Below are 55081 nucleotides of genomic sequence, written 5' to 3'. Positions count from 1 at the left end.
CACGTTACCGAAATGGTCGGCTTTCCAGCCTTTGACGATGGCGAAGTCACCGGTGATGGACTCTTCCATCAGGTACTTACGGCCATGGAATTCGCGGACTTCCTTGCCGTCGGCAACCGGGGTGCCAACGCCAGTGGCGGTGAAGAACGCCGGGATGCCGGCGCCGCCTGCGCGCATTTTTTCAGCGAGGGTGCCTTGGGGGGTCAGGACGACTTCGATTTCACCCTTGAGCAGTTGCTCTTCGAACAGCTTGTTTTCGCCGACGTAGGAGGCCACCACTTTGCTGATCTGGCGGTCGGTCAGCAGCACACCGAGGCCGAAACCGTCGACGCCGCAATTGTTGGACACCACGGTGAGGTCGCGGGTGCCTTTGCGTTTGATCTCGTTGATCAGGTTTTCCGGGATCCCGCACAGGCCGAAGCCGCCGGCGATCACGGTCATGCCGTCTTCCAGACCTGCCAGAGCTTCCTCGTAGGAACTCACGCGCTTGTCGAAACCTGCCATATGCACCTCTTTTATTCTTTGTGGGCGGCTGGCTAGCCGAATGAAGGGGAGTGTCTCGCTGTTGTATTCATTTGTTAAGTTGATTTTTAAGGTGGATTGATAGATAAAACTCACCAATCGGCGCTTCAATCTTGCCGCTTGAAGCTTATAACTTACCGCTGGAGCGAAGCGACCATGACAGTCAAGCAGATCCGCGCCTTCCTGGCGGTGGCCCAGAGCCTGAGTTTTGCCGTGGCCTGCGAACGCCTCCATCTGTCGCAATCGGCATTGAGCCTGACGATCAAGGCGCTGGAGGAGGGCCTGGGTGGGCGCTTGTTCACCCGCAACACACGCAACGTGGCGCTGACCGCCGAGGGTGAATCGCTGGTGCCACTGGCTCGCCGGTTGATCGCCGATTGGGACAATGCCGAGGACGAACTGCGCCAGCGCTTTACCCTCCAGCGCGGCCGCGTGACCCTGGCCGCGATGCCGTCGTTTGCCGGCAACCTGCTGCCGCCGATCCTCAAGACCTTCCGTGCGCGTTACCCCAAGGTCAACGTCACGGTGAATGACGTGATCAACGAGCAGGTGCTGGAAATGGTCCGCGACCGCCAGGTTGAGCTGGGCGTGGCGTTTGAGCCGACGCAAAGTTCGTCATTGGCGTTCATGCCGCTGTACATGGACCGCTTTGTGGCCATCGTGCCGAAGGATTCGCCGCTGACCGAGCATGATGATATCGATTGGCAAATGCTGCTCAAGGAGCCGTTCATCACCTTGCAGCGACCGTCGACGGTGCGGGTGATGCTGGAGGAACACCTACAGGCGCGGGGAATGAAGTTGCCGGTGGAATTTGAAAGTCATCAGTTGGCGACGGTCGGCAGAATGGTGGCCAGCGGGTTGGGGGTGAGCGCGGTGCCGGCGCTGTGCGCGGGGCAGATGCAAGAGCTCGGTGCGCGGTGCATCCCCCTGCGCGATCCGGTGGTGGAGCGGGCCATCGGCGTCTTGACCCAGCCTGGCGGTGAACTGTCGGCGGCGGCGCAGGCGCTGTTCGATATCCTCAAGGAAGAACTCGGCCAACCCATCTCCACGCACTGATCATCGGCTTGATAGCCAGCACAAATCTAATGTAGGAGTGAGCCTGCTCGCGATGGCGGTGGATCAGTCGACATCAATGGTGAAGGTACTGGCTTCATCGCGAGCAGGCTCATTCCTACAGGGTCAGTGTTACGTCAGTTTTTGGGCCAGCAGGGGTAAAAGCTGTTCACACGAGCCTTCAATCTTCATATCCAGCAGGTCATCCGCCCGTGTCTTCCCCAGATTCATGGCAATCAACGGCTTCCCTTGATCCGCCACCGCCCGGCACAGCCGAAACGCGGAGTACGCCATCAACGAAGACCCGACCACCAGCAACCCCGCCGCTTTTTCCACCGCGGCCATCGCCTTGGCCGCCGTTGCCTGCGCGACGTTTTCGCCAAAAAACACCACGTCCGGTTTCATCCGCTCGCCTTTGCAATGCGGGCACTGTGGCACTTGAAACCGCGCTTCGAATGCCGCATCCAGCAAGGTGTCGCCATCCGGCGCCTGTACCGCATCGACCCCGGCCAGATAAGGATTGTGCGCTTCCATCAATCGCTGAATGACGTCCCGCTCGCTGTGTAGTCCGCAATCCAGGCACAGCACCCGGTGCAGGCTGCCGTGCAGTTCGATCACATCGTGACTGCCGGCCTGATCGTGCAGGGTGTCGACGTTCTGGGTGATCAGGCCGCTGATCTGTTGCTTGCTTTGCAAATTGGCCAACGCCTCGTGCGCGACATTCGGCTGCGCCAGACGCACACGCGGCCAGCCGAGCATGGCCCGTGCCCAATAACGTCGACGCGATTGCGGGGCGGAGAGAAATTCCTGATACATCATCGGTTGCCGGCCGCGACGCACGCCCTGGTGATCGCGGTAGTCCGGAATGCCTGACGGGGTACTGATGCCGGCACCGGTCAGCACCACGAACGGCTGTTCAGCCATGAGTTGCCGAAGCCGCTCGAGTTGTTCGCGCAGGAGGCTGTCGAGCATGTTCAACACTCCGCAGAGGGTCTTGAGAGTGTGCAGCGTAGCAGACCGATCACCCGGACAGCGCGGCTGTCCGGGTGAAGATTGAGGTTTATTTACGCGCTTCCAGAATCAGGTTGAACGGTGTTTCGGTGGCGCGCCGGAACGACTTGAATCCCGCCTCGGTGAACACCTTGCGTAACCGCGCTTCGCCAGCCTGGGCGCCGAGCCCGAGACCGACTTCCTGGGACAGCGAGTTCGGCGTGCAAATGAATGTCGAGGCGGCATAGAACAGCCGGCCCACCGGGTTAATGTTGTCGTCGAGCGAATCATTGGCGAACGGCTCAACCAGCAGCACTGTGCCGTCCGGTTTCAGCGACTCATAGGCATGTTTGGCCGCGCCCACCGGGTCGCCCATGTCGTGCAGGCAGTCGAAGTAGCAAATCAGGTCATAGTCGCCGCCAGGATAGCTCTTGGCGGTGCCCTGAAAGAACCGGGCCCGCCTGGCCACGCCGCCTTCTTCGGCACGTTGGGTGGCGACGGTGACGGAAGGGGCGTGGTAGTCGAAACCGACGAACCGCGAGTCCGGGAACGCCTGGGCCATGATCACCGTTGAGGCGCCATGCCCGCAGCCGATGTCCGCGACTTTCGCGCCAGCCTCAAGCTTGGCCACCACGCCCTCAAGGGCCGGCAACCACTCGGTGATCAGGTGCGCTTTGTAACCAGGCCGGAAAAACCGCTCAGTGCCGCTGAACATGCACGGATGGTGATCGCCCCAAGGCAGGGCACCGTCGCCGCGCATGGCTTTGACCAGTTTGTCCTTGTCGTGGAAAAACGACGCCACCACGCCGATACCACCGGCTATGTAAACCGGTGAGTCTTCGATGGCCAGGGCCAGGGCTTGTTCTTCGGGCAGGCGGAACTGGCCTTCACGGTGCTCCATGTAGCCGGAGGCGGCGTGGGCGCTGAGCCATTCGCGCACCAGGCGGGAGTTGCAGCCGGTTTTCTCGGCGAGTGTTTCGGGGCTGATTGGCTGACTGTCGGCCATGGCCCGGTACAGGCCGAGTTCTTCGCCGAGGATGACATTGGCAAGCATCGCCGCGCCGCCCATGTCATTTACCAGTTTGCCCATGAAATCATTGAGTCTGGCCTCGTCCATCACGTGTGCTCCTTTGGCAGGATCACGGTCCAGAGGCCGTATTTATCGAGGCATTCGTCTCTGGGCGGTGGTCGTGGGAATGAACAGGACGCCCATGCACGTCCTGGGTGCATTAAGTTTAGTTCGTGGCCCGCGCGCTGCGGCCAGGAGCGACGAAAGCCCCGCTCCCACAAGGGGATTTGTGTTCCCACAGGGGAATGGCGGTGTGTATCGCACTGTATCTAAACCCGCACCCGATACAGTTTCTGCGACTGCCGGCCATTGCCGAACACAGCCCGGATACAAACCTGCGATGAACTGTACAAGCCATCCAGCGCCCGAACTCCGGTTCTGCCGAGGCATTCTCACTCCGTGAAGGGATCCCCCTGATGACTAAGCTTGTGTCTGAAACCAACCCCGTCAATCGCCTGCGCGTCGACCATTACACCCAAGGCATCATCGGCCCGAGCCAGCCCATGCTCGGGCCGCTGGCCGACGGTGGCACGCTGATCACCGGCACGCCGCCGGGCTGCTGGGGGCCGATGATCACTCCGGCGTTCGAAGGCGGCCACGAAGTCACGCAACCGGTGGCCATCGCCGGCGCCGAAGTCGGCGATGCGGTGGCGATCAAGATCAAAAGCATACGCGTGACCTCGCTGGCGACGTCGTCCGGGGTCATGAGTTTTGTCGAGGGGCGCTACAACGGCGACCCGTTCGTCTCCAAATTCTGCTCCAAGTGCGGCACCGACCACCCGGCCAGCCACGTTGAAGGCATCGGCGAAGACTCGATTCGTTGCAACAACTGCGGCGCCGAAGTCAGCGCGTTTCGTTTCAGCCATGGTTACGTGATCGTGTTCGATGCGCAAAACCAGGTCAGCCTCACCGTCAATCAGGACGTCGCCAACCGACTGGCCGGCAATGCCTCGCAGATGTCGGCCCTGCCGGAGTTCGCCGCCCAGCATTCGATCCTGTCGCTGGCCCGCGCTGACATTCCTGGCGTCGCCGCGCACATGCGTCCGTTTCTCGGCAACATTGGCACTACGCCGTCCCGTGACTTGCCCGACTCGCACAACTGCGCCGATTTCGGCCAGTACCTGATCAACGCGCCGCACCGTTTCGGCATGACCCGCGAAGAACTGCACGCAGCGAAAACCGACGGCCACATGGACACCAACTCGATTCGCGAAGGCTGTGTGCTGATCTGTCCGGTGAAAGTACCCGGCGCCGGGGTGTACATGGGCGACATGCATGCCCAGCAGGGCAACGGCGAAATCGCCGGGCACGCCACCGATTGCTCCGGGGAAACCGAAGTGCAGGTGGAAGTGATCAAGCACCTGGCGCTGGAAGGCCCGATCCTCCTGCAAAACCTGGATGACCTGCCGCCCATGGCTCGGCCGATGACGGCCGGACAACGGCAGAAAGTCCGCGAACTGGGCGAGCGCTGGGGTCAGCACGAGATCGAACAGAGCGGCCCAATCACCTTTATCGGCAGCGGTGAAAACCTCAACGTCGCCGTGGAAAACGGCCTGAAACGCGCGGCGTCGGTCACCGGCCTTGCGTATGACGAAGTGCTTAACCGCGCGACCATTACCGGCTCCATTGACATCAGCCGCTTGCCCGGCACCGTCCGCGTGACCTTCCTGTGCCCGATGACCGTGCTGGACCGGATCGGCATCGGTCACCTGGTGCGCGAGAAATACGACCTGGCATAACGCCCACTCACGGGTCTGTACCAAAGTGTGTACAGACCCGCTGCTGATACATCCACCCAGATTTTCTGCCGCAACCGAACACAGCCCCGATACAGCGCTTCGATTAACTGTGATTCCGTTATGGCAATCATTGAGATCCACACCATGCAGACCTCTTCCACACCCACCCAGGCCAGCGTCGGGCTCGGCCTGCGTCGCGGTTTATTGAAAGACCTTTTGGCCGCCCGTACCGGTGATTTCGACTTTCTGGAAGTCGCCCCGGAAAACTGGATCGGCATCGGCGGTGCCCATGGCCATGCACTGCGCACCCTGGCCGAACGATTCCCTTTGTCCTGTCATGGTTTGTCGTTGTCCCTCGGCGGGCCGGCGCCGCTGGATGTCGGTTTTTTGCAGGAAGTCCGGGTGTTCCTCGACCAGCACCAGGTGCCGCTATACAGCGAGCATTTGAGCTATTGCAGCGATGACGGCCATCTCTACGACCTGCTGCCGCTGCCCTTTACCGAAGAAGCGGTGCACCACGTGGCGGCGCGCATCCGTCAGGCCCAGGACATTCTCGGCCGACGCCTGGCGGTGGAAAACGTTTCCTATTACGCCGCGCCGCAGCAGGACATGGATGAGGTGACCTTCACCAACGCGGTGTTGCGCGAGGCCGATTGCGACCTGCTGCTCGACGTCAACAACGTGTATGTCAATTCGATCAACCACGGTTTCGATCCGCTGACCTTTTTGGCCAATGTCGATTCAGGCCGGGTGGTGGGCATACACGTGGCCGGGCATTTCGACGAATCCGACACCTTGAAAATCGACACCCACGGCGCCTCGGTGAAACCGGTGGTCTGGTCGTTGCTGGCGCAAGCGTATGCCCGGTTCGGCGCGCAACCGACGCTGCTGGAGCGGGATTTCAACTTCCCGGCGTTTTCTGAACTGGTGGCCGAATTGCAGACCATTCGCCACTTGCAAACCGAGGGGGTGAACCGTGGATAAGCCCAGCCTGTTGGAACAGCAAACCACCCTGGGCCGCTACCTGCGCGATCCCGAGCACTGCGCGCCGCCCGGCGAAATGAATGCCGCGCGGGCGCAGGTATATCGCGACCTGATTTTCGCCAACCTGTCGACGTTGCTCAGCGGGACGTTCCCGGTGCTGATCAAGATAATCGGTGATGAGCAGTGGCGCACGCTGGTGCGGATTTTCCTGCGGGACCACCGTGCACAGACGCCGAAGTTCGGCGAGATCGCCCAGGAATTTATCGGCTTTCTCGCGGCTGGTCCGCAGGCGCTGAGCGAGGGCACGTGGCCGCCGTTCATGGTGGAACTGGCGCATTACGAATGGGTCGAGATGGCGTTGCAACAATCCGATGCCGAGCCGTTGGCGCCGAGCGATGCGGCGTTGATCCTGCAGCGGCCGTTGCAGGTTTCGCCACTGGCATGGCCGCTGGCGTATGGCTGGCCGGTGCAGTGGGTCGGACCGGATTTTCAACCCCAGGCAGCACCTGCTCAGCCGACGTTGTTACTGGTGCGCCGGGCGGAAGACTGGAGTGTGAAGTTTTCCGAACTGAGCCCGTTGGCGTGGCGGCTGTTGCAGCGGATCGAGGCGTTTCCCGACCTGAATGGACAGGCGCAGCTGGAAGAGCTGGCGGTCGAGGCGGGTGCGCGCGGGTCGGCGGAATTCATGGAAAGTGGCGCGGCGTTGTTGCGCCAGATGCACGGAGAAGGAGTTTTGGGGGTGGCATGATCGTTCCCCGCGGAGCGTGGGAACGATCATTGGCGGTGCGGCTTACACGGAGAAAAAGTACCGCGTCAGGTGAAAGAAGATCGGTGCCGCGAAGCAGATTGAATCCATCCGGTCGAGCATGCCGCCATGCCCTTTGATCATGGTTCCCCAATCCTTGGCGCTCAGGCTGCGTTTGATCGCTGACATGACCAACCCACCGAGAAACCCCATCACCACAATCACCAGCGACATCAGCAACGACTGCCAGAAATTGAACGGCGTCATCCAGAACATGCACCCGCCGATCAGCGTGGCCGACAAGCCGCCACCCACCAAACCTTCAACGGTTTTCGACGGGCTCACCAACGGCGCGACTTTGTGTTTGCCAAAGAGCTTGCCGAACACGTACTGCAACACGTCACTCAACTGAACGACAAAGACCAGATAGAAGAGCAACAACGCGTTCTGCCCGGTGAACCCTTGCAGGTCCAGCAGCAACAGGGCCGGGGCGTGGCTGATGCAGTAGATGCAAATCATCACCCCCCATTGAATTTTGGCCGCGCGCTCCAGAAAGCTGTCGGTGTCCTGGCTCAGCACCGCAATCGCCGGCAGCAGCAGGAAGGCGTACACCGGAATCAACAGGGTGAACAGCGAATACCAGTGCGTGCCGATCAGCACGTATTGCAGCGGGATCAGGATGAAAAACGCCGAGAACAGCGCGTTATGGTCGCCGGGGCGGGTGGGCGTCAGGGTGATGAATTCCCTGAGGGCGAACAGCGAAATGAAGCCGAATAGAATGACCGTCGCATTCCCGCCCAGCAGGTAGGAGACGAAGAAGATGATCACCATCCCCCACCAGGCATTCACGCGCTGATTGAGGTTTTCGATGGTCGAGATCGAGCCCTCGGTTTTCGCCCGTTTAGCCAGCACGCGACCAATAATCGAAGCCACCGCCAGCAGGCAGGCGATGGCGCCAAAGAACCACAAAAACTTTTGTTCGAGCGTCATGCCGACAACCTCACGATGGCGTCACGCGCCCGTTGCAGAAACACCTGTTTTTCCTCATCGACGAACCGTGGCATCGGGTCGCCGATGCGGATAGTGCAGATGATCGGCAGCGGCACGTGTTTGCCCTTGGGCATGGAGCGGTGCAGGTTTTCCAGGTAGATGGGCACCAGATCAACTTCCGGGAACGCCTCGGCCAATCGGTACAGACCGGATTTGAATTCCCCGGGCAAGGCCTGGCTGGAGCGCGTGCCTTCCGGAAAGATGATGATCGAATGGCCGGCGCGCACCACATCGAAAATCGGCTCCAGTACATTGGTCCCCGGTGTCGGGTTGCGGTCGATCAGCACGGCATTCAGGCCTTTCTGCGAGATGTAGCGCAGAAAGCGGTTTTTGCCCCAGTAGTCGGCGGCGGCTACCGGTTTCACATTGACCCGGGCTTCGGGGGGCAGGGCGGCGATAATGGCCAGCGTGTCCATGTGGCTGGTGTGATTGGCAAAATAGATGCGCTGGCGGGTCAGGTCCGGCGGGCTTTCCCAGCGGGCGGTGACACCGATCAGGAAACGCAGCACTGAAATCAGCGCATTACTGATCCACATGGAGATTCCCCTTGAGCTGACGCGAGATGGCCAGGGTTCGCGTGACACAGGTCGCGGCGGATCCGGCGGCGATGATCACCAGCGTGATCAACAGTGCGTAGTGCGTGCCATACATCGTGGCTTCGAACGCATTCAGCAGCAGCCCGGCAGTCATCACGGCCATTCGATGCTGCTTGGCCATGGGGCCGATGAAGGTCTGCTTGAGGCCCAGCGAACCGCCAAACACGCGAACATACGCCGTGAGCGCCGCGGCCAATGCGGCAAACCATCCGAGGTCGCCGTGCCCGATGGCATAACCGAGCCCGATGATCAGCAGGCTGTCGGCAATGCGGTCGGGGAATTCGTTGTAGAGGCTTCCGATGTCGGACTTCTTGCCGCCCTCGATGGCCACCATGCCGTCGAACAGGTTGCACAGCAGGCGCAACTGAATGCCGATGGCGCAGAGGATCGAGCCGATGAGGCCGTTATCGATATTCAGAGCCGCTGCCCCGGCGAGCGCAAAAGCAATGCTGGCGACGGAGATCTGATTGGGGGAAATGTCGCGTTTCACCAACCGGTCGGTGATGCGTTTTGCCCAGCCCGCCGAACGTGTCTTGATGGGCCTTCTGTTGTCATCCATTTACCGATATCCCTATTCATGATGATGCGCCGCAGGGGCAAATCGCCCGGCAGCGCCCCACAATATAGAGGCTTTCCTGTGTCCCTGCGCCTGTTTACTGACTGACAGGTCGAATCGGCAACTTCAGCTCCGCACACAATCCCCCACCCTCACGATTACTCAATACCAGCGATCCACCGATGGCCAACGCCAGTTGCTGGGCAATCGCCAACCCAAGCCCGGTGCCGCCGGTGCTGCGGTTGCGTGAATTTTCCACCCGGTAAAACGGTTCCATCACCTGTGCCAGCTCTTCCTCGGCAATGCCCGGCCCGCGGTCCATGACTTTCACCGACAGACTGCCGTTTTTGCTTTCTACCTTGAGTTCGGCCGCACCCGCGAACTTCAGGGCATTGTCGGTGAGGTTCACCAACACCCGGCGCAATGCATGGGGGCGAGTGTCGATGACGGCTTCACTTTTGCCGCCCAGTTGCACGTCTTTGCCCATGTCCTGATAGTCGAACACCAGGCTGTCGAGAAATGAGTCCATGTCGGTGCGCCGACTTTCTTCGGTCGAGCCGTGAATGCTGCGCGCGTAGGCCACGCCTTCGCGCACCAGGTGTTCCATCTCGCCGAGGTCGTTCCACAGTTTGTCTTTTTCGACCGAGTCGTCCATGAATTCGGCGCGCAGTTTCATGCGGGTGATCGGGGTTTGCAGGTCGTGGGAAATCGCCGCCAGCAGTTGCATACGTTCCTTGAGGTACGCGGCGATGCGTGCCTGCATGGCATTGAACGCCTTGGCCGCGTGGGCGACTTCGGTCGGGCCTTGTTCGTCCAGGTGCACGGCGTGGGTATTGGGGTCGAGGGTTTCCACGGCTTGGGCCAGGCGGGTCAGCGGACGGATGGCGATGCGCACGGCCAGCCAGGTGCAGGCGATCAGCAGCGCCAATTGACCGAGCAACACAAACGGCAGCCATGGCGACAGCGGCACCATCGCCGGTCGTACGTCGATGGTCACCGGGCTGCCATCGGCCAGTTTCAGGTGGACCTGGAAATGTTTGATCGGGCCGGGAATATCGGTCACGGTCATCGGGTAGTCCTTGCCGATGGCGTCCTTGATCGAGGTCACGGCAATCGGCGTGTCGCGCATGGCCGTGCCCGGCGAACCTTCATCCAGCAAATAGCGGTAGTTGCGCCGTTCCAGTTGCTGCAGCCAGCTCGCCCGCTCGGTGGCCGGCAAACGGTCCAGGATGGCGATGGAGGTCGAGACGTCGGTCTCGAGATTACCGAGCATGGTGTTTTTCGCGGTTTCGTAACGCTCGTAATACTGCGCGCCGAAGGACAGCGCCTGGGCGAGGATCAAGCCGATCAGGAAGATCAGCGACAGCCGCGAGGCGAGGGTACGGGGCCAGCGAATTGCCAGGTTCATGAGGGCGCACCGATGACTTCCACTGCCAGCGAAAACACATAGCCCTCGCTGCGCACGGTTTTGATGTAGGCCGGTTCGCGGGCGTCGTCCAGCAAGCGCTGGCGCAAGCGGCTGACCAGCAAGTCGATGGAACGGTCGAACAGGTCAGCGTCGCGGCCCTGGGTCAGGTTCAACAATTGATCACGATTGAGCACCCGTTGCGGGTGATCGAGGAAGACCCGCAGCAGTCGGTATTCGGCGCCACTGAGCGCCACCATGGTGCCGTCCTCGTCCAGCAGGTGCCGGGCTGAAGTGTCCAGGCGCCAGCGACCGAAGGCCAGCAGCCGGCCGCTTTCGGTCACCACCAGGTTCGGCGGCAACATGCGTGTGCGGCGCAGCACGGCGTTGATGCGGGCGAGCAGCTCGCGGGCGGCAAACGGTTTGACCAGGTAATCATCGGCGCCCATTTCCAGGCCGATGATGCGGTCGGTTTCGTCGTTGCGCGCGGTGAGCATCAACACGGGCGTGGCCTTGTGTTTACCGGCGCGCAATTCGCGGCAGAGCATCAGGCCGTCGTCGCCGGGCATCATGATGTCGAGCACGATCAGGTCCACCGGCGTGGTTTCAAGGAAGGCACGCATTTGGCGGCCGTCGGCGACGACTGTGGTGCGCAGGCCGTTCTTCTTCAGGTAGTTGCCTACCAGTTCCCGGATCTCGCGGTCATCGTCGACGATGAGAATGTGATCGACGTGTTCCATGGGGGCCTTGCCTCTGTAAATGGGGGATGTCGCGCAGTCTATCGAGCCTTGGCCCGCTTGCCCGCCACCCTTTGTATTGCAGTGTATCTGGCTTGGCGGCGGATACACGCAGACGCAAAAACACGGTTTTTCAGGGGTTTTGTATCGCTGTGTATCAGGGGGCGGCTTTGATACGTACCGATTTATCCGCGTCTGTTCTCGACACAGAGCAGATACCTCGCGGGCTTCTAATAGGTTCCAACGAGGCAAACCACACCGCCTCGGCTCAATTGAACGACCTACCCATTGAAGCCTTGAGGAAACCGCCATGAACACCAAAGCCATTTACGCCGCTTGCCTGTTTGCTGCCCTGAACATCTGCACCTTGTCGGCCCGTGCCGAAGCAGACGTTACAGCCAAAACCTACACCTACGGCACCCATCTCGACATCAAGAAGGTCGTGTCGCTGAAACAGGATGCGACCCCAGTCTGCGGCGTGGTGGATGCGCAACTGACTTACCTGGATTCGCAGAACAAAACCCAGGTTCTGGACTACCGCAAAGTGGCTGACAACTGCAACTCGGACAACTGATTGCTGCGCTCACCCAGTGCCCATCCCCTTTGAAACAGGAAGAACACCATGAACAACGTAAGCCGCTACCTGACCGCCATTGCCTTCTCCATCGCCGGCGCCGCCGCCCATGCCAATGCCAATGCCGCTGTTGAACAGAACAGTTGTGGCAGCGCCACCTGCTTCCAGCTGACGCCGGTGGCGCACAAGGATTCCAACGCCTTTCTGGCCGAGGATGGTTTTAGCCGTACGCCGCAGGGGCAGATGGTTGCCGAGAACGGCGGCAGCCGGACTCCGCAGGGTCAGCAACTGGATAACCAGACGGCCTGAAAACCCCACCGCCCCCTTGTGGGAGTGAGCCTGCTCGCGATAGCGGTGTGTCAGACAACAATGATGCCGACTGATACACCGCTATCGCGAACAGGCTCACGCCTACAGGGATTGTGTGTTGTGTCGCCCTTCATTATTTCAAGGTGATCCCATGTTTCTCATCGCTTTCCTGGGCGGCGTATTGACCGTGCTCAGTCCCTGTATCCTGCCGGTTGTTCCGTTCCTGTTCGCCGGGGTCAAACGTAGCCGTTCCTCCATCCTGCTGACCCTCGGCGGCATGGTCCTGACGTTCGCCCTGATCTCCAGCCTGGCCGTGGTCAGCAGTGAGTGGGTGGTGCAAGCCAACAACACCGGTCGCCATGTCGCCCTGTTCGTGATGGTGCTGTTTGCCCTGTCGCTGATTTCCGCCCGGATCGGTGACTGGATGGCCCGTCCGTTCGTGGCCCTGGGCAATCGCCTTGACCCCGACACCCGCAAAATGTCCGGCCCGTTGAGTTCAGTGATGATCGGTGTGGCCACCGGGCTGCTGTGGGCACCGTGCGCCGGGCCGATCCTCGGTGTGATCCTCACCGGCGCCATGTTGCAAGGTGCCAATGCGCAGACCAGTCTGTTGCTGCTGGCCTACGGCCTGGGCAGCGCGCTGTCCCTGGGGACTTTGATCTTCGCCGGTCGCGGCCTGGTCAATCGCTTGAAAGCGTCAATCCCGGTCACCGGTTGGCTGCGCAAGGGGGCAGGTGTTGCGGTGCTGGCGGCTGCGGCCGTGATTTCCACCGGCGCTGACAAAACCCTGCTCGCCGGCACCTCGTCCGAAGGCGTCAGCAGCCTCGAACAAGGCGTGCTGGAAACCGTGCCGAAAGTCGTCGACTACTTCGTCAGCAAGGTCAAAGCGGACTCGTCGATGGACAACGCCCAAGGCGCCATGCCATCGCTGAACGGCGCCGTCGAATGGATCAACTCGCCGGCCCTGACCAACGAATCGCTGAAAGGCAAAGTGGTGCTGGTGGATTTCTGGACCTTCGACTGCATCAACTGCCAGCACACGCTGCCGTATGTGAAGGACTGGGCGAAGAAATACGAGAAGGACGGTCTGGTGGTGATCGGTGTACACACCCCGGAATACGGTTTCGAGCGCATCATCGACAACGTCAAGGATCAGGTGAAAAAGCTCGGCATCACCTACCCGGTGGCCATCGACAACAACTACGCGATCTGGCGCAACTTCGATAACCAGTACTGGCCCGCTCACTACCTGATCGACGCCAAGGGCCAGGTGCGTTACACCCACTTCGGCGAAGGCAGCTACGAGACGCAGGAGAAGATGATCCAGCAACTGCTGGAAGAGGCGAAAGCCCCGGCGGCATAAGCGATCAAATCAATGGCTCACAGGCTCCGCGCCGTGGGCCATTGGTTTTTGCGCCTGACTGCGCCGCCACGCAGCCGGCGGTGCGCCGAACTCACGACGGAAGGCCCGGCTGAACGCGGTATCGGTCTGGTAACCCACCTCTTCGGCAATGCGCATCAATGAGCTGTTACTGCTGCGCAACAGGTTGGCCGCCAGCAGCATCCGCCATTGGGTCAGGTACTGCATCGGCGAACTCCCCACCAACTGCTGAAAGCGCTCAGCCAACACCGATCGTGAGGCGCCGGCCGTACGCGCCAGCTCATCCAGCGTCCAGGCGTGGCAGGGTTTGTTGTGCAGTGCGTTCAACGCAGCACCGACAATCCGGTCACCGACCCCGGCCAGCCAACCGGTCCGTCCTTCGCCCTGTTCGTTCATGTGCAGGCGCAGCACTTCGATGAACAACACCTCGGCCAGTTTCGCCAGCACGCCTTCGCCTCCGGGCCTCGGCGAGCGGGCTTCCGCCAGGGCATAACGCACGGAAGACTCCAGCCACATGCCGGCATGCGAGCCACGCACGTTGACCCGAACCACCGCCGGCAGCCCGGTCAGCAACATGCCGGCCAGCCGCGTATCGCACGCCAGATAACCGCACACCAACCGCGTGACTGCGCCACCTCCGCCATAACTCAATTGCCGTGGACGCCGTGCCAGCACCACGTCCAGCCGCGCACCTTTGGCGGGCGGCAGGCCAGGTTTGGAACTCATGCGATGGGCATCACCTTGCGGGAACACCACCACATCGCCCGCTGCCAGCAGCAGTGGCGGATCATCCCCGAGTTCGACGTAACACTCGCCCTCGGTGATCAGGTGGAAAATCACCACGCGTTCGGCACCGGGCTCCAGAAATGGCGCCGCCGTGTCGGCGCTGGGCGACTGGTAGCACCAGGGCGCGGTGAACCGGGCATTGATGAAAATCGCGCCGACCAGGCGTACGACCCGCAAGGTTTGGGACAGAGCGTCCATGGAGGTTTTCCGGTGTATGGATCGCATTGATTGTGAGCCTGTCGCCGGAAGGCAGCCAACCTCCGGACGATCGGACAAGGTTGGCCGACGATCGGGCAGGACGCGAGCGTGCGCCGGGGTGATAGTTGACTCACAGGGCCACTACCGACCCTGTCATCAATAACAAGAATGAGAGGTTGCCATGCCTAAGTTCATCATAGAACGCGAGATCCCCGGCGCTGGAACACTGTCAGAACGGGATTTGAAAGCCGCCGCGCTAAAGTCCTGCGACGTGTTGCGCGAATTGCCAGAGGTGCAGTGGCTTCAGAGTTACGTCACCGGTGACAAACTCTACTGCGTCTACATCTCCCCCAGCGAAGCGCTCATCAAAGAACACGCGACCCGCAGTGGTTTCCCGGCCAGTCGTATTTCCCAAGTGGCAAGCATTATCGATCCCACCACGGCGGAATAGGCCGCGGTCGGTTGCTATCCGTACGGAGCAGACTTCATGAGTACACCGATTGATCTCACTGCCCTGAAAAACCGCCAGATGGCCTCCTGGGCCAGCGGCGACTACGCCATTATCGGCACCACCTTGCAGATTGTCGGCGAGCAGCTTGCCGAAGCCTGCGACCTGCTCTGTGACGAGCGGGTGCTGGACGTGGCCGCCGGCAACGGCAACGCGACACTCGCCGCGGCACGTCGAGGCTGTCACGTCACCTCGACGGACTATGTGGCCGCCTTGCTGGAGCGTGGAGAGGACCGGGCCAGGGCAGAACGCCTGGAAGTGACCTTCCAGGTAGCCGACGCCGAAGCGTTGCCATTCGAGGACGCCAGCTTCGATGCCGTGCTGTCGACCTTCGGCGTGATGTTCACGCCCGACCAGCCCAAAGCGGCCACAGAACTGGCGCGAGTCTGCCGCCCGGGTGGGCGGATCGGCCTGGCCAACTGGACGCCGGAAGGCTTTGTCGGGCAGGTATTCAAGACCCTGGGCCGGCACCTGCCACCACCGGCGGGGGCACAGCCGCCGTCCAATTGGGGCACGGAAGCCTGGCTGCATTCACACTTTGATGAACGCAACTTCCTGGTCCAGGTGACGCGCCGCACCTTCAACTTCCGCTATCGCTCGGCGGCGCACTTCATCGACACCTTCCGCAACTGGTACGGGCCGGTCCACAAAGCCTTCGCGGCGCTACCGCCCGAGGGGGCCAAGGCCTTCGAGCAAGACCTGACCGAGCTGCTGAACCGGATGAACCGGGCGGGAGAGAAGTCGCTGGTGGTGCCCAGTGAATACCTTGAAGTAGTCATCACAAAACGCTGATTTGGCTGAGATGAAAAGTAGGAGTGAGCCTGCTTGCGATGGCGGCGGCACAGTCAACATTGATGTGGCTGACAGACCGCTTTCGCGAGCAGACTCACTCCTACAGGAAATTGTGGTGTTTTTGAGATTTACGAGAGGCTGGCGCCTCGGGCCGTCAGCAGTTCGCGCAATACCGAGCGGTGGCAGTGCGCTTCGTCTTCGCAGTAACAACCAACGGCCAATGAGGTTTGATGGGAGAGGGCGGCCAGCAGGTCCAGTAACTGGCTCGGCGCGGGGTGGTTCATTTCAGCCTTGAACTTGCGCCTGAAGGCTTCCCAGGCCTTGTCGTCGGTGGCCGCTTTGGCCTCGGCCACCAATTCCGCACTGGGCGACAGCAGCGGCTGCCACACGTCATAAAAATCCCGGCTGGCAAACTCGGCCTTCGGTACGCCACGGGGTGGGCGGCGGACCGTGCCCAGGCGCAGGCCTTCATCGGGCGTGCGCGGTGAGCCGAGGCGAACGATATGAATGGCCATGGCGGGTTACGAGTGACGCGAGCCGTCAAACCATTCCAGTGCCGTGCGCCAGATGCAAATCCCCAGAAAGTAAGCCGACATCAGCAACCAAAGCCCCATCACCATTGGGTTGATCACCGGATGATTGATCACCAGGGACAGACTGCACAGCAGCCAGATCGCCGTCACGGCGATGTTGATCGGCATAAAGCGGCGCACGCGAAACGGGTGCAGGAACTTCATCCGGGTCACGGTCAGCAAGGCCAGGCCGATGACCGTAAGCAAGGTGATCCAGGGAGACGGGGCGATGATGTACAGGCACAGCGCAACCACGTTCCACGCGGCCGGGAAGCCCTGGAAGTAATTGTCTTTGCTCTTCATGTTGACGTTGCAGAAACAGAACAGCGACGACACCAGAATCAGCGACACGGTCAGCAGCAGCGTGTAGTCCGGCAGCGGGATGTAGCGGTAGATGAACAGCGCCGGAATAAACACATAGGTGAGGTAGTCGATCACCAGGTCCAGGATTGAGCCATCGAAACTGGGCAGCACCGACTGCACATTGACCTTGCGCGCCAGTGCGCCATCCAGCCCGTCGACGATCAGTGCAACGCCCAGCCACAGCAGGCAATTGGTCGGTTGGTTTTCCAGCAGCGCCAGGGTGGCGAGGAAGGCGGTTACTACGCCGGTCGCGGTAAAACCATGGGCGCCCCATGCTTTGAGCCTGGCAATGTGTACAGTCGAAATCACGGGGGCGTTCTCCAAAAAGTGAAGCTAGCCTGTTATCACCCCTTCAGGTGGAGGTGTCGGCAAACCGGGTCGGGGTGCAGGTATCGACCGGAAATTCGGGCATAAGGTTCACCGTCAGTAAATCTTAGCCAATACCCCGGAAAAAACCGGCGTATTCATTGGGGCGAGCAGGTTTGACGTCAGCCCAACGGTGGTGGCGCATTGGCAGGCGAGGTCTATCGTTGCCTGACTGGGTCACTTTCGTTTGATGAGGACGTCGTCATGAACACCAGCGATTTGCTCGAACAATTACTGCGGGCCGGCCAGGGCTCGATGACGCAGCAGGGCGGCGGTGGCGCGTCGTCGCAAGACCCGCTCGGCGGCCTCGGCGGCTTGCTGGGTGGCCTGATGGGCGGCGGGACCGGCTCAAGTGCTGGCGGTGGCGGCCTGGGCGGCTTGCTCGGTGGTTTGCTCGGCGGCGGTTCACCGATGGGCGGCTCGACCCAGACTCGCTCCGGTGGCGGCACTAACTATGCAGCGCTGGCGTCGCTGGGGATGATGGCTTTTCAGGCGTATCAGGCCTGGCAGCGCAGTCAGGCCTCGGCCCCGCAACAGGCACCGCGCACGGTGGATCTGTTGTCCGGCCCGGAAGTCGAAGATCACAGCCATGCGGTGCTGCGCGCATTGATTGCAGCGGCGAAGGCCGATGGCCGGATTGATGACGCCGAGAAGGGGATGATCAGCGCTGAAATCGGCAAACACACCGATGACCCGGACCTTCAGCAATGGCTGGATGAGGAGGTCGCCCGGCCGCTGGATGCCAACGAAGTGGCGGTGTCGGCGACTGATCCGGCGATTGCGGCGGAGATGTACCTGGCGAGTGTGATGCTGGTGAATGACCAGGGCGAGGCTGAGCGTAATTATCTGGATGAGCTGGCCGGGGCGCTGAAGATAGATCCGCAATTGCAGGTGCATCTGGAGCAGCAGGCCAGGGGTGGTGGTGCCTGACACGGGAGCACAAAAGCTGTGCTGTTCATGAGATTGCTTTCGCGAGCAGGCTCACGCCTACATTTGACCGCGTACTTCAGATAGAACGCGGTCAAATGTAGGCGTGAGCCTGCTCGCGAAGAACGATAACGCGGTCAACCGACCAAAAACCTCACGCCATACGACTCGGCAATCTCCAGTATCCGGGGCAGGTCTTGAGGCACTTTGAGCCGATCCACCGCCGCAAAAAACTGCCCACCTCGCGGATCCGACACCACACCAATCATCTTCGCCGTCGCGCTGATGTTCTTGTAAGCATGGATCGCCCCCCCGGGAATGTGCACATACCCCCCGGCCGAAACCGTATTGGACACACCCGCCACCGTCACTTCAACCTGCCCGTCGACCACATAAAACGCCTCGTCCCACGGATGAAAGTGCGGTGGCGGGCCGCCCCCTTGCACACCTTCCTGAATGTGCATTTCAAAGGGTTTGCTCAGATCACCGCCGGCCAGAATCGTGATTTTCTCGCCGACGACATTCACCGCAGCCGGCGATGTTGCCGACTCGATGACATGAACCGTTCGCATGATTGCTCTCCGAAGAATGAACCCGCACCTGCTGAGTATATTCACTGACATGACCGTCGGAGCTGCGCCACAAGCCCGTCTGTCCGGGCAATTTCAACGCCGATTGAATTTTTTTCCGGCGTCGTCGCTCTGCTGATGTAGAGACGTGTTGCTGAACGTCCTGCCACTGGCCATAGACCGAGAGATGCGCCCATGACTGCCCTGACACGACTCCACTCCCGGCCTGCCCATGCGCAGGCAATGACTGCCGTTGGCAGCCTGAAGCAAACCTACGAGCAGTTGCTGCTGAGCGATAATGCCCAGCCTCTTGCGCGCACATTTCTGCACGCACAACTCCAGCATGCAGAGCACCTTGCGCAGGACATGCCGCAAGACCTGTCGGCCCTGCAAGGCTTCGTCGAACAACACTTTGCCGAAGTGGCCCGCCAATACGCCGAGTACCTGAAAGCCCGCAAAGCCGGAGGCGGGCGACAGTACTTCAGCAACAAGGCTCACGCCCTGTTTTTCCTGCAAGCGGTTGCCCCCACCAAACTGGTCGACGGCGCCTGGCTGTCCGGGTTGCTGCAACACTGGCGCGATCCGCGTTTCGACGGACTGATTTGCACCTATCTGGAAGAGTTGGGCGACGGCAACCCGGCGCAGAACCATGTGGTGATTTATCACAGGCTATTGGCCGATCTGGGTTTGCAGAACAGCGGCGTCATTGCCGACGAGTATTACCTGCAAGGCGCGATTCAGCTGGCGTTGGGTGAGTGCGCCGACGAATGCCTGCCCGAGGTGATCGGCTATAACCTGGGCTATGAACAACTGCCGCTGCACCTGCTGATCAGCGCCTATGAACTCGCCGAGCTCGGCATCGATCCGTATTACTTCACGCTCCACGTGACCATCGACAACGCCAGCACCGGCCACGCGCACAAAGCCGTGCAGGCAGTATCGCAACTGATGCCGCTGGAAGGTGATCGTGACGAGTTTTTGCGGCGGGTCGCGCTGGGCTATCGGCTGAATGATCTCGGGCAGGGCAGTCGGGCGATCATCGAATCGTTCGACCTCTACCGCGAAGTGCTGAACATGCTGGAGCGCAAACGCCCGTTCGGCCAGCACATGCATTCCGACTACTGCCGATTTGAAGGCAAGACCGTCAACCAGTGGTTATCGGCGCCCGAGCAGTTGCCCGGTTTCCTCACCGCCCTGGAAAACAAGGGCTGGATCAAGCGTCACCAGGACCCACAAGCCAGCCGTTTCTGGCAGTTGATCGAGGGTGACGGCGCGGCCATGTTCGGGGTGTTCAGCCCTTATGAAAAACAGCTGCTGCACGACTGGATTGCCGGCGACTGGACACCCGAGTGCCCACCACCGGCCTATCGCCGCAGCCAACACGACGACATCGAACCGCAATTGCCGGCCAGCGATCCGGATGTCCAGAGCCTGCAGTCCGCGCTGGGAGGACGACCCGCTGCCGAACAGATGCAAGTGCTGATCCCGTGGCTGTCGGCGCAGCGCCACGCGCATCCCGCCGGTCTGCTGGCCACGCGTCGTTTTATCGAGCTCAAGTCCAGCCTTCGCTAAGGAGCCTTACATGAATCAGGAAGAACACCTGAGCGCTGCCGACCTGGCGTTACTGCAACTGGGACGCCGCTTGCAGGCTGACGGCTATCGATTCATCACACCGACACCGCTGACGCATCAGCGCGTGCTTGATCGTGCCTTCGGGCGACAGGCCCAGACCCTGCGCGATGTGTTCGGTTGGTCGCGGCCGTTCGAGCCCGGTTTGTTGTCGGCGGATGAGCAGCTTCAATTGCAACGGGCTGGCGTGCTCGAGGAAGGCAACGGTCACCTGAAAAGCCGGGTGCGCTGGTCGAGCCTGGATGACCTGCTGTTTGTGCACTCCGCCTTTCCCACCGACGCGGCGGACGCAGTGTTCTTCGGACCAGACACTTACCGGTTTGCGCAACTGATCCATGCCCATCTGCAACAGAATTTCGCCCCGATCCGGCGCGCCGTGGACATCGGCTGTGGTGCCGGGGTCGGCGCGATTGTGATTGCCCGCGCGCGCCGGGAAGCCGAAGTGCTGGCCGTGGACATCAACCCGGCGGCGCTGCGCCTGACCACGATCAATGCCGCGCTCGCCGAAGTAGCCAATGTCAGCGTCGAGACCAGCGATGTGCTGCAAGACGTCGACGGTCAGTTCGACTTGATCGTCGCCAACCCACCCTACATGGCCGACCCGGCCGAGCGCGCCTACCGACATGGCGGCGGGGCGTTCGGTGCGCAACTGTCGCTGCGCATTGTCGAGCAAGCCTTGAATCGATTGGCGCCCGGTGGTTCGCTGGTGTTGTACACCGGGGTGGCGATGATCGATGGCCACGATCCTTTCCTGCAAGCGCTGACCCCGCGCCTTGAGTCGCCGATGTTCGGCTGGACCTACCGCGAGCTCGATCCCGACGTGTTCGGTGAAGAGTTGCTGACCCCGGGCTATCAACGGGTGGAGCGGATTGCGGTGGTGGCGCTGACCGTTACGCGAGCCGGCCCCGGTATCGGAGGGATTGTTGAGTCAGCAGCAGGTGCGCCATGAACAAGAACCTCGACGACTACAACCGCATGCGCGATTTTTCGGCGACCTCTGAGCCCGCCGCGAACCAACGCCGGGGTAAAAAAGCCGCGAAAGATCACGCGCTGCAATTCTGCATTCAGAAGCATGACGCCTCACACCTGCATTACGACTTTCGCCTGGAACTCGATGGCGCCCTGAAAAGCTGGGCGGTGCCCAAAGGCCCGTCGCTCGACCCCAAGGTCAAGCGCCTGGCGGTCCACGTCGAAGACCATCCGCTGGACTACGCGACCTTCGAGGGCAGCATCCCGGAAGGCCATTACGGGGCTGGTGATGTGATCGTCTGGGACCGTGGCGTGTGGATCCCGCAGGAGGATCCGGCCAAGGCCTACGCCAAGGGCAAGCTCAAGTTCGAGCTGCAAGGCGAGAAGCTCGGCGGGCTCTGGAACCTGGTGCGCACGCACATGCCGGGCAAGCAGGAGCAGTGGTTTTTGATCAAACACCAGGACAGCGCGGCCAAACCCGAGAGTGATTACGACGTGGTCGCGGCCGAGCCCGACAGCGTGCTGAGTGACCGGACCATCGTCGCCAAAAAATCCAGGTCAGCGGCTAAACCCAAAGCCGTCAAGCAACCCGCGCGCAAGGCTGTACCCAAAGTAAAATCGGCGCCGCTCACCGGCGCCCGCAAAGCCCAACTGCCCGACCAGCTCAAACCCGAACTGGCCACGCTAGTGGAGAAGGCCCCGGACGGCGAGTGGAGTTATGAAATCAAGTTTGACGGCTACCGGATCATGGCCCGCATCAATCACGACGAGGTCAAACTGTTCACCCGCAACGGTCACGACTGGACCCACAAATTGCCCAAACAAGCCGAAGCGTTAGCGGCGCTGGGCCTCGAATCGGCCTGGCTCGACGGTGAAATGGTGGTGGCCAACGAGCAGGGCGTGCCGGACTTTCAGGCGCTGCAAAATGCCTTCGACGCCGGTGCCAGCGCCAACATCCTGTACTACCTGTTCGACCTGCCTTACCTCAACGGCGTGGACCTGCGCGAGGTGCCGGTCGAAGAACGCCGGGTGGCGCTGGCGACTGTGCTCAACGCCAATCACGACCCGTTGCTGCGCTTCTCGGATTCGTTTGGCGAAGCGCCGGAAGCCTTGCTTAACAGCGCCTGCCAGATGCAGATGGAAGGGCTGATCGGCAAACGACTGGGTTCGCCTTACGTGTCCCGGCGCAGCAGCGACTGGATCAAGCTAAAGTGCAAACACCGCCAGGAATTCGTGGTGGTCGGCTACACCGACCCGAAAGGTTCGCGCAACGCATTCGGTGCATTGCTGCTCGGCTTGCATGACCGTGACAGCGGCAAGTTGCGTTACGCTGGCAAGGTCGGCACCGGGTTCAACGAGACGACCCTCAAACGCATCTACGCGCAGCTGAAACCGTTGCTGGCGAAGAAACCGTCGGTGGTCAATCCACCGACCGGTTTCGAGGCCAAGGGTGTGCACTGGCTCAAACCCACTCTGTTGGCGGAAGTGGCCTTCGCCGAGATGACCAAGGAAGGCTCGGTGCGTCATGCAGTGTTCCATGGCCTGCGCGATGACAAACCCGCTGAGAGCATCACTGAGGAGCGCCCGAACGTGGTGAAGATCCCAGAGAAAAAACCCGCCCCGGCAGCGAAAAAGAAAACCGATTCACCCGCGCCGTCGCAGATCGGCCTGGGCGCGGGCAAGGTGCGCATCACTCATCCTGACCGGGTAATTGACGCCTCCAGCGGCACCACCAAGGTGCAATTGGCTGAATATTACGCCAGTGTCGCCGAATGGATTTTGCCCGAACTCAAGGACCGTCCCGTGGCACTGGTGCGTGCGCCGGACGGTATCGGTGGTGAACTGTTTTTCCAGAAAAACGCCGAGCGCCTGGCCATTCCGGGCATCACCACGCTGGACAAGGAACTCACCGGCCAACCGGTGATGATCATCAACAACGTCGAAGCGCTGATCGGCGCCGTGCAGATGAGCACCGTGGAACTGCACACCTGGAATGCCACCTCGGACAACCTCGACCGGCCCGACCGCTTCGTGCTCGACCTCGACCCGGACCCGGCGCTGCCGTGGAAAAGCATGGTCGAGGCGACACAGCTAACGTTGTCGATACTCGATGAACTGGGATTGAAAGCGTTTCTCAAAACCAGTGGCGGCAAGGGTATCCACCTGGTGGTGCCGCTGACCCGCAAGCTCGGTTGGGACGAGGTGAAGGACTTCAGCCATGCGATAGTCAGTCACATGGCCAAGCTCTTGCCGGAACGGTTTTCCGCGGTGTCGGGACCGAAGAACCGGGTAGGGCGGATTTTCATCGATTACCTGCGCAACGGTCTGGGCGCCACCACCATTTGCGCTTACGCAGCGCGCACCCGAGAAGGGTTGCCGGTGTCGGTGCCGATCTTTCGCGAGGAGGTGGCTGAACTCAAGGGCGGCAATCAGTGGAACGTGCACAACGTGCATGAGCGCCTGGCCGAAGTGGGCGATGAGCCATGGGCGGACCTCAGGAAAACCCGGCAGACGATTACGGCCGAGATGCGACGGCGGGTGGGGATGAAAAAATAATCGGCGTTTGAAATGCCAGCGCCCCTTTAATGGGGCGCTGGTCGTTTCTCTTTGTTGCTTGATAAACGGTTATTTTTTATTGATGAACGCCCACAAGTCGGAGTTCAGCTTGTCGATGGCCACTTTGAAATCCTTGGCAGTGACTTTCTGGCTTTCGTTTTCCAGTGTGGTGCCAAAGACCTTGCGCACAACCCGGCCTACGGTCTGATTGGTATTGGCGTCGACAAACTCAGCCTCGATGTACAGCTCGGTGTCCTGGTCACGGTGACCGGTCGCCGCCTGTGTCGCGCCGACGACGGCAGCGATTGGAACGACTTCATACCACTTCATGCCTTCGTTCGAGGCGCTGACCCCGGTGATGGCTGCGCGCAGGATCAAGGTCCTGGAACCGGCCGGTGCCGACGTCGAGTTGCTCACAATCCGGTATTTAGTGCCCAGCGTGGCTTTGGCCTTGCTGGTCATGTAGTTCTGGATGTCGGTCAGCGTCTGCTGATTCACCCGTTCATTGGGTTTCGGCGCCGGATAGAGTTCCAGCTTGTTGAACGCCACGGTGTCATACGCATTCGGATTCCACGACGGGCTCACCCAGCGCATCGCCGTGCCACCGCTTGGTGTTTCGACTTCTTTCAGGTTGTTGTAACTGGACAGGTAGCCGGAGTACTGCTCCTTCTCTGTGACTTTTGAAGTACAACCGCTTAGCAACACGCCGGTCAGTGCAGCACCGATGAACAGGTTTCGGGACAGATTCATAGTGGTGTTTACTCCATGGTTTGAGTCATTTTTTTTTCATTAACTACACATCAAAAACGCCAAGTCATGTTCCCGGTCAGCGCTTGTATCCAGGCGTTGTCGAATTGACCGGAAATTCGATTGCCCGAAACGGTTTTGGTCTGCTCGACGGGCATGTCACCCAGCCAGACCATGGCCCAACTGACATTGACGTCGGTGTCTTTGTTAAGAGCATAGGTGGCTCCTGTCGCAATGCGCCAGCTTTCGTTCATTGGCACGATGACGCTGCGATTGCTGTCGGAAACGGCACTGCTGTCGTACGCCACGCCGACGTTCCACAACCATTGTTCGGTGGCCTGGTATTGCGCGCCAAGGGAGAGGTGCCAGGTGTCCTTGAAGCCGGCATCGACCGTTTTTGATTGCGCCCCCGCTGCCGTGGTGTCGACCTGTACGCCGATGTCACCGAACTCCGACCAGTCCTGCCAGTTGGCCGAGGCCAGCAAGGCCCATTGCCGATCCAGTTGTTGATACAGGCTCAAGGTGACAGTTTGCGGCACCGTTATGTCGAGTTTGGTATTGGTGTTGTTGATGCGATCCAGCAAACGACCATCGCCTTTCACATCCAGTCGGTCTTCGAAATCCAGGTCTACCTTGCTGGTGTAGGTCAGGCCAATGCGCGTGCCGGCCTGTGGGGCATAGATCACCCCCACGTTAGCGCCGTAGCCCCAGGTGCCGTCCTTGTATTTGTACTGGCCGTCCGCGCGGTCGGTGAGACCCAAGGGGGAGCGGTCGATGGCGGTGTCCGCCTGCAACATGCCGTACATGGCCTTGACGCCCACACCGACCGACCATTGCTCGTTGAAGCGATACGCCACGCTGGGCACCAGGGACAAACCCAGCAGGCTGGAGTTTTGCGCGAAGTAGCGGCCGGACCAGTCGTTGTCGTAATTGACCGCCAGACCGAAATCGCCGTACTGGCCGAAACCGACGCTCCAGTGATCGTCGAGTTCATGGGTGATAAAGAAGCTGCCGCCAGGAATCGGGTCGAGGGCATTGCCACTGCCGCTGCCGGGGGTATTGGTGCCGGAATCTCGATCGAAGGACAGGTCACCGTAAAGCACTTGCAAACCGCCCGTGATCTGCGTGCCCGGCAAGTAACTCATGCCGGCCGGGTTACTGGCGATGGTCGAGGGGCCTTGAGCGCGGGCGGCGGCGCCGGCGTTGGCCAGGCCGGTGTTATCCGTGCCGATTTCGTAGAGCATGATGCCCCCGGCCCAGGCTTGCTGGCAGCACAGCGCAAGGAGGGTGAAAGTGGGTAAAGCAACTGTTCTTGTTGTCATGGATTTCCCCCGGCATTATTCCCTTCGAACAAGGGTAGCTGACGCCAGCCACCCTTGGATTCGGCTGCTTACTTGCCCATGGCTGCCCGGGCCGCTTCGATCTTGGCTTTGACCGAGTCGAGGTTGAAGCTCGCGCCTTTTTGCATCGGCGGGAACTCGATGGCGGTCTCAGCCAGTTTGGCCACCTGTTGCTGGACAAACACAAAACGCCAGAACTGGAACTTGAACCAGTCAAAGTATTGCGTCGAACCTTGCGCAGCCCCATTGTTCGCCCAACCCATGCGCTCAAACGGGTCGAGTCGCAGGTTGGTCAGGTAGGGCACGTCCACCGCCACTTTTGCTCCCAGCCATGCACTCGGCTGGTCAATGAAACGATATTTGTAGTCATCAATGCGCACTGCACCGAGGGTGCTCTCTCCAAAGTAGAAGATTTCATGCCGGTTGGACGGACCTTTGCCGGTAATCATCGGCGTCTGGTCGTAACCGTCGAGGTGCACCTTGTAGGTGGTATCGCCCAGTTGTTTGCCCTTGAGCAGTTCTGCGGTGATGTTCGGGTTGCCCGCCGCCGCGACCAGGGTCGGGAACCAGTCCATGCCCGAGATGATGCCGTTGGCGACCTGGTTGGCCGGCACTTTGCCCGGCCAGCGGATAATGGCCGGTACCCGGAAACCGCCTTCCATCACCGTGCCCTTACCCATCGCAAACGGGGTGGTGCCACCGTCCGGCCAGGTGAAGTTTTCCGCACCATTGTCCGTGGTGAAGACCACGATGGTGTTGTCATCCAGCCCGTCTTTTTTCAGCTTGGCCATGACATCGCCGACGACGTCATCGAGCTGAGCCATGCCGGCTTCCTGTTCCGACCAGCCGTTTTCTGCATTGCGCATGCCTTCGTACTTGTCGGAAAGGTGGGTAACGATGTGCATGCGGGTCGGGTTCAACCAGACGAAAAACGGTTTGTTGTCCTGCTTGGCCTTGTCGATGAAGCTGAAGGTCTTGTCACGAATTTCTTCGTCGACGGTTTTCATCCGCTCCGGATACAACGTGCCGGCGTCTTCGATTTTCTGTTTGCCGACCTTGCCCCAGCGCGGCATCACGGTGGGGTCATCGGTGGTGGTGGCCCAACTGTGGACCATGTTGCGTGGTCCGACCTTGTCCAGCAGCTCCTGCGGATAGTTGGGGTGCGCCGGGTCTTCCATGGCGTCGAGGTGATAGAGGTAACCGAAGAACTCGTCGAAGCCGTGGACGGTCGGCAGGAATTCGTTCAAGTCGCCCAGGTGGTTCTTGCCGAACTGGCCGGTGGCATAACCCATGGCTTTCAGGGTGGTAGCAATGGTCACGGCTTCGGCGGGAATACCGATGGGCGAACCGGCCTGGCCGACGGTGGTCATGCCGGTACGGATCGGCAGTTCACCGGTGATGAAGTTGGCGCGCCCGGCCGTGCAACTGGCCTCGGCGTAATAATCGGTAAAGCGCATGCCCTCATTGGCGAGCTGGTCGAGATTGGGTGTACGGCCGGCCATCATCCCTTGGTTGTAGACGCCGATGTTGGACCAGCCGATGTCGTCGCCCATGATCACCAGAATGTTGGGAGGCTTATCGGCGGCGTGAGACATGCCGGCAATAGACATCGCAGACAACAGTAGAGGCACGGCGAGTACGGAGGATAATTTTTTCCGGTTCATGTCGAGTTCCTGTGCAGGACGTTAGCACTCGGAGAGAAGCCCCCCGGCCTCACTGAAATATTGGATCCCCCGCGAACAGCGTAGGTAAGGATCGTGAAATATCCAGAAACGGACATGCGAAAACAGGCCAGGCCGGCACACCAATGCGATTTATTCGGCAATGAGTTGATGTGCGTCATCACATTGCACCTTGGGCACCAGCCTGTTCGAGTTCAGCCGGGAAGGTTAACTGCCTTGCGGCACCACCCGGGCATCATTGCCTGAGCCTTCGATGTAAACGTTCATGCCTTTACCCAGGGCGGGATTGATCGGCTGGGTCACCGATACCAGCACGCCACTTTTGACGCGCACGATGATCTGCTGCGCCTCTACCGGTTGATCGTACTTTTTCTTCTCGGCGTAGTTACCGCCAACCGCACCGGCGAGCGCGCCGGCAACCATGGCGACATCGCGACCGGTGCCACGCCCGATCAGGCTGCCGATGCCCAGCCCGCCCAGGCCACCGAGCACAGCGCCAACACCGCTGTCGTGATTGGTCTGCATCTGTGTGAGGGTTATCTGCTCGATCTTTCCTGAGCGAATCTCCATCTCACCGGCACCACCACCGCTTGATCCCACAGCGGCACAGGCACTGATCAACACCATCGCTAACGTGACAGTCATCCAGGATAGGACAGTTTTCATGCTTCGATCCTCGTTATCAGGAGTGGTTTGGAACAGGACTCAACTGCTAATGAACGCCCGCAGATCGGCATTCAGTTTGTCGATCGCGTCTTTAAAGTCCTTGGCGGTGATTTTCTGGCTCTCGTTTTCCAGTTGGCTACCGAATACCTTGCGCACCACTTTGACCATGGTCTGATTGGTTCTGGCGTCAATGAACTCGGCTTCGATGAACAGGTTGGTGTCTTGATCCCGGTGGCCGGTGGCGGCCTGTGTCGCGCCGATAACGGCCGCGATCGGCATCACCTCGTACCACTTCATGCCTTCGTTCGAAGTGCTGACGCCCGTGATTGCCGCACGCAGGATCAGCGGATGCGACCCGGTCGGTGCGGCGGCCGCGCTGGACGCTCTGCGGTACTTCTGGCCCAACACGCTTTTGGCCTTGCTGGACATGTAGTTCTGCAAGTCGGTCAGTGTTTGCTGATTGACCTGCTCATTGGGTTTCGGCGCGGGATAAAACTCCAGCGTCCTGAACGCGATGGTGTCGTACGCATTCGGGTTCCACGACGGGCTCACCCAGCGCATCGCCGTTCCACCGCTGGGCGTCTCCACTTCCTGCAGGTTGTTGTAGTTCGACAGGTAGCCGGAGTACTGCGTCGTCTCGGTGACTTTCGAGGTGCAACCGCCGAGCAGGAGCCCGGCCAATGCAGTGCAAAGGAGCAGGTTGTGGGACAGATTCATGGGGGTGCGTGCTCCATCGATGAGGCCCAATGTTCGGTCGTGACACAGCCGGCCAGCGCCCACCGGCTCTCGAAATCCAGAAACCTCTGCGGAGAGCGTAGGTAGCAATTGCCAAATATCCAGCATTTGCTTTCTTCGCTGATTGTTTACGTTCGTTTCGGCCCGCTATTTTTTCGATGGAATGGCGGATGCCATAAAACTGGGCTTTGCTGATAGGCGACGTCACCTCCGTCACCAGGCGTTCAACGCCTGACCTCTCTCTGCGGAGAACATCCGATGCCCACCCGCCAACAGCCTGTTCGCTGGCTCTCGATCAGCGTTGTCATCGCGGCGTTCACGACCCCGTTGTATGCCGGCCAGACACCCGCCGTCGATGCGCCGACGGCGCAGTTGGAGCCCAAAGCGCTGGATGTTCTCAAGGCCATGAGCGCCCGGCTGACCAGCACTCAGGGCCTGAGTTTCAAAGCCGTGACCACCTACGAAAAGCCCAGCCGGCTGGGGCCGGCCCTGGCCTACAGCACGGTGGCGCTGGTCAATGAACAGCGCCCGGATCGCCTGCGTGTCTTGACTTCGGGCGACGGTCCGGCCACCGAGTTTTATTACGACGGCAAGCAAGCCTATGCCTATGAGCGAAAAGACAACCTGCTTGCACAAGTCGATGCGCCGCCGACCATCGATGCAACGCTGGAGGCTGCGTATAAGCGCGCCGCCATCTATTTTCCGTTTACCGACGTGATCGTCGCTGATCCGTATAAAGACTTGTCCAGGGACATGCGTGTGGCGTTTTACGTCGGCCAGTCCACGGTGGTCGGCGATACCACCACCGATGTGATTGCCTACACCAGCGACACGGTGTTCGTCCAAGCCTGGATCGGTACCGAGGACAAGCTCCCGCGCCGGTTGCGGGCAGAGTTTCTCGATGACCCGAGCCGATCCCGGCATCAGGTCGATTTCAGTGACTGGAAGCTCAGTTCGGCGATGCCTGCGACGTTCTTCAAGCCCGACCAGATCGAATCGGCGCACCGTATCAAGTTTGCCCCGCCACCCAGCCTTCGTGCCCCACAAGGCGTTAAAGAGCCGGTCACAAAACCCTGAACGAGGAGGGTGAATCATGAACAGATCTACCTTGAAGTTCGCGGGGCTGCTAGTCGCCGCGCTGGTGTGTAACGAGGCGGCAGCCTGGTCGCACGCCGGTCGCTTTGGAGGGGGATACGGCGGAGGGGGTTCATGGAGTCGTTCCGGCGAATTCGGCTCGGCTTCGGGCGGCGATGGCAGTTGGAGTGGCGAAACCGATCGCGGCGGCTCGGTGTCCGGCGGTGACGGCAGTTGGAGCGGTTCGGGCTATCGCGGCGGTTCGGCGTCCGGTGGCGAGGGGGCCTGGTCAGGCACGGGTGCCGAAGGTGGAACAGCGTCCGGCGGGGAGGGGGCCTGGCATGCACAAGGTGAAAATGGCGCCTCCGCTGCTGGCTACCACGCGGATGGTTATGGCACGACAGCCTACCGGGGACCCGCTTATGGTGGGGGGGCTTACCAGTCCGTTCCTTACGGGACGGCCTACTACCATCCGCCCGCCGCTGTGATTGCCAGCAGCGGCTGTTATTACTGCGGCGGCGGAGTCAATCCGGCAGCCGCCGTTGCGACGGGCGTGGCGGTGGGTGAGGCGGCGGGGACGGTGGTCGACGAGAATTCCGACGCCGACGATTTTAGCGCTGGCTATAACGCCGGGATGGTTGCTTCAGGACCGCCGACGATGCCCTTGGGCCAGACCTATGCCAGCCTGCCTCCCGGATGTCATTTGCAGACTTTTTCCCAGAACACGTATTACCAATGCGGCAATGCCTGGTTGCAACCCGCCTATGGCGCCAACGGGGTGTATTACACCGTGGTGACACCCCCGTGATCGGCGTTGCTCGGTCATTGGATTCCTGAATTGCGCCGCGACAGTCAGGCGTCCCGCAACAAGTCGTTGGCGTTGAGGATGTCGTAGGCGATTTCCGGGCGCTTCTCAAGGCCACGGCGAATGGCAGCGGGGATTGACTGGCGGGTCTTGCGGCACAGCCCCGGTTGCTCGCCGAGGGTGATGCCGATGCCGCGCATGGTCCGCACTTCGTTGAAACCTGGGGCAATCTCGACGCGGATGCCCAGTTGCTCGAACATCCGCTGTTGCAGGCGTTCGAGGTCGGCCAGGCTCTGGAGGTTTTCCAGGCGGTCGAGCAGGCGCTTTTCTTCCGGGCGGGTCAGAAACAGGATGCGCACGTCCGCACCCGGTGTTTCCAGCAGCGGGTCACGCCCGCAGGTGCAGGCGCCGGGCGGGCAGGGGGAGCGGATCGAAACAGGGGTCGTCATGGGCCCTAATCATAGAGCGCGCCAATCCGCTTTGCCCATAGCTGAATCGTCAGTCCGAGAGATCAGTCGTCGGGATGATCTGCGCATCCTCAACCGCCACACTGCTGGCGGTTTTCTTTTCCCGTCGATCACTCATCCAGGTGTTCAACTGCTCACCGAATTCGGCCGGGGCCTTGCGCCCGACTCTTCTGGCGAGGTCGAGAATGGTCTGCTGGGCGAGCGCTTCTTCCATGCGTTTTTGCGCGGTCATCATCACGGCATGTACCGAGCAAGGACCGTCGAGGGCCCACGCTGGCGGGGCGCCGTCGAACAAGGCGCAACGCCCGCGAATCTCGCGGCAATCGAAGATCAGTTTCTTGCCATCGATGGCGTTGACGATATCCAGCACGCTGATTTCGTCCGCCGGCCGCGCCAGTTTGAACCCGCCGCGCACGCCTTCGGTGGCCACCACCAGTTTGGCCTTGGCCAGGCGAGTGAAGATCTTGGCCAGGTAATCCAGCGGCACGCCTTGCAGTTCGGCGAGGTCGCGCACGCTTGCCTCACGGCTGTCGCCGTAATCGCCTACCAGAAAAATCAGGCAATGAATGCCGTATTCAACGCCCGCACTGTAAAGAGACATCTGGATCTCCGACTGAATGAGTCGCCAATGTTATCAGCCGATGGTGAGGCGGGCAACAATCCATGTTTGTCGCTATCTGCCCCGTGTTGCTTATAGATAAAAGCTGTTGGCGGGATTGTCGAGGTATCGAAGTGAATGATGGCAACCATGGAAAAAAGAACGTTGCACACTGTAACTAGGATAACTATAGTCGCCGTTGTCCGCTCGGCAACGAGTTCAGTCTTTGGTCATCCTCGGAGTTAAAACCATGAAACAGCACATTCTGGTCATCGGCGCAGGTTTCGGCGGCATGTGGACGGCGTTGAGCGCTACACGCCTGTTCGACCTGCATGATCACAACGGGGTAGAGGTCTCGGTACTGGCGCCTCAGGCCGAGCTGCGCGTGCGTCCGCGCTTTTACGAACCGAATGCTCATCAACTGGCTGCACCGCTCGATGAACTGTTCGATGCGGTCGGTGTGAAGTTCATCAAGGGGGCCGCAGAGACCATCGACGTGGAGCAGAAAAGTGTCGGTTACACCGATGCTTCAGGCACCACCCAGAGCCTCAGCTACGACAAACTCGTTCTGGCGACCGGCAGCCGTCTGGCCCAGGCGAACACCCCGGGTGTGTCCGAGCATGCCTTTGATGTGGACCAGATCGAACACGCCGTGCGTCTGGAAAACCACCTCAAATCCCTGGCCAACCAGCCAGAAAGCAAAGCCCGCAACACCGTGGTCGTCGCTGGCGGCGGTTTCACCGGGATTGAAACGGCGACTGAAATGCCGGCGCGTCTGCGGGCAATTCTCGGTGAGGGCGCCGACATTGAAGTGATCATCATCGACCGTGGCGAGAAGGTCGGGGCTTCAATGGGAGCTGAAATCAGCCAGTCGATTGCCGAGGCGAGCGCTGAACTGGGAGTGAAATGGCGCGTGAAGTCGTCGGTGGCGGCGGTCGACGCGAACGGTGTGACCCTGGCCGACGGCCAGCGCATCGAGACCCAGACCGTGATCTGGACCACCGGTGTGCGCGCCAGCTCGCTGACCGAGCAAATCCCTGCCGAGCGTGATGGCCAAGGCCGTTTGCACGTGGACAGCCATCTGAAAGTCATCGGCCAGGACGACATCTTTGCCACAGGTGATGTGGCTTACGCGGCCTGCGACGACATCGGCAACTTCGCGATGATGACCTGCCAGCACGCCATCTCGCTGGGGCGTCACGCCGGTAACAACGTGGCGGCGCAGATGCTGGGCGTGGACCCGACGCCGTACAGCCAGCCCAAGTACGTGACGTGCCTGGACCTGGGCGCCTGGGGCGCGGTCTATACCGAGGGTTGGGACCGTCAAATCAAACTGGTCAAGCAGGAAGGCAAAAACCTGAAGACGCAGATCAACACCGTGTGGATCTACCCCCCGGCAGCTGATCGTGCCGCCGCATTGGCCGCAGCGGACCCGATGATTCCGGTGGCTTAATAGCGCCCAAATGAAAAATCCCGCTCAAGTGACCTTGGGCGGGATTTTTTATATATGGAAAGCTAGATGTGGAAAGCCTGGCGGCCGACCAGCAGCCATTTCCCACCCTTCTTCTGCCAGATCTGGAAGTTCTCGATTTCGGTCGGGATCACTTCAGTGCCCTTGAGGGCCTGGGCCGAGAAATGATTGCGCACCAGCGCCACATCGCCGGAGACGTTGATGGTCTGGTTTTGCATTTCCAGGGTTTTGAACGCGCTTTTGCCGGTTTCGATATCGGCGATGAATTCGCTCTTGTCCTGAACCTTGCCGCTGGAATGCCCGTAGGTCAGGTTCTCGGCGGTCAGGGTTTTAAGTTCGGGAATGTTCTTGTGCAGCATGGCTTGGGTCAGATGGTCGACGGCGCTGGCGACCTCTTTCTCGCCCGGTGCAGGGGCGGCGGCGACGTAGCCACTGAAGAGGCAGAGAAAACCGGCCAGCAGTTTGACGTTCTTCATAGGTGTTTCCTTATTGTTGTGGGAAGGTGACTCGTCGGTCATCGTACAACCTATAAAGAATTTAGAGAATACCCGGCACGACCCGTCTTCCAGGTCGTGCACGGGCAGCGGGTTTCAGGCCAGCATCGACAGCAAACCGCCCTGGCGATCCAGCTTGGCCAGGTCATCGAAGCCGCCGACATGGGTGTCGCCGATGAAAATCTGCGGCACGCTGCGTCGACCGCTGCGGCTGAGCATCTCCTCGAATTTGCCGGGGCTGGACTGGACGTTTATTTCCTCGGCCGCGATGCCTTTACTGGCCAACAGCGCCTTGGCGTTGCGGCAATAGGGGCAGGTGTCGGTGGTATAGATCGTCACGCTGTTCATCGTCGATACTCCTGAATTTAGTGGCCGCGCTTATGCATCGATGGCGGGAAAGTCGATCTCGGTGAGGGCGAGGTTGTTGAGGTAGTTGGTCAAGGTTTGTGCTGCGATGTGGCCCACCACCTCAACGATCTTGGCGTCGGTGATGCCGGCCGCCCGTGCGGCGTCGAGCTGTTCGAGGCTCAGATGGCCACGGCTTTCGGTAATTTGTTGGGCGAGGGTGGCGTAGGCATTCAACTGGCCGTGTCGGGCGCTGACGATGTCTTGTGCGGACAGCCCGGCTTTACCGGCAAACAGCGTGTGCGCCGCCAGGCAGTAATCGCAGCCGTTGACTTGCGAGGTGGCCAAAAAGATGGCTTCTTTTTCCGTCGCGCTCAGGGACGTTTTGCCCAGCGTCGCGCTTTGTTGCAGGTAGGCCGCAAGTACCACAGGGGCGTGCGCCAGGGTTTTGAAGACGTTCGGCAAAAAGCCGATTTTTTTCTGTACGCCTTCCAGCAGTGGGCGGGTGGTGTCAGTCGCGTTTTCGAGGCTCAGGGCGGTGATGCGGCTCATGGGTATTGCTCCGTCGATTCAAGCGCGGTGTGCGCTGGGTACGGGGTCTATGCTATGGGGCGACGCTGGCTTTTAGGGTGCAAATCGTCGAGGATATGCGACAGATCGTCCAGATATTCACCCGGGAGCCGTTCCATGGATCGCTTGTCCACGTTACTCACCCACTTCGGCGTCAGTGCCGGGAGCTTCTACAGCGGGCATTTTTGCGGCTCCGTGGCGTTTGATGGCGACCAGTCAACCGGCCACCTGCACCTGTTGCAGGCCGGCGAAGTGATGCTGAAATTGGCCGATGAGCCCGACCAGGTGCTCACCGAGCCGACGCTGATTTTTTTCCCGCGACCTTACCGTCACCGTTTATTCGCCAGCGAAGACTCGGGCGCCCAACTGGTGTGCGCGTCGCTGGATTTCGACGGTGGCGCCGGCAATGCCCTGGCCGCCGCGCTGCCGGACTTTCTGCTGCTCAAGCTCGACAGCATTCCGACGATGGCCGGCACGCTGGATTGGCTGTTCAGCGAAGCCTTCGGCGGCATTTGTGGCCGTGAAGCGATGATGGATCGACTGTTCGAATTGCTGGTGATCCAGCTGCTGCGGCATATCCTCAGCGACCGCGAACAGAGCCCCGGCATGATGGCCGGCCTCGCCGATCTGCGACTGGCACGGGCCATGAGCCTGATGCACGACGCGCCGGAAAAGTCCTGGACCGTGGCCGAACTGTCGGCGGCGGCGAACATGTCCCGCGCCAGTTTTGCCGAGCATTTTCGTCAGGTGGTAGGGCAGACACCGGTCGACTATCTCGTGAGCTGGCGCATCAGCCTGGCGCAGAAACGCTTGCGCGAAGGCAAGTCGATTGCGCTGATCGCCGATGAAGTCGGCTACGAAAGCCCCTCGGCACTGGCCCGGGCGTTTCGCCGAAAAACCGGGGTCAGCCCGCGGGAGTGGGTGCAGGCCGGCAAACGCCCGCGATGATCGGGTCTGCCGGGTGGTCTGAGGATCCTGAGATAGACTAACCAGCGGACATCCAACGAAGGGAGTGACCACCGTGGCGCGATTCACATGGACTCGCTGATCACCGCCGCCGCCCGTGCATTGGCCGCGGGTGATCCCCTCGGGGCGTTGAACCGGGTGGCCCTGCGCGAAGATGCGCCAGCGCTGGCACTGCGCGGTATCGCCATGGCGCAGCTCGGCGATCTGGAGCGCGCCAAGGCATTGGTCAAACGGGCGGCGCGTGCATTTGGTCCCAAAGAGCCGATGGCCCGAGCCCGCTGTGTGGTGGCGGAGGCTGAAATCGCCCTGGCGTCTCGCGATTTGAGCTGGCCGGAAAAAGCCCTCGACGCCGCGCGGGCAACGCTGGAGGCCCATGGCGATTGGGTGAATGCGGCCCATGCGCGGTATCTGGAGATCCGGCGTTTATTGCTGATCGGTCATCTCGAACAGGTCGAGGAGCGGCTCGCCCGGCTAGACCCTGCGCCCTTGCCACCAGCCTTGCGCGCCGCCCATGAATGGGTGGTGGTCGGCATCGCTCTGCGCCGGCTGGAGATCAAAAAGGCGCGGTCCGCGCTGGAAAGGGCCGGGCGCTTCGCCGGCGAGGCGGGGATTCCGGCGCTGAGCGCAGAAATGGAGAGCGTCGTTAATGTCCTCAACGCGCCCGCCGCCCGGCTAATCAGCCGGGGCGAGGCGCGACCGGTGCTGCTGGATGAGGTTGAAACGCTGCTGACCTCAACGTCACTGGTGGTCGACGCCTGTCGATACACGGTGCGCGGCGCCGGCATGTCGGTGTCGCTGGCCAGGCGCCCGGTGTTGTTCACCCTCGTACGGGCATTGGCCGAAGCCTGGCCAGCCGATGTCACTCGCGAAACACTCATTGCCTATGCTTTTCGTTTGAAACTCAGTGACGAATCCCACCGTGCGCGGTTGCGCGTCGAAGTCGGACGGTTGCGTGCGGCGCTTCGACCGCTGGCCGGGATCACGGCGACGAAACGCGGCTTTGCACTGATGTCGGCGGACGTCGTGGTGCTGGCGCGGCCGGTCGAAGAACAGCACGCGGCGCTGTTGGCGTTTCTGGCAGACGGCGAGTCGTGGTCGAGTTCGGCGCTGGCGATGGCGCTGGGCACCGGTCAGCGCAGCGTGCAACGAGCGCTCGATTCGCTGGCGGTCGCCGGCAAAGTGCAGGCGTTTGGTCGTGGCCGCGCCCGTCGCTGGATGACACCACCGATGCCGGGATTCGCGACGACTTTGTTACTCACGGCTTTGTTGCCGGGTGATTAGGCTCCACTCCACACACCCAGTGAAGAGGATGCAACCATGAAACGTTCAACTGCTGAAATCATCCGTGAATACGGCCCGTTTCCCGGTGTCGACAGCGTGCACGGCGTCTCGTTTGACGGCCAGCACGTCTGGTTTGCTTCCGGCGAAAAGCTCAACGCCCTCGACCCGGACAGTGGCAAGCCGCTGCGTTCGCTGGATATCACCGCAGACGCAGGAACCGCTTTCGACGGCGAGCATTTGTTCCAGATTGCCGGGGAACACATCAACAAGATCGATCCCAAGAGCGGTCGCGTGCTGGCCACGATTCCGGCACCCGGCGGCGGCACCGATTCGGGGCTGACCTGGGCGGAAGGCACCTTGTGGGTCGGTCAGTACCGGGCGCGCAAGATTCATCAGATCAACCCCGACACCGGGGCCATTCTGCGCACCATTGAGTCCAACCGTTTTGTCACCGGCGTGACCTGGGTGGATGGCGATCTGTGGCACGGCACGTGGGAGGAAGATCAGAGTGAGTTGCGGCGGATTGACCCGACCACCGGCAAGGTCCTGGAGGCGGTCGAAATGCCGCCTGGGGTCGGGGTGTCAGGTCTTGAGTCGGATGGTGGCGAGCAGTTTTTCTGTGGCGGGGGTAACAGCGGCAAGGTGCGGGCCGTGCGCCGGCCCGTGGCTTCCTAGAACGTAAACTGACGCGACGAGCGGGGCGCACGTTGGGCCAGTTCGATCTCCAGCAAGTGCTCAACCAGCACGTCATTGAGAAAGCGGAACTGATCATTGAGACCGACCACTTCGTTGTTGAAGTGGTTGGAGGCTGCCGGCATCAGCAGCGCTTCGAAGTTTTTGTCGAACACCAGTGACGGTGCCTGGCGCGACAGGTATTCGTGCGCGTAGTAGTTGGTGCCGAACACCGGGAAGCTCACGGAAAGGCTCACGGAGTGGATCATGATGGTTGCTCCTCGGTCTGACCGATGTCCAGGAAGAAGCGGGAAAACAGGGTCAGCGAAACGGCCGTCAGGGCCAGGCAGGTCAGGAGATGGATCAACATGATGTGGCCCTCCGATGTGGGCGTAGCGTTGTGATGGAGTGATGGTGCTTCAGGCGGTTTTATTGCGGAAGGCATTCGTCGCGATGGTGAATATCAACATTAATGATGGTGTTCTTTCGGGCTCCATCGCGAGCAGGCGCTCAAGTTCACCCTCAACCCAGCGAACAAACCCCGACTCCTATACTCAAATCAATAGGCCTGTGAGTTCCGGGCATTCTGCCCAGGGGCGACTGTAGGAAACTGCGATCTTGAACCTGCGTTCGCTGATCGTCGCCGTGTTGGTGGTGTTGGCGGGTTGCGCCACGCCTGCGCGTGCTCCCGTGGTGGACGTGGTCGTGGTGGTGTCCGACAGCACGTGGCACCAGGTGGATCGCGAAATCGTCGAAGCCTCCCAATCAGCCACCGAACAGACCCGAATCTACTCGCGCGGGGCCATGGACTACTGGCGGACACGGGTCTACCAATTGACCGAAGAAAACTTCATCCCCTGGTTCAGCAGTTATTGGACCCAGGAGTGGCTGTCGATGAAGGTCAGCTGGTACACCATCAGCGCCAAAGGCGAGCAGGATGCCTCGGCCAAGCGCCTGGCGGAGTATTTGCTCGAGCAGTACCAGCAACGGGTGCTGGCGCCGGTCGCGGTCGAGATTGATCCCGATGCGATCCTCGGCCAGGCCACGGCGTTCTACGTGGACATTCTTCAGGAAGAGCTGCAGAAAATTTCCAAACGTCACGGCATACCGATGGCCCAGCTCAACGGGCGCATTCAGAAGATCCCCGCCATCGCCCTCGGACCGCCGCCGGCGCGTAACGCCTCGCTCTACCAGGTCGTCCATACGGCCCCCTTGAACTCGCTGCCGGCGTACGCGGCGCTGATCGACAAGATCCACAAGGCTGGCGGCGACAAAGGCGTTGGCTCGACCGACACCGCCATGGCCCCCGTGGCCAAACGTGCCAGTCAGCGCATGGAAGCCGAAATGGCCCCGCGTGGGGCCGCCAGCGCCGTGGCCGCTGCGGCGGGGAAACTGGCCGGGGGCTTGATCACCGTCGGCGTGGCCGGGGTTCGCGCACTGATTCAAGCCGCCGACCGGCCCGACAGCGAGGCGCTGATTCGCAGCAGCCTGGGCAACACGTTCGACAAGGCCTGGCTGAAGCTGGTGCAGAATCCGACGACCGGCGTCATGGCGGGGACGCTGTACATGGCGGGGCAGATCGAGGGCAACCTGGCGGCGAGCGCCGCACCACCGTCGGTCGGTTCGCCAGACGGTGACGTCGATTGGAACCCGACGCAATCGACTAGCCAGCAGACCGACCCTCAACCCCCCGCAGGAGAATGACCATGTCTTATGTCGATGGCTGTGTGATTGCCGTACCGACCGCCAACCGCGAGCAATTCAAGAAGCACGCCGAAATCACCAGTGCGATTTTTAAGGAGAACGGCGCCTTGAGCATTGTTGAATGCTGGGGCGACGATGTGCCGGACGGCAAAGTGACCTCGTTTCCGATGGCGGTGAAACTCAAGGCAGACGAAACCGTGGTGTTTTCCTGGATCATCTGGCCCGACAAGTCGACCCGCAATGCCGGCATGCAGAAAATGATGGCCGACCCGCGCATGCAACCGGACGTCAATTCAATGCCGTTCGATGGTCAGCGCATGATCTTCGGCGGCTTCAACATCCTCTACCAGTCCTGACACAACCTCCCCGGATCACTCCGCGCTCGGGGTGATCCGGCAACTCTTGCGATGGCGGATTTCGTCATCCGTCGGCCGCTCCCTGACGAACTCGAAACGTGGCTCACCTTCGCTATAGTGAACCAGCCAGCCCCATTCCAGCTCGGACTCATCCTGCCCCGGTTGCGGTGGCATCGCCCACCATGGCTCTTTGCTGATGATCTGCCGCATGGCCCCCTCCCGTTGTTTTCGGTTGGTTCAACTATAACGTGCATGTCAGGAGGTGCCAGGCATGAACGACGAATCCCATGAACCGCTCAAGCGGCTGTTTTTTGCGCTGAACTGCCCGCCCGAACAACGCAGGGCGATTGCCCAGTGGCGCGGCGCACTTGAACTGCGCAGCGGCCGGCCGGTTCCGGCGGATAACTTTCACCTGACGTTGTTGTTTTTGGGTTCTGTCGGTGTGGCGCAGATCGGCGATATCTGCACGGCCGCGGCCAAGGTTCACGTACCGGGTGTGGCGTTGAGCGTGCTGCTTGATCGGCTGGATGTGTGGCGCAGGGCCGGGGTGTTGGTGCTCGCGCCGGAGCAGGCGCCGCCGCAGTTGTTGCGGCTGGTGTATGCGTTGGAACAGGCGATGTTGCCGTTTGGGCTGGAGGAAACGGCGAAGGAGTTTCGGCCGCATTTGACCTTGATGCGTGACTATCGGGTGCCGGTGCCTGAGTCCGCGACGCCGCCGGATTTTTTTCTGCGGGCGGATCGTTTTGTGCTGTTTGAATCGCATAAGGGGCGTTATCGGGCATTGGCCGAATGGCCGCTGGTGCCCGTCTAAAAAAAGGCGCCCGAGGAGGGCGCCCAAATTCACCTTAACCGAGGAAGCCAGGTGAGGCCGTTCTGCTGCAGGGAGCGTGCAGCGGTGGTAAGGCGCTGCGGGAACGGAAAACGGTTGAGTCTTGTGTTGCGAGTGCTGGCCTCATCGCGGGCAAGCCCGGCTCCCACAGGGACTGGTGTTGTGCACAAACCCGTGTTCCGACACAGAAACCTGTGGGAGCCGGGCTTGCCCGCGATGGCGGTCTCACATTCAGCGATTACTTCCCGAGCTTGACCCGCGTCCAGCCCCGGGTCATCACCCGCTGAATGCCGATCGGCATATCCGGAATTGCATACAACGTCGCCATCACCTCCTGCGGCGGATACGAACCCGGATCGTCGCGAATCGCCTCATCCACCAACGGCGTCGCCGCCGCGTTGGCGTTGCTGTAGCCGATGTTGTTAGTGATCTCGGCAATGATGTCCGGGCGCATCAGGAAGTTCATGAACAGGTAGGCGTTCTCGACGTTCGCCGCGTCCCGGGGAATGGCGACCATGTCATAGAAACTGCCGGCGCCTTCTTTCGGGATGCTGTAGTCGATCTTCACCGAGTTACCCGATTCCTGCGCGCGGGCCTTGGCTTGCAAGACGTCGCCGGAATAACCGACCGCCACACAGATGTTGCCGTTGGCGAGATCAGAGATGTATTTCGACGAATGGAAGTACGCCACCGAAGGGCGAATCTTCATGAACAGCGCTTCAGCTTCGGCGATCTGGCCCTTGTCCTGCGAGTTCACCGGGTAGCCCAGGTAGTGCAGGGCGGCCGGGAGCATTTCCGTTGGCGAATCGAGGAAACTGATACCGCAGGCTTTGAGCTTTTCCGCGTTTTCCGGTTTGAACAGCAAGTCCCAGGAGTTGGTCGGTGCATGGGCGCCGAGCACTTCCTTGACCTTGGCCGGGTTGAAACCGATGCCGATCGAGCCCCACATGTACGGGAAGGCGTGAGCGTTATCCGGGTCGCTGGCGGACGCATTTTTCAGCAGGACCGGGTTGAGGTTTTTCCAGTTCGTCAGCTTCGATTTGTCCAGCGTCTGATAGACGCCAGCCTTGATCTGCTTGGCCAGGAAGCTGTTGGACGGCACGACAATGTCGTAGCCGGATTTGCCTGCGAGCAGGCGTGCCTCAAGGGTTTCATTGCTGTCGAACACATCGTAGGTCACGCGGATGCCGGTCTCGTCTTCGAACTTCTTGACGGTGTCCGGGGCGATGTAATCCGACCAGTTGTAGACGCGCAGTACCTTGTCATTGGCCTGGGCGCCGGTAGCCATCGCGCCCAATAAGGACAGTGTCAGCAGAGTCCTGCCAAACATTTTCATCGGTACAACTCCATTCTTTTTATTTAGAACACAAAACCTGTGGCGAGGGCGCAAGCCCCCTCACCACAGTTAACTCAACAACGGTATTAAGCCGTTGCTCCAGCCATTTGCTTGTTCGGTTGCTGCCACGATTCGCTCGCGGTCTGGTCCATCGCTTCCTGGATCGCACGTTTGCGGGTGGCTTCAGCGCGGCGGCTGAAGTACCAGACCATGAAGGTCACGATCGAAACGGCGAGCAGAATCAGGCTGGCCACGGCGTTGATCTCAGGCTTCACGCCCAGACGCACCGCCGAGAACACTTCCATCGGCAAGGTCGTCGAACCCGGCCCCGACACGAAGCTCGCCAGTACCAGGTCATCCAGCGACAGGGCAAACGACATCATGCCGCCGGCCGCCAGCGATGGCGCGATCATCGGAATGGTGATCAGGAAAAATACCTTGAATGGCTTGGCCCCAAGGTCCATGGCCGCTTCTTCGATGGACAGGTCCAGCTCACGCAAACGGGCGGAAACCACCACCGCCACATACGCCGCACAGAACGTCGTGTGGGCGATCCAGATCGTGACGATGCCACGTTCCTGCGGCCAGCCGATCAACTGCGCCATCGCCACGAACAGCAGCAACAACGACAGACCGGTGATCACTTCCGGCATCACCAGCGGCGCCGTTACCAGGCCGCCAAACAGCGTGCGACCCTTGAAGCGCGTAACGCGCGTCAGGACAAACGCCGCCAGCGTACCGAGTGCGACCGCGGCCACCGCCGTGTAGCAGGCGATTTCCAGCGAGCGCACCACCGAGCCCATCAGTTGCGTGTTGTCGAGCAGGCCGGCGTACCACTTGAACGACCAGCCACCCCACACCGTCACCAGTTTCGAGGCGTTGAACGAGTAGATCACCAGGATCAGCATCGGCAAGTAGATAAACGACAGGCCGAACACCAGCATCATTTTTGAAAAACCGAAACGTTTCATCCCCGTGCCTCCATCTCTTTGGCCTGGCTGCGGTTGAACAGCAGAATCGGCACAATCAGGATCAACAGCATCACCACTGCCAGAGCAGACGCCACCGGCCAATCGCGGTTGTTGAAGAACTCTTGCCACAGCACGCGACCGATCATCAGGGTTTCCGGGCCGCCCAGCAGTTCCGGGATCACGAACTCACCGACCACCGGAATGAACACCAGCATGCAGCCGGCGATGATGCCGTTCTTGGCCAGCGGCACGGTGATTTTCCAGAAGTTGTTGAAGTTGCTCGACCCCAGGTCCGAACCCGCTTCCAGCAGGCTTTGATCGTGCTTGACCAGGTTGGCGTACAGCGGCAACACCATGAACGGCAGGTACGCATACACCACGCCGATATAGACGGCGGTGTTGGTGTTGAGGATCTCGATCGGGTGATCGGTCAGCCCGGTCCACATCAAAAACGCATTGAGCAGGCCGTTATTGCTGAGGATGCCCATCCACGCGTAAACGCGGATCAGGATCGCGGTCCAGGTCGGCATCATGATCAACAGCATCAGGACGTTTTGCGTTTCCTTGTTGGCCTTGGTAATGGCGTAGGCCATCGGGAAACCGATCACCAGGCACATCAGCGTGCTGAAAAACGCGACCTTCAACGAGCCGAGGTAGGCCGAGAGGTACAGTTCATCGTCGGTCAGCAACAGGTAGTTGCCGACGTTGAGGAACAGCTGAAACTTCTGTTCGGCGTAGGTGTAAATCTCCGAGTAAGGAGGAATGGCCAGCGCCGCTTCCGAGAAGCTGATCTTCATCACCAGGAAGAACGGCAACAGGAAAAACAGGCACAGCCACAGGAAAGGAACCCCGATGACGAGCTTTCGACCACTCGGCATCAGCCGCATGAACTGCTGATTGAGTGTTTTCATGAGCGCAGTACCACGCCGCTGTCGTCTTCCCACCACACATAGACGGTGTCATCCCAGGTCGGACGCGCGCCACGGCGTTCGGCGTTGGCCATGAACGACTGCACGACTTTGCCGCTTGGCAATTCAACGTAGAACACCGAGTGACCGCCGAGGTAGGCGATGTCATGCACTTTGCCTTGGGACCAGTTGTAGCGGTTCTCGGGCTTGACCGTGCTGAGCAGCATTTTTTCCGGGCGGATGGCGTAGGTGATCGACTTGTCCTGCACCGAGGTGCTGACGCCGTGACCGACGTAAATCTTCTGCTCGAGGTCCGGGCTGTGGATGATCGCGTGACCTTCAAGGTCTTCCACCACGGTGCCGTCGAAGGCGTTCACGTTGCCGATGAACTCGCAGACCATGCGGCTGACCGGTGCTTCATAGATGTCGACCGGGCTGCCGATTTGCGCAATCCAGCCCAGGTGCATGATTGCGATGCGCTGGGCCATGGTCATGGCCTCTTCCTGGTCGTGGGTCACCATCACGCACGTCACGCCGACGCGCTCGATGATTTCCACCAGCTCCAGTTGCATCTGTGAACGCAGTTTTTTATCCAGTGCACCCATCGGTTCGTCGAGCAGCAACAGCTTCGGACGCTTGGCCAGGGAGCGGGCGAGGGCCACACGCTGACGCTGACCGCCGGACAGTTGATGCGGTTTGCGCTTGGCGTATTGGGTCATGTGCACCAGGCGCAGCATTTCTTCAACGCGGGCGTCGATTTCGCTGGCGGGCAAACGGTCCTGCTTGAGGCCGAAGGCAATGTTCTGCGCCACGGTCATGTGCGGGAACAAGGCGTACGACTGGAACATCATGTTGATCGGTCGCTCGTACGGCGGCATGTCGGTGATGTCCACGCCGTCGAGGAAAATCCGCCCCTCGGTCGGGCGCTCGAAGCCTGCAAGCATGCGCAGCAGGGTCGATTTGCCGGAACCGGAACCGCCGAGCAGGGCGAAGATCTCGCCTTGATGAATCTCGAGCGAGACATCGTCTACTGCGCAGGTTTCGTCGAATTTCTTGGTGACGCGGTCGACTTTCACCAACACCTTTTTCGATGTCTGGTGACCTTCAAGAGCCTTCCTGTAAATGCTGGAGGCGTTTGCCATGTGAAACTCCCAACAGGTTTCAGTCGTCGGGCCAACGCGGCCTGACTTAATAGTTGATTGCAAGCCTGAGCCGTGCGAAGTCAGTGAATTCGGCAGTGCCCCCTGTGGGAGCGGGCTTGCCCGCGATGGCGGTGTGTCAGGCGACATCATCGTTACCTGATACACCGCATTCGCGGGCAAGCCCGCTCCCACAGGGATTTTCACCTGCTTCACTGGTATCGCCCGGCCTGGGCTTATTCGGCGCCGCCGTCCTGGCTGCCTGGTAGTACTTGTTGTTATCGCAGTGTGTTGCTGTCGCGAGGGGCGGGCGCGCGAAGGCACGCCCGTCTGACTCGCGGGGGCAGTAATCGGTTGTTTGTGTCTTGAGTCAGCGGCTTTTACGCAGCGCGGCCCGTCGCCGGCACGCATCGCCGAACGCCTGGAAAATACTCAAGTAAGGAGGATGGGTGAGCACCTGCCATTCCGGGTGCCATTGCACGCCGACGGCAAACGTCGGGCTGTGCTCCACCGAGATCGCCTCGATCAAACCGTCCGGCGCAATCGCTTCGGCACGCAGGCCGGGGGCGAGTCTGTCGATGCCCTGGCTGTGAATCGAATTGACCCTGAACTCGACTGGCAACTCCAGCGCTTCGAACACACCGCCCGGTTGCACGGTCACCGCATGCGCCGGTGCGTATTGCACCGCCAGCTCAGGACTGTCCGCTTCGCGGTGGTCGAGCATGCCCGGCAGTTCGTGGACCTTCTGGTGCAGGCTGCCACCAAACGCCACGTTCATTTCCTGGAAGCCCCGGCAGATGCCGAGCACCGGCACGCCAGCCGCAATGGCCGCACGTAATAAAGGAAGGGTCGTGGCATCCCGCGCCGGATCGTGATCCGTGCCGGGAGCGCTGGCCGGGCCTTGATAGTGGAAAGGTTCCACATTCGAAGGGGAGCCGGTCAGCAGCAGACCGTCGAGATGGGCGAGCACATCTTCGATTTCAGTCAATTCGCCTAAGGAAGGGATGACCACAGGCAGCCCCAGCGCCGCGACGCTGACAGCACGCAAGTACTTGTCGCCGCTGATGTGGTAGGGGTGCAGGCCAATCTGTTTGACGCATGCAGTAACGCCGATCAATGGCTTGAATGCCATTTTTATCACCTCGAAGTTTCACACTTGAACGAGCTTTTCCGGAGCTTAGCCTTGTTGATTTTAATTAACAACTCTCATGTAAAAAATTCTAAACGCCGCACGTCTGATCCTCAGCGTTTACGCGGTGCTCAAGGCTGATCTGGCACTCTCGTCCCCTAAAAAGGCCCGAAAATAAAGGTTGAAGGGGCAAGTGTTCGCTATTGACTTCACTTTGCCGTTCGGGTTGACTGGGCTCGTGAAAGGGTAGTGAACATAATAATTAACAGCTAAAAAATAGGTGCATCATGTCGGTCCCTCTGCGTGCCGTTCAACTCAACGAAGCAAACGCATTCCTTAAGAAATATCCTGAGGTTTTGTACGTCGACCTTCTGATTGCGGATATGAACGGCGTGGTGCGCGGCAAGCGCATCGAGCGCACCAGTCTTCATAAGGTCTACGAAAAAGGCATTAACCTGCCGGCGTCCCTGTTTGCTCTGGACATCAACGGTTCCACGGTGGAAAGCACCGGCCTGGGTCTGGACATCGGCGACTCTGACCGAATCTGCTTCCCCATCCCCGGCACCCTCAGCATTGAGCCGTGGCAGAAGCGCCCAACCGCTCAATTGCTGATGACCATGCACGAACTCGAAGGCCAGCCGTTCTTTGCCGACCCGCGAGAAGTGTTGGCCAATATCGTGCGCAAGTTCGATGACCTGGGCCTGACCATCTGCGCAGCCTTCGAACTCGAGTTTTATCTGATCGACCAGGACAACGTGAACGGTCGTCCACAATCGCCACGTTCCCCGGTATCGGGCAAGCGTCCGGTGTCGACCCAGGTGTATCTGATCGACGACCTCGACGAATACGTCGACTGTCTGCAAGACATCCTCGAAGGCGCGAAAGAGCAGGGCATTCCTGCCGACGCCATCGTCAAGGAAAGCGCCCCGGCGCAGTTCGAAGTCAACCTGCATCACGTCTCCGACCCGATCAAGGCCTGCGACTACGCGGTGTTGCTCAAGCGTCTGGTGAAGAACATCGCCTACGACCACGAGATGGACACCACGTTTATGGCCAAGCCCTATCCGGGTCAGGCGGGCAACGGTTTGCACGTGCACATTTCGATTCTCGACAAAGAAGGCAACAACATCTTTGCCAGCGAGGATCCCGAGCAGAACGCCGCGCTGCGACACGCGATCGGCGGTGTGCTCGAGACCCTGCCGGCGCAGATGGCGTTCCTCTGCCCGAACGTCAACTCGTACCGTCGTTTTGGTGCGCAGTTCTACGTGCCGAACTCCCCGAGCTGGGGCATCGACAACCGTACCGTGGCGGTGCGTGTGCCAACCGGTTCGCCGGACTCGGTGCGAATCGAACACCGCGTTGCGGGTGCCGACGCCAACCCGTACCTGTTGATGGCCTCGGTGCTGGCCGGTATTCACCACGGCCTGACCAACCAGATCGAGCCGGGCGCCCCGGTGGAAGGCAACAGCTACGAGCAGAACGAACAAAGCCTGCCGAACAACCTGCGCGATGCACTGCGCGAGCTGGACGACAGCGAAGTCATGGCCCGTTACATCGACCCGCTGTACATCGACGTGTTCGTGGCGTGCAAGGAAAGCGAGCTGGCCGAGTTCGAGAACTCCATTTCCGACCTTGAGTACAACTGGTACCTGCACACGGTTTGATGGGGCAAAACCCGGGTGAGGGGGTGTACACAAAACCTGTGTGCACCGCCAAACCCTGTGGGAGCGGGCTTGCCCGCGATAGCGTCATCACAGTCTCCATTGATGTCGCCTGACCCGTCGCTATCGCGGGCAAACCCGCTGCCACAGGGATCTGCGGTGTACTGATACCCAACAAATACTTATTCCTCTGCGTCGAGTCACAACCATGACAAACACTCGCAGCGACTGGGAACAACGCTTCCAGTCCCTCACCATCGAAGCCCGTGCATTCATCGACGGCCAATACTGCCCGGCACTCAGCGGCGACACCTTTGAGTGCATGAGCCCGGTCGACGGCCGCTTCCTGGCCAACGTCGCCAGCACCGACGAAGCCGACGCCAATGCGGCCGTCGCCGTCGCGCGCCGCACGTTTGAATCCGGCATCTGGGCCAACCTCGCCCCGGCCGAGCGCAAGCGCACCCTGATTCGCTTTGCCGACCTGATCCTGGCCAACCAGGAAGAACTCGCCCTGCTCGAAACCCTCGACATGGGCAAGCCGATCAACGACTCGATGAACATCGACATCCCAGCGACCGCCAACGCGATCCGCTGGAGCGCCGAAGCCATCGACAAGATCTACGACGAAGTCGCCGCCACCCCGCACGATCAACTCGGCCTCATCACCCGTGAACCTGCGGGCGTGGTCGCGGCCATCGTTCCGTGGAACTTCCCGTTGATCATGGCCAGCTGGAAGTTCGCCCCGGCACTGGCTGCCGGCAACTCGTTCATCCTCAAGCCATCGGAAAAGTCGCCGCTCACCGCCATTCGCATTGCGCAACTGGCGCTGGACGCCGGCATTCCGAAAGGCGTGTTCAACGTTCTGCCGGGCTACGGCCACACCGTCGGCAAGGCGCTGGCGTTGCACATGGACGTCGACGTGCTGGCCTTCACCGGCTCGACCGCGATTGCCAAGCAACTGATGATCTACGCCGGGCAAAGCAACATGAAACGCGTCTGGCTCGAAGCCGGCGGCAAGAGCCCGAACGTGGTGTTCGCCGACGCGCCAGACCTGCGCGCCGCCGCACAAGCAGCAGCCGGCGCGATTGCCTTCAACCAGGGCGAAGTCTGCACCGCGGGCTCGCGCCTGCTGGTGGAGCGTTCGATTCGCGAGCAGTTCATTCCACTGTTGGTGGAAGCGCTGCAAGCCTGGAAACCGGGGCACGCACTGGACCCGGAAACCACCGTCGGCGCGGTCGTCGACCAGCGTCAACTGGACAACGTGTTGCGTTACATCCAGGTCGGTAAAGACCAGGGCGCGCAACTGATCGCGGGCGGCAGCCGCACCCTCGAAAGCACCGGCGGTCTGTACGTGGAACCGGCGATTTTCGACGGTGTGACCAACGCCATGACCATCGCCCGCGAAGAAATCTTCGGCCCGGTGCTGTCGCTGATCACCTTCGACACCGCTGAAGAAGCGCTGGCGATTGCCAACGACAGCATCTTCGGCCTGGCCGCTGGCGTCTGGACCAGCAACCTGAGCAAGGCCCACACCTTCGCGCGCGGCTTGCGCGCCGGCAGCGTCTGGGTCAACCAGTATGACGGTGGCGACATGACCGCGCCGTTCGGCGGGTACAAGCAGTCGGGTAACGGTCGGGACAAATCGCTGCACGCGTTCGACAAATACACCGAGCTCAAAGCGACCTGGATCAAGCTCTAATACCTATAAAAAAAGCGACGGTCGCCGGCACGCTGCCGGTGGCCATCGGAGAACGCTATGAAACAAGATTCTGTGAAACACACCCACGTAAACAGCTACTACGCCGCTACCCGTAACTTCACCGGCGACTTCCCGGTGCTCGAACAAGCGGTGGACTGCGACGTCTGCATCATCGGCGCCGGTTACACCGGTTTGTCCTCGGCCCTGTTCCTCGCGGAAGCGGGCTACAGCGTGACCGTCCTCGAAGCCGCCAAAGTCGGTTTCGGCGCCAGCGGTCGCAACGGCGGCCAACTGGTCAACTCCTACAGCCGCGACGTCGATGTCATCGAAGAACGCTACGGCGACAAAACCGCTGAAGTCCTCGGCAGCATGATCTTCGAAGGCGCCGACATCATTCGTCAGCGCATACAGCACTACGACATCCAGTGCGACTACAAGCCCGGCGGCATCTTTGCCGCGATGAACAAGAAGCAGCTCAAAGGCCTGGCCGAGCAGAAAAGCAGCTGGGAACGCTACGGCAACAAAAACCTGAAAATGCTCGACGCGGCGGACATCAAGCGCGAAGTCGGTTCCGATGCCTACGTCGGCGGCCTGCTGGACATGCAGGGCGGCCATATTCACCCGCTGAACCTGGCCCTCGGCGAAGCCTCGGCCATCATCGGCCTGGGCGGCAAAATCTACGAACAATCGGCCGCGGTAGAAATCACCTACGGCGAACCGATTACCGTGCGCACCGCCAAAGGCGTGGTGAAGGCCAAGTACCTGCTGATCGCCGGTAACGCCTACCTGCCGCAGGGTCTCGACAATCGCGTGACCAGCAAAAGCATGCCGTGCGGCTCGCAAATCGTCGTCACCGAACCGTTGTCGGAAAAGGTTGCGCGCAGCCTGATCAAAAACAACTACTGCGTCGAAGACTGCAACTACCTGCTCGACTACTACCGCCTCACCGCCGACAACCGTTTGCTGTACGGCGGCGGTGTGGTCTACGGCGCCCGCGAACCGGACGACATTGAACAACTGATCCGCCCGAAAATCCTCAAGACCTTCCCGCAACTCAAGGACGTGAAAATCGACTACCGCTGGACCGGCAACTTCCTGCTGACCATGTCGCGCATGCCGCAGTTCGGCCGCATCGAGAAAAACGCCTACTACATGCAAGGCTACAGCGGCCACGGCGTCACCTGCTCGCACCTGGCCGGCAAACTGATCTCGGAAATGATCCGCGGCGACGCCGAACGCTTCGACGCGTTCGCTTCGCTACCGCACATGCCAATGATCGGCGGCCGCACCTTCCAGGCCCCGCTCACCGCCATGGGCGCCGCGTACTACGCGCTGCGCGATCGGTTCGGCATCTGATAAACGCTGCAAAACCTGCGGGAGCGGGCTTGCCCGCGATGACGCCAAATCAGCCACCATTGAGGTCGGCTGACACACCGCAATCGCGGGCAAGCCCGCTCCCACAAGTTGATCCCGGTCGATCACAAGTTTTGCGGTCGCCACAGAACCCTGTGGGAGCGGGCTTGCCCGCGATGAGGCCCGACCAGCCACCATCAACCCCAACCAAACACCCTGATTTCAGGCCCAAACAACCTTTTCACCCACCCATTCATCGAACCTGCTGAGCAACACCACCAAACGTGATTTAATACCCGCCTTTCACATTTCCGGGACAGGGAAGCGGTACTTTCGCGGCCAAAAGTCGCCCGCCATCCACCCCCATAACCCTTAAGTATTCTTCGCATAAGGCTGTCATGGACACGGGCTCACGACTCAAACTAGTACGCGAAAGCTACAAACTGTCCCAGCGCGAGCTGGCCCGGCGTAGCGGCGTCACCAATGCCACCATCTCCCTGATCGAACAAAATCGCGTCAGTCCCTCCGTCAGCTCGCTCAAAAAACTGCTCGAAGGCATTCCCATGTCTTTGGCGGACTTCTTTACCTTTGATCAGCCGCCGCGTGAGCACCAATACGTGTTCCGCGCCAACGAACAGCCGGATCTCGGCCGTCATGGGCTGCGGTTGCTGCTGATTGGCGCTTCGGTGCCGAGTCGGCAGATGCGGTTGTTGCGTGAGCAGTACGCGCCTGGGGCGAGCTCGGGGGAAGAGCCGATTGTGCATTCGGAAGGGGAGGAGTGTGGGTTGGTTACGCGGGGGACGGTTGAGTTGACCGTGGACGGCCAAATCAGTGTGCTCAACGCCGGCGACGGCTACTACTTCCCGACAACCCTGCCGCACAAGTTTCGCAACATCGGCCAGGATGAAGCGGAAATCATCAGCGCCAACACTCCAGCCAACTTCTAATCTCAAAACGGACGCAACCCTGTAGCAGCTGCCGAAGGCTGCGTCCGCAGACGGAAAAGGAGACGGAAAAGGTGACTGGGAAAAGGTGACAGATCTATTTGAATACACAGATCTGTTCCCTTATTTCGAACGGCCAGTCAGCTCAAATTTTTACAACCTCGATCGTCCATTCGCCCTGCACGTTCCGTGTGACGTATTGGAACGGCACAAACATTCCATACGTTTCGAGGTAGACGTAAATGTTGGTGCCGTATTGGTAGGTATCTTGGGTGCAGCTGAGTAGCTTGGCACTCCCGGTCAAACTCGGGTGATACGCGCTGGCGGGTTTCTGCGACTGCACCTCACAGCTGAATCGGTTGTCGACCGGCACCAAGGCTCTGGGACCTTTCCCGCCGTTGGTATAAAGCATCTGCATATCCTGCGCCGTGTATCGCAGGAGGGCGCCGACCGGCATGTGCGCCCAATCGCCCTCGAAGCTGAGGTTCGTCAGCGCCTTATCCTCAATCGTTATCTCTCCTGCACGATTGCTGAATTCACTTTCAGCCAGGGTAATCAGTCCTCGGAACGTGGCTTTGACCCACTGACCGCGTCGGTCTTCATAACGCTCCGTCAGTTGATTTCCCGCCTCGCCCAAAAGGTATGTCGAGTCACGCCCGTTGAGCCGTACCGCTTCATCGGAATACTGTCTTGGCTCGGAGTTGTCTTTAAACACCCGGCGTAGCTGCTGAATGCTTTTCTGCGGTTTGGGCATATTCAATGCCTCGATGGCCTTCAACACCGGGGCGGCAACGACAGGGACCGGTGATTCGAAGGGCGACTGTTCGCGCCCTTCAAATGGTTTGTATTGGTCCAGCGATTGCGGTTTGCCGCAGGCCACCTGAACCAACTGACGCTCATCGGCTGTGAGGCTTTGCGAGCCGATGGCTTTGAGATCTGTCTGCACGCTGCCAGCGAGCACACGACTGTGAGTATCCAGGTAGAAATGACTTAACGCGGTCAGTTGTTGCAGGGCGCAGTTGGCTGTCCACCGCTGGCGTACCTGCCCATACAAGACGTTTTTGCCGGGCACCAAGCTCTCGCCGGGCAGTACCCGAGCTGTCCAGAAAGTTACCTCATCACCTTTCACGTTCAGGCTGCTGCGGTCGATCATCTGCCAATCCTGATGCTCGGGGGCAGAGAACATGCGCCATTGAGGAGGTGCGGTCTGGGCACACACCTGCTTCAACTGCGCACTTTGCAGATACTGGCTCTTTTGTTCAGCCGGTAATTGCCAGGACTCCTGCGAACGCCCCCTCGGGTTGTCGGAGAATCGAGACATTCCCCTTTTGCTGCGGTAAGCCATTTGCGCATCGGGCTCGCTGCAGTTGGCGTCGAAACGTGCCAGATAGTGGCGTTCCGGACTTGGGGACGAAGCCACTAAATAGGTGATCCGGTCTCCCTCTCGCACGATCGAATTCGGCTCGGGTTTCTCGAGTATCACACTCTTGAAAACCGCCAGGCCCGGCTGGACCTCAGGTGTTGTGGTTTGAGCGGACGCGGGCTTTGTCGCTTGGCATCCAGAGAGGATCAAAGCAGCGGTCAGCAGTGAAAAAAGGCTGAAAGGGTGGGGTGTGGCGTCCATGCGGGTGTACTTCATTGATTATGATTGGGTGGTGGCATATTAACATGAGTGCTGGCTGCCAAAAGGACGCCGATGCTGGCAGCGTTAGATTTCGATGTTATGGCGCGCGAACAAAGTCAGCCGCGCTGATAGAGCAGACCATCCTCTCGCTAACTCGACAGGGGAATGAAATAAAAAACCCGCAACTCGGTGCGGGTTTTTTACGGCTTAGCTCTTATTACTAATTCTTTGGTGCCTCAAACCCGCGTTGCTCAATCACCCGAAACACATCACTCACATCCTGGATCAGGATTCGGGCGATGTTGGTGACGGTGTTGATGTCATTTTCGGCGTAGTCGGGGAGGCTGGTGCAGGCCGTGAGGTTTAGGTATTTGAGGACGGCGCTGAGGCGTTCGCTGACGCAGTTGTGGAGTTCGCGCAGTGGGGCATCGCTGTCGATGAGCAGGACGGGGTAGTTGGTGGCGAGTTGGGACATTGGGGTGAAGCGGCGGGGCGGGTTCTGGGTTGACATGCATATAGTCCTAAAAAATGAGTCAAAGTCGTCAAAATCCATTCACAGACAGAAACCGGCTGTGTCATGTCTGACGGTATTTGGTGATCTTCTTTTAGGGCTGCGAAACCCTGTCTCTGATGGTCGTCAGTGACGGGTCGAACTTTAAGCGAAGATTTTGGTGCCTGCAAACGGGGTTGTAGGACCGAAAGCGGGTTATTGGTTGATGTCGGAGGCAGAGCTTCCGGCGGGGTTACTGGCGTTAAATCAGAACGTGTTTAAGTGTCTGTGTACCTTGCTCGTTGGATTTACGGCTGCTGTGTAGCCGGACGCAGACTTCGCCAGCTGCTACAGGATGTGGGTGTGTTTAAAAACGCGGTGAAGGGTGGGGCGGCTTCGCTGCCCAGCGGGAGCAAGCTCCCTCGCCACAGAGGGTGGTTTCCTACACGATTTTCGGATGGCCAGAAACGACAAAGCCCCGAATCATCGAGGCTTTGATCCTTTGATGTCATTGCCTGGCTTGAGGCGAGTGCGGGTTGTGTTCGGTGTGTTTGGGGCCGGTCAGTGCCCATGCCACGACGCCGATCAGTGGCACGAAGACGATCACGACGATCCACAAGAGTTTGTTGCTGGATTTGCCTTGGGCTTTTCGGACTCGGTTGATGGCCCATAGCTCGATCAGCAGAAGCACTGCCACGAGTACGATCCAGATTGTTTCGGTTTGCATTGCTCACCCTCCTGATAGTCATTCAGTTAGGTGAGCTGCGGTGGGCGGGGTTCATTTAATTTTTGGTTAAGCGGGGTTGCTCGCGATGGTGGTCTGTCAGGCAATTCAGAATTGACTGTCAGGGCCTCATCGCGAGCAAGCTCGCTCCCACAGGGATTGTGGGGATAGTTAGAGGGAGGTGGCCAGTTTTCCGGTGGAGAGGCGACGCTTGTAGGCGGTGTCGCGGTTGGCCAGCCAGTAGTAGAGCGGTGAGGTGATCAGCAGGCCGACCAGCCAGGAAAGGTCTGCGCCGTTGATGTGTTCCGAAATCGGCCCGACATACAGCGGCGTGTTCATGAACGGAATCTGCACCA

At 60.3% G+C, this 55081-nt stretch carries 59 protein-coding genes (2 of these 59 cut by a window edge); 26 read left to right on the top strand and 33 right to left on the bottom strand.

The window, feature by feature from the left end:
* Window positions 1-504: the 5' portion of a CoA transferase subunit A gene (locus tag H8F22_RS01625; protein ID WP_027925230.1), read on the bottom strand. Its footprint begins 195 nt before the window's first position; the window shows 504 of its 699 coding nt (coding positions 1-504); the start codon lies at window positions 502-504; the stop codon falls past the left edge of the window.
* 174 nt (window positions 505-678) lie between these two features.
* On the opposite strand from H8F22_RS01625, the gene H8F22_RS01620 reads away from it, so the two are divergent.
* Entirely contained in the window at window positions 679-1578 is a 900-nt protein-coding gene (locus H8F22_RS01620) for a LysR family transcriptional regulator (RefSeq protein WP_027925231.1), read from the top strand.
* A gap of 129 nt (window positions 1579-1707) precedes the next feature.
* Here the strand turns inward: H8F22_RS01620 and H8F22_RS01615 are convergent, their stop codons facing one another.
* Both H8F22_RS01615 and H8F22_RS01610 read right to left on the bottom strand, forming a co-directional pair.
* A complete protein-coding gene (locus H8F22_RS01615; RefSeq protein ID WP_027925232.1) occupies window positions 1708-2547 on the bottom strand; it encodes an NAD-dependent protein deacetylase in 840 nt (279 codons plus the stop codon).
* 88 nt (window positions 2548-2635) lie between these two features.
* Complete coding sequence (locus H8F22_RS01610; RefSeq protein ID WP_194939685.1) at window positions 2636-3682, bottom strand: class I SAM-dependent methyltransferase; 1047 nt, start codon at window positions 3680-3682, stop codon at window positions 2636-2638.
* Window positions 3683-4050: 368 nt separating this feature from the next.
* Here H8F22_RS01610 and H8F22_RS01605 point away from each other — a divergent pair, with 368 nt between their 5' ends.
* The 3 genes from H8F22_RS01605 to H8F22_RS01595 all read left to right on the top strand — a co-directional run bounded on the left by H8F22_RS01605 (window position 4051) and on the right by H8F22_RS01595 (window position 7105).
* Window positions 4051-5373, top strand: coding sequence for an acetamidase/formamidase family protein (locus tag H8F22_RS01605; RefSeq protein WP_194939684.1), 1323 nt, complete (start codon window positions 4051-4053; stop codon window positions 5371-5373).
* A gap of 144 nt (window positions 5374-5517) precedes the next feature.
* A complete protein-coding gene (locus H8F22_RS01600) occupies window positions 5518-6357 on the top strand; it encodes an HvfB family MNIO-type RiPP peptide maturase (RefSeq protein ID WP_194939683.1) in 840 nt (279 codons plus the stop codon).
* Complete coding sequence (locus tag H8F22_RS01595; protein WP_194939682.1) at window positions 6350-7105, top strand: HvfC family RiPP maturation protein; 756 nt, start codon at window positions 6350-6352, stop codon at window positions 7103-7105. Before H8F22_RS01600 ends, H8F22_RS01595 begins: the two co-directional genes overlap by 8 nt.
* A gap of 42 nt (window positions 7106-7147) precedes the next feature.
* Here H8F22_RS01595 and H8F22_RS01590 read toward each other — a convergent pair whose 3' ends face one another.
* The 5 genes from H8F22_RS01590 to H8F22_RS01570 all read right to left on the bottom strand — a co-directional run bounded on the left by H8F22_RS01590 (window position 7148) and on the right by H8F22_RS01570 (window position 11449).
* Window positions 7148-8092, bottom strand: coding sequence for a phosphatidate cytidylyltransferase (locus tag H8F22_RS01590; protein ID WP_027925237.1), 945 nt, complete (start codon window positions 8090-8092; stop codon window positions 7148-7150).
* On the bottom strand, window positions 8089-8688 hold the full coding sequence (locus tag H8F22_RS01585; protein WP_027925238.1) for a lysophospholipid acyltransferase family protein: 600 nt from the start codon (window positions 8686-8688) through the stop codon (window positions 8089-8091). Before H8F22_RS01585 ends, H8F22_RS01590 begins: the two co-directional genes overlap by 4 nt.
* A complete protein-coding gene (locus tag H8F22_RS01580; RefSeq protein ID WP_027925239.1) occupies window positions 8675-9307 on the bottom strand; it encodes a CDP-alcohol phosphatidyltransferase family protein in 633 nt (210 codons plus the stop codon). Before H8F22_RS01580 ends, H8F22_RS01585 begins: the two co-directional genes overlap by 14 nt.
* 94 nt (window positions 9308-9401) lie before the next feature.
* Entirely contained in the window at window positions 9402-10712 is a 1311-nt protein-coding gene (locus tag H8F22_RS01575) for an ATP-binding protein (protein WP_194939681.1), read from the bottom strand.
* A complete protein-coding gene (locus H8F22_RS01570; RefSeq protein ID WP_027925241.1) occupies window positions 10709-11449 on the bottom strand; it encodes a response regulator in 741 nt (246 codons plus the stop codon). The genes H8F22_RS01575 and H8F22_RS01570 overlap by 4 nt, the downstream gene beginning before the upstream one ends.
* A 307-nt stretch (window positions 11450-11756) precedes the next feature.
* On the opposite strand from H8F22_RS01570, the gene H8F22_RS01565 reads away from it, so the two are divergent.
* The 3 genes from H8F22_RS01565 to H8F22_RS01555 all read left to right on the top strand — a co-directional run bounded on the left by H8F22_RS01565 (window position 11757) and on the right by H8F22_RS01555 (window position 13692).
* The gene (locus H8F22_RS01565; RefSeq protein WP_027925242.1) at window positions 11757-12020 is read left to right on the top strand and encodes a DUF2790 domain-containing protein; all 264 of its coding nucleotides are present in this window, start codon (window positions 11757-11759) and stop codon (window positions 12018-12020) included.
* Between the two features lie 48 nt (window positions 12021-12068).
* A complete protein-coding gene (locus H8F22_RS01560; protein WP_194939680.1) occupies window positions 12069-12329 on the top strand; it encodes a hypothetical protein in 261 nt (86 codons plus the stop codon).
* 151 nt (window positions 12330-12480) lie between these two features.
* The gene (locus H8F22_RS01555) at window positions 12481-13692 is read left to right on the top strand and encodes a cytochrome c biogenesis protein DipZ (RefSeq protein ID WP_059181082.1); all 1212 of its coding nucleotides are present in this window, start codon (window positions 12481-12483) and stop codon (window positions 13690-13692) included.
* 9 nt (window positions 13693-13701) lie between these two features.
* On the opposite strand, the gene H8F22_RS01550 is transcribed toward H8F22_RS01555, so the two are convergent.
* Window positions 13702-14694, bottom strand: a complete 993-nt coding sequence (locus H8F22_RS01550) for an AraC family transcriptional regulator (protein WP_027925245.1) — start codon at window positions 14692-14694, stop codon at window positions 13702-13704.
* Between the two features lie 181 nt (window positions 14695-14875).
* Here H8F22_RS01550 and H8F22_RS01545 point away from each other — a divergent pair, with 181 nt between their 5' ends.
* On the top strand, window positions 14876-15145 hold the full coding sequence (locus tag H8F22_RS01545) for a DUF4242 domain-containing protein (RefSeq protein WP_027925246.1): 270 nt from the start codon (window positions 14876-14878) through the stop codon (window positions 15143-15145).
* A 36-nt stretch (window positions 15146-15181) separates the two neighbouring features.
* Entirely contained in the window at window positions 15182-15994 is an 813-nt protein-coding gene (locus H8F22_RS01540) for a class I SAM-dependent methyltransferase (protein ID WP_027925247.1), read from the top strand.
* A gap of 128 nt (window positions 15995-16122) precedes the next feature.
* Here the strand turns inward: H8F22_RS01540 and H8F22_RS01535 are convergent, their stop codons facing one another.
* Together H8F22_RS01535 and pcsA are read right to left on the bottom strand one after the other, a co-directional pair.
* Window positions 16123-16509, bottom strand: a complete 387-nt coding sequence (locus H8F22_RS01535; protein ID WP_027925248.1) for a DUF488 domain-containing protein — start codon at window positions 16507-16509, stop codon at window positions 16123-16125.
* A 6-nt stretch (window positions 16510-16515) separates the two neighbouring features.
* On the bottom strand, window positions 16516-17238 hold the full coding sequence (gene pcsA, locus H8F22_RS01530) for a phosphatidylcholine synthase (RefSeq protein WP_027925249.1): 723 nt from the start codon (window positions 17236-17238) through the stop codon (window positions 16516-16518).
* 261 nt (window positions 17239-17499) lie between these two features.
* Between pcsA and H8F22_RS01525 the strand changes: the two genes are divergently transcribed.
* Complete coding sequence (locus tag H8F22_RS01525; RefSeq protein WP_194939679.1) at window positions 17500-18225, top strand: tellurite resistance TerB family protein; 726 nt, start codon at window positions 17500-17502, stop codon at window positions 18223-18225.
* A 134-nt stretch (window positions 18226-18359) separates the two neighbouring features.
* Here H8F22_RS01525 and H8F22_RS01520 read toward each other — a convergent pair whose 3' ends face one another.
* Window positions 18360-18794: a cupin domain-containing protein gene (locus tag H8F22_RS01520; RefSeq protein WP_194939678.1), complete on the bottom strand. Its 435-nt coding sequence runs from the start codon at window positions 18792-18794 to the stop codon at window positions 18360-18362.
* A gap of 192 nt (window positions 18795-18986) precedes the next feature.
* Here H8F22_RS01520 and H8F22_RS01515 point away from each other — a divergent pair, with 192 nt between their 5' ends.
* Genes H8F22_RS01515 through ligD form a run of 3 tightly spaced genes read left to right on the top strand, consistent with a single transcriptional unit; the run spans window position 18987 to window position 23945 of the window.
* Window positions 18987-20363: an iron-containing redox enzyme family protein gene (locus H8F22_RS01515; RefSeq protein WP_194939677.1), complete on the top strand. Its 1377-nt coding sequence runs from the start codon at window positions 18987-18989 to the stop codon at window positions 20361-20363.
* 10 nt (window positions 20364-20373) lie between these two features.
* Window positions 20374-21369 carry a methyltransferase gene (locus H8F22_RS01510; RefSeq protein ID WP_194939676.1) on the top strand — a complete coding sequence of 332 codons (996 nt, stop codon included), beginning with the start codon at window positions 20374-20376 and terminating at the stop codon, window positions 21367-21369.
* A complete protein-coding gene (ligD, locus tag H8F22_RS01505; RefSeq protein WP_194939675.1) occupies window positions 21366-23945 on the top strand; it encodes a DNA ligase D in 2580 nt (859 codons plus the stop codon). The genes H8F22_RS01510 and ligD overlap by 4 nt, the downstream gene beginning before the upstream one ends.
* Window positions 23946-24014: 69 nt before the next feature.
* On the opposite strand, the gene H8F22_RS01500 is transcribed toward ligD, so the two are convergent.
* The 5 genes from H8F22_RS01500 to H8F22_RS01480 all read right to left on the bottom strand — a co-directional run bounded on the left by H8F22_RS01500 (window position 24015) and on the right by H8F22_RS01480 (window position 29097).
* Window positions 24015-24695 carry a DUF3313 domain-containing protein gene (locus tag H8F22_RS01500; protein ID WP_027925255.1) on the bottom strand — a complete coding sequence of 227 codons (681 nt, stop codon included), beginning with the start codon at window positions 24693-24695 and terminating at the stop codon, window positions 24015-24017.
* 50 nt (window positions 24696-24745) lie between these two features.
* Window positions 24746-26014 (bottom strand): OmpP1/FadL family transporter, encoded by a 1269-nt coding sequence (locus H8F22_RS01495; RefSeq protein ID WP_027925256.1) that lies wholly within the window; start codon window positions 26012-26014, stop codon window positions 24746-24748.
* A 68-nt stretch (window positions 26015-26082) separates the two neighbouring features.
* Complete coding sequence (locus H8F22_RS01490; RefSeq protein WP_027925257.1) at window positions 26083-27696, bottom strand: arylsulfatase; 1614 nt, start codon at window positions 27694-27696, stop codon at window positions 26083-26085.
* 225 nt (window positions 27697-27921) lie between these two features.
* Window positions 27922-28380: a glycine zipper 2TM domain-containing protein gene (locus H8F22_RS01485; protein WP_027925258.1), complete on the bottom strand. Its 459-nt coding sequence runs from the start codon at window positions 28378-28380 to the stop codon at window positions 27922-27924.
* A 39-nt stretch (window positions 28381-28419) separates the two neighbouring features.
* The gene (locus H8F22_RS01480) at window positions 28420-29097 is read right to left on the bottom strand and encodes a DUF3313 domain-containing protein (RefSeq protein ID WP_194939674.1); all 678 of its coding nucleotides are present in this window, start codon (window positions 29095-29097) and stop codon (window positions 28420-28422) included.
* 276 nt (window positions 29098-29373) lie between these two features.
* Here H8F22_RS01480 and H8F22_RS01475 point away from each other — a divergent pair, with 276 nt between their 5' ends.
* On the top strand, window positions 29374-30192 hold the full coding sequence (locus tag H8F22_RS01475; RefSeq protein ID WP_027925260.1) for a DUF2092 domain-containing protein: 819 nt from the start codon (window positions 29374-29376) through the stop codon (window positions 30190-30192).
* Between the two features lie 16 nt (window positions 30193-30208).
* Window positions 30209-30997, top strand: coding sequence for an RNA-binding protein (locus H8F22_RS01470; protein WP_194939673.1), 789 nt, complete (start codon window positions 30209-30211; stop codon window positions 30995-30997).
* 44 nt (window positions 30998-31041) lie between these two features.
* Here H8F22_RS01470 and H8F22_RS01465 read toward each other — a convergent pair whose 3' ends face one another.
* Together H8F22_RS01465 and H8F22_RS01460 are read right to left on the bottom strand one after the other, a co-directional pair.
* A complete protein-coding gene (locus H8F22_RS01465) occupies window positions 31042-31443 on the bottom strand; it encodes a hypothetical protein (RefSeq protein ID WP_027925262.1) in 402 nt (133 codons plus the stop codon).
* A 49-nt stretch (window positions 31444-31492) separates the two neighbouring features.
* A complete protein-coding gene (locus H8F22_RS01460; RefSeq protein ID WP_027925263.1) occupies window positions 31493-32062 on the bottom strand; it encodes an RrF2 family transcriptional regulator in 570 nt (189 codons plus the stop codon).
* 247 nt (window positions 32063-32309) lie between these two features.
* Between H8F22_RS01460 and H8F22_RS01455 the strand changes: the two genes are divergently transcribed.
* Complete coding sequence (locus tag H8F22_RS01455) at window positions 32310-33512, top strand: NAD(P)/FAD-dependent oxidoreductase (protein ID WP_194939672.1); 1203 nt, start codon at window positions 32310-32312, stop codon at window positions 33510-33512.
* Window positions 33513-33574: 62 nt separating this feature from the next.
* Here H8F22_RS01455 and H8F22_RS01450 read toward each other — a convergent pair whose 3' ends face one another.
* From H8F22_RS01450 to H8F22_RS01440, 3 genes are all read right to left on the bottom strand, one after another.
* On the bottom strand, window positions 33575-34006 hold the full coding sequence (locus tag H8F22_RS01450) for a nuclear transport factor 2 family protein (RefSeq protein WP_027925265.1): 432 nt from the start codon (window positions 34004-34006) through the stop codon (window positions 33575-33577).
* Window positions 34007-34120: 114 nt separating this feature from the next.
* On the bottom strand, window positions 34121-34372 hold the full coding sequence (gene grxC, locus H8F22_RS01445) for a glutaredoxin 3 (protein WP_059181074.1): 252 nt from the start codon (window positions 34370-34372) through the stop codon (window positions 34121-34123).
* Between the two features lie 30 nt (window positions 34373-34402).
* The gene (locus H8F22_RS01440; RefSeq protein ID WP_059181073.1) at window positions 34403-34921 is read right to left on the bottom strand and encodes a carboxymuconolactone decarboxylase family protein; all 519 of its coding nucleotides are present in this window, start codon (window positions 34919-34921) and stop codon (window positions 34403-34405) included.
* Window positions 34922-35056: 135 nt separating this feature from the next.
* Here H8F22_RS01440 and H8F22_RS01435 point away from each other — a divergent pair, with 135 nt between their 5' ends.
* The 3 genes from H8F22_RS01435 to H8F22_RS01425 all read left to right on the top strand — a co-directional run bounded on the left by H8F22_RS01435 (window position 35057) and on the right by H8F22_RS01425 (window position 37861).
* On the top strand, window positions 35057-35887 hold the full coding sequence (locus H8F22_RS01435; RefSeq protein WP_059181072.1) for an AraC family transcriptional regulator: 831 nt from the start codon (window positions 35057-35059) through the stop codon (window positions 35885-35887).
* An 87-nt stretch (window positions 35888-35974) separates the two neighbouring features.
* The gene (locus tag H8F22_RS01430; RefSeq protein ID WP_194939671.1) at window positions 35975-37186 is read left to right on the top strand and encodes a helix-turn-helix domain-containing protein; all 1212 of its coding nucleotides are present in this window, start codon (window positions 35975-35977) and stop codon (window positions 37184-37186) included.
* Between the two features lie 36 nt (window positions 37187-37222).
* Window positions 37223-37861, top strand: a complete 639-nt coding sequence (locus H8F22_RS01425) for a Vgb family protein (protein WP_194939670.1) — start codon at window positions 37223-37225, stop codon at window positions 37859-37861.
* Here H8F22_RS01425 and H8F22_RS01420 read toward each other — a convergent pair.
* Entirely contained in the window at window positions 37858-38127 is a 270-nt protein-coding gene (locus tag H8F22_RS01420; RefSeq protein ID WP_027925271.1) for a hypothetical protein, read from the bottom strand. The two genes, H8F22_RS01425 and H8F22_RS01420, sit on opposite strands and share 4 nt — an antisense overlap.
* Before the next feature lie 349 nt (window positions 38128-38476).
* Between H8F22_RS01420 and H8F22_RS01415 the strand changes: the two genes are divergently transcribed.
* On the top strand, window positions 38477-39562 hold the full coding sequence (locus tag H8F22_RS01415; protein ID WP_194939669.1) for a hypothetical protein: 1086 nt from the start codon (window positions 38477-38479) through the stop codon (window positions 39560-39562).
* Between the two features lie 2 nt (window positions 39563-39564).
* Window positions 39565-39918, top strand: a complete 354-nt coding sequence (locus H8F22_RS01410; RefSeq protein ID WP_059181069.1) for a DUF1428 domain-containing protein — start codon at window positions 39565-39567, stop codon at window positions 39916-39918.
* Window positions 39919-39933: 15 nt separating this feature from the next.
* Here H8F22_RS01410 and H8F22_RS01405 read toward each other — a convergent pair whose 3' ends face one another.
* Window positions 39934-40128 (bottom strand): PIN domain-containing protein, encoded by a 195-nt coding sequence (locus H8F22_RS01405; RefSeq protein WP_027925274.1) that lies wholly within the window; start codon window positions 40126-40128, stop codon window positions 39934-39936.
* Window positions 40129-40189: 61 nt separating this feature from the next.
* On the opposite strand from H8F22_RS01405, the gene thpR reads away from it, so the two are divergent.
* On the top strand, window positions 40190-40729 hold the full coding sequence (gene thpR / locus H8F22_RS01400; RefSeq protein ID WP_027925275.1) for an RNA 2',3'-cyclic phosphodiesterase: 540 nt from the start codon (window positions 40190-40192) through the stop codon (window positions 40727-40729).
* 256 nt (window positions 40730-40985) lie between these two features.
* On the opposite strand, the gene H8F22_RS01395 is transcribed toward thpR, so the two are convergent.
* From H8F22_RS01395 to H8F22_RS01375, 5 genes are all read right to left on the bottom strand, one after another.
* Window positions 40986-42083: a polyamine ABC transporter substrate-binding protein gene (locus H8F22_RS01395; RefSeq protein ID WP_059181068.1), complete on the bottom strand. Its 1098-nt coding sequence runs from the start codon at window positions 42081-42083 to the stop codon at window positions 40986-40988.
* Window positions 42084-42169: 86 nt separating this feature from the next.
* Entirely contained in the window at window positions 42170-43054 is an 885-nt protein-coding gene (locus H8F22_RS01390) for an ABC transporter permease subunit (protein ID WP_027925277.1), read from the bottom strand.
* Window positions 43051-43932, bottom strand: a complete 882-nt coding sequence (locus H8F22_RS01385; protein ID WP_170219144.1) for an ABC transporter permease subunit — start codon at window positions 43930-43932, stop codon at window positions 43051-43053. Before H8F22_RS01385 ends, H8F22_RS01390 begins: the two co-directional genes overlap by 4 nt.
* A 29-nt stretch (window positions 43933-43961) precedes the next feature.
* Window positions 43962-45104 carry a polyamine ABC transporter ATP-binding protein gene (gene potA / locus H8F22_RS01380; protein WP_027925279.1) on the bottom strand — a complete coding sequence of 381 codons (1143 nt, stop codon included), beginning with the start codon at window positions 45102-45104 and terminating at the stop codon, window positions 43962-43964.
* Window positions 45105-45471: 367 nt separating this feature from the next.
* Window positions 45472-46233: a gamma-glutamyl-gamma-aminobutyrate hydrolase family protein gene (locus tag H8F22_RS01375; RefSeq protein WP_027925280.1), complete on the bottom strand. Its 762-nt coding sequence runs from the start codon at window positions 46231-46233 to the stop codon at window positions 45472-45474.
* A 284-nt stretch (window positions 46234-46517) separates the two neighbouring features.
* On the opposite strand from H8F22_RS01375, the gene H8F22_RS01370 reads away from it, so the two are divergent.
* The 4 genes from H8F22_RS01370 (at window position 46518) to H8F22_RS01355 (ending at window position 51890) form a co-directional block, all read left to right on the top strand.
* Complete coding sequence (locus H8F22_RS01370; RefSeq protein WP_027925281.1) at window positions 46518-47894, top strand: glutamine synthetase family protein; 1377 nt, start codon at window positions 46518-46520, stop codon at window positions 47892-47894.
* Between the two features lie 205 nt (window positions 47895-48099).
* Window positions 48100-49590 carry an aldehyde dehydrogenase gene (locus tag H8F22_RS01365; protein ID WP_059181066.1) on the top strand — a complete coding sequence of 497 codons (1491 nt, stop codon included), beginning with the start codon at window positions 48100-48102 and terminating at the stop codon, window positions 49588-49590.
* Window positions 49591-49647: 57 nt separating this feature from the next.
* Window positions 49648-50946 (top strand): NAD(P)/FAD-dependent oxidoreductase, encoded by a 1299-nt coding sequence (locus H8F22_RS01360; protein WP_172825908.1) that lies wholly within the window; start codon window positions 49648-49650, stop codon window positions 50944-50946.
* Window positions 50947-51341: 395 nt separating this feature from the next.
* Window positions 51342-51890, top strand: a complete 549-nt coding sequence (locus H8F22_RS01355) for a cupin domain-containing protein (protein ID WP_007946335.1) — start codon at window positions 51342-51344, stop codon at window positions 51888-51890.
* A 142-nt stretch (window positions 51891-52032) separates the two neighbouring features.
* On the opposite strand, the gene H8F22_RS01350 is transcribed toward H8F22_RS01355, so the two are convergent.
* From H8F22_RS01350 to H8F22_RS01335, 4 genes are all read right to left on the bottom strand, one after another.
* Window positions 52033-53526 (bottom strand): hypothetical protein, encoded by a 1494-nt coding sequence (locus H8F22_RS01350; protein ID WP_194939668.1) that lies wholly within the window; start codon window positions 53524-53526, stop codon window positions 52033-52035.
* Between the two features lie 205 nt (window positions 53527-53731).
* Window positions 53732-54022 carry a hypothetical protein gene (locus H8F22_RS01345; RefSeq protein WP_027925285.1) on the bottom strand — a complete coding sequence of 97 codons (291 nt, stop codon included), beginning with the start codon at window positions 54020-54022 and terminating at the stop codon, window positions 53732-53734.
* A 487-nt stretch (window positions 54023-54509) separates the two neighbouring features.
* Window positions 54510-54728 (bottom strand): PLD nuclease N-terminal domain-containing protein, encoded by a 219-nt coding sequence (locus H8F22_RS01340; protein WP_027925286.1) that lies wholly within the window; start codon window positions 54726-54728, stop codon window positions 54510-54512.
* A 168-nt stretch (window positions 54729-54896) separates the two neighbouring features.
* Window positions 54897-55081: the 3' portion of a purine-cytosine permease family protein gene (locus H8F22_RS01335; RefSeq protein ID WP_194939667.1), read on the bottom strand. It continues 1231 nt past the right edge of the window; 185 of the gene's 1416 nt are visible here — the last part of the coding sequence; its start codon lies off the right edge, out of view — the gene reads right to left on this strand; it ends in the stop codon at window positions 54897-54899.

Origin of the sequence: Pseudomonas mucoides (assembly GCF_015461845.1) — a bacterium.
In the GTDB taxonomy this organism is placed as follows: Bacteria; Pseudomonadota; Gammaproteobacteria; order Pseudomonadales; family Pseudomonadaceae; genus Aquipseudomonas; species Aquipseudomonas mucoides.
The sequence above is the reverse complement of the archived record's forward strand: the minus strand, read 5'-3'. Positions and strand labels throughout refer to the sequence as shown.

Bases quoted from the DNA above. Each gene is read 5' to 3' on its own strand.
- H8F22_RS01620 (WP_027925231.1), top strand. From the start codon at position 679: ATGACAGTCAAGCAGATCCGCGCCTTCCTGGCGGTGGCCCAGAGCCTG.
- H8F22_RS01615 (WP_027925232.1), bottom strand. From the start codon at position 2,547: ATGCTCGACAGCCTCCTGCGCGAACAACTCGAGCGGCTTCGGCAACTC.
- H8F22_RS01610 (WP_194939685.1), bottom strand. From the start codon at position 3,682: ATGGACGAGGCCAGACTCAATGATTTCATGGGCAAACTGGTAAATGAC.
- H8F22_RS01605 (WP_194939684.1), top strand. From the start codon at position 4,051: ATGACTAAGCTTGTGTCTGAAACCAACCCCGTCAATCGCCTGCGCGTC.
- H8F22_RS01600 (WP_194939683.1), top strand. From the start codon at position 5,518: ATGCAGACCTCTTCCACACCCACCCAGGCCAGCGTCGGGCTCGGCCTG.
- H8F22_RS01590 (WP_027925237.1), bottom strand. From the start codon at position 8,092: ATGACGCTCGAACAAAAGTTTTTGTGGTTCTTTGGCGCCATCGCCTGC.
- H8F22_RS01585 (WP_027925238.1), bottom strand. From the start codon at position 8,688: ATGTGGATCAGTAATGCGCTGATTTCAGTGCTGCGTTTCCTGATCGGT.
- H8F22_RS01580 (WP_027925239.1), bottom strand. From the start codon at position 9,307: ATGGATGACAACAGAAGGCCCATCAAGACACGTTCGGCGGGCTGGGCA.
- H8F22_RS01575 (WP_194939681.1), bottom strand. From the start codon at position 10,712: ATGAACCTGGCAATTCGCTGGCCCCGTACCCTCGCCTCGCGGCTGTCG.
- H8F22_RS01570 (WP_027925241.1), bottom strand. From the start codon at position 11,449: ATGGAACACGTCGATCACATTCTCATCGTCGACGATGACCGCGAGATC.
- H8F22_RS01565 (WP_027925242.1), top strand. From the start codon at position 11,757: ATGAACACCAAAGCCATTTACGCCGCTTGCCTGTTTGCTGCCCTGAAC.
- H8F22_RS01560 (WP_194939680.1), top strand. From the start codon at position 12,069: ATGAACAACGTAAGCCGCTACCTGACCGCCATTGCCTTCTCCATCGCC.
- H8F22_RS01555 (WP_059181082.1), top strand. From the start codon at position 12,481: ATGTTTCTCATCGCTTTCCTGGGCGGCGTATTGACCGTGCTCAGTCCC.
- H8F22_RS01550 (WP_027925245.1), bottom strand. From the start codon at position 14,694: ATGGACGCTCTGTCCCAAACCTTGCGGGTCGTACGCCTGGTCGGCGCG.
- H8F22_RS01545 (WP_027925246.1), top strand. From the start codon at position 14,876: ATGCCTAAGTTCATCATAGAACGCGAGATCCCCGGCGCTGGAACACTG.
- H8F22_RS01540 (WP_027925247.1), top strand. From the start codon at position 15,182: ATGAGTACACCGATTGATCTCACTGCCCTGAAAAACCGCCAGATGGCC.
- H8F22_RS01535 (WP_027925248.1), bottom strand. From the start codon at position 16,509: ATGGCCATTCATATCGTTCGCCTCGGCTCACCGCGCACGCCCGATGAA.
- H8F22_RS01525 (WP_194939679.1), top strand. From the start codon at position 17,500: ATGAACACCAGCGATTTGCTCGAACAATTACTGCGGGCCGGCCAGGGC.
- H8F22_RS01520 (WP_194939678.1), bottom strand. From the start codon at position 18,794: ATGCGAACGGTTCATGTCATCGAGTCGGCAACATCGCCGGCTGCGGTG.
- H8F22_RS01515 (WP_194939677.1), top strand. From the start codon at position 18,987: ATGACTGCCCTGACACGACTCCACTCCCGGCCTGCCCATGCGCAGGCA.
- H8F22_RS01510 (WP_194939676.1), top strand. From the start codon at position 20,374: ATGAATCAGGAAGAACACCTGAGCGCTGCCGACCTGGCGTTACTGCAA.
- ligD (WP_194939675.1), top strand. From the start codon at position 21,366: ATGAACAAGAACCTCGACGACTACAACCGCATGCGCGATTTTTCGGCG.
- H8F22_RS01500 (WP_027925255.1), bottom strand. From the start codon at position 24,695: ATGAATCTGTCCCGAAACCTGTTCATCGGTGCTGCACTGACCGGCGTG.
- H8F22_RS01495 (WP_027925256.1), bottom strand. From the start codon at position 26,014: ATGACAACAAGAACAGTTGCTTTACCCACTTTCACCCTCCTTGCGCTG.
- H8F22_RS01490 (WP_027925257.1), bottom strand. From the start codon at position 27,696: ATGAACCGGAAAAAATTATCCTCCGTACTCGCCGTGCCTCTACTGTTG.
- H8F22_RS01485 (WP_027925258.1), bottom strand. From the start codon at position 28,380: ATGAAAACTGTCCTATCCTGGATGACTGTCACGTTAGCGATGGTGTTG.
- H8F22_RS01480 (WP_194939674.1), bottom strand. From the start codon at position 29,097: ATGAATCTGTCCCACAACCTGCTCCTTTGCACTGCATTGGCCGGGCTC.
- H8F22_RS01475 (WP_027925260.1), top strand. From the start codon at position 29,374: ATGCCCACCCGCCAACAGCCTGTTCGCTGGCTCTCGATCAGCGTTGTC.
- H8F22_RS01470 (WP_194939673.1), top strand. From the start codon at position 30,209: ATGAACAGATCTACCTTGAAGTTCGCGGGGCTGCTAGTCGCCGCGCTG.
- H8F22_RS01465 (WP_027925262.1), bottom strand. From the start codon at position 31,443: ATGACGACCCCTGTTTCGATCCGCTCCCCCTGCCCGCCCGGCGCCTGC.
- H8F22_RS01460 (WP_027925263.1), bottom strand. From the start codon at position 32,062: ATGTCTCTTTACAGTGCGGGCGTTGAATACGGCATTCATTGCCTGATT.
- H8F22_RS01455 (WP_194939672.1), top strand. From the start codon at position 32,310: ATGAAACAGCACATTCTGGTCATCGGCGCAGGTTTCGGCGGCATGTGG.
- H8F22_RS01450 (WP_027925265.1), bottom strand. From the start codon at position 34,006: ATGAAGAACGTCAAACTGCTGGCCGGTTTTCTCTGCCTCTTCAGTGGC.
- grxC (WP_059181074.1), bottom strand. From the start codon at position 34,372: ATGAACAGCGTGACGATCTATACCACCGACACCTGCCCCTATTGCCGC.
- H8F22_RS01440 (WP_059181073.1), bottom strand. From the start codon at position 34,921: ATGAGCCGCATCACCGCCCTGAGCCTCGAAAACGCGACTGACACCACC.
- H8F22_RS01435 (WP_059181072.1), top strand. From the start codon at position 35,057: ATGGATCGCTTGTCCACGTTACTCACCCACTTCGGCGTCAGTGCCGGG.
- H8F22_RS01430 (WP_194939671.1), top strand. From the start codon at position 35,975: ATGGACTCGCTGATCACCGCCGCCGCCCGTGCATTGGCCGCGGGTGAT.
- H8F22_RS01425 (WP_194939670.1), top strand. From the start codon at position 37,223: ATGAAACGTTCAACTGCTGAAATCATCCGTGAATACGGCCCGTTTCCC.
- H8F22_RS01420 (WP_027925271.1), bottom strand. From the start codon at position 38,127: ATGATCCACTCCGTGAGCCTTTCCGTGAGCTTCCCGGTGTTCGGCACC.
- H8F22_RS01410 (WP_059181069.1), top strand. From the start codon at position 39,565: ATGTCTTATGTCGATGGCTGTGTGATTGCCGTACCGACCGCCAACCGC.
- H8F22_RS01405 (WP_027925274.1), bottom strand. From the start codon at position 40,128: ATGCGGCAGATCATCAGCAAAGAGCCATGGTGGGCGATGCCACCGCAA.
- thpR (WP_027925275.1), top strand. From the start codon at position 40,190: ATGAACGACGAATCCCATGAACCGCTCAAGCGGCTGTTTTTTGCGCTG.
- H8F22_RS01395 (WP_059181068.1), bottom strand. From the start codon at position 42,083: ATGAAAATGTTTGGCAGGACTCTGCTGACACTGTCCTTATTGGGCGCG.
- H8F22_RS01390 (WP_027925277.1), bottom strand. From the start codon at position 43,054: ATGAAACGTTTCGGTTTTTCAAAAATGATGCTGGTGTTCGGCCTGTCG.
- H8F22_RS01385 (WP_170219144.1), bottom strand. From the start codon at position 43,932: ATGCCGAGTGGTCGAAAGCTCGTCATCGGGGTTCCTTTCCTGTGGCTG.
- potA (WP_027925279.1), bottom strand. From the start codon at position 45,104: ATGGCAAACGCCTCCAGCATTTACAGGAAGGCTCTTGAAGGTCACCAG.
- H8F22_RS01375 (WP_027925280.1), bottom strand. From the start codon at position 46,233: ATGGCATTCAAGCCATTGATCGGCGTTACTGCATGCGTCAAACAGATT.
- H8F22_RS01370 (WP_027925281.1), top strand. From the start codon at position 46,518: ATGTCGGTCCCTCTGCGTGCCGTTCAACTCAACGAAGCAAACGCATTC.
- H8F22_RS01365 (WP_059181066.1), top strand. From the start codon at position 48,100: ATGACAAACACTCGCAGCGACTGGGAACAACGCTTCCAGTCCCTCACC.
- H8F22_RS01360 (WP_172825908.1), top strand. From the start codon at position 49,648: ATGAAACAAGATTCTGTGAAACACACCCACGTAAACAGCTACTACGCC.
- H8F22_RS01355 (WP_007946335.1), top strand. From the start codon at position 51,342: ATGGACACGGGCTCACGACTCAAACTAGTACGCGAAAGCTACAAACTG.
- H8F22_RS01350 (WP_194939668.1), bottom strand. From the start codon at position 53,526: ATGAAGTACACCCGCATGGACGCCACACCCCACCCTTTCAGCCTTTTT.
- H8F22_RS01345 (WP_027925285.1), bottom strand. From the start codon at position 54,022: ATGTCAACCCAGAACCCGCCCCGCCGCTTCACCCCAATGTCCCAACTC.
- H8F22_RS01340 (WP_027925286.1), bottom strand. From the start codon at position 54,728: ATGCAAACCGAAACAATCTGGATCGTACTCGTGGCAGTGCTTCTGCTG.